This window comes from Tsukamurella sp. 1534, assembly GCF_000312385.1.
Taxonomy (GTDB): Bacteria; Actinomycetota; Actinomycetes; order Mycobacteriales; family Mycobacteriaceae; genus Tsukamurella.
Genome location: NZ_HE997626.1, coordinates 687,917 through 740,731, shown reverse-complemented (window position 1 = coordinate 740,731; position 52,815 = coordinate 687,917). Strand labels below are relative to the sequence as shown.

The 52,815-nt window shown below is 71.4% G+C and carries 66 protein-coding genes and 1 pseudogene (2 of these 67 only partly in view); 35 read left to right on the top strand and 32 right to left on the bottom strand.

Annotated elements, in window-relative coordinates; genetic code table 11:
- Positions 1-51, bottom strand: a pseudogene (locus BN39_RS03810) (phosphotransferase enzyme family protein) (its annotated part extends 723 nt beyond the left edge of the window); the annotation flags it as partial.
- A 242-nt stretch (positions 52-293) separates the two neighbouring features.
- On the opposite strand from BN39_RS03810, the gene BN39_RS03805 reads away from it, so the two are divergent.
- Both BN39_RS03805 and BN39_RS03800 read left to right on the top strand, forming a co-directional pair.
- Complete coding sequence (locus tag BN39_RS03805) at positions 294-1,211, top strand: DMT family transporter (RefSeq protein ID WP_148281405.1); 918 nt, start codon at positions 294-296, stop codon at positions 1,209-1,211.
- 26 nt (positions 1,212-1,237) lie between these two features.
- The gene (locus BN39_RS03800) at positions 1,238-1,792 is read left to right on the top strand and encodes a hypothetical protein (protein ID WP_040765823.1); all 555 of its coding nucleotides are present in this window, start codon (positions 1,238-1,240) and stop codon (positions 1,790-1,792) included.
- Between the two features lie 10 nt (positions 1,793-1,802).
- Here BN39_RS03800 and BN39_RS03795 read toward each other — a convergent pair whose 3' ends face one another.
- Complete coding sequence (locus BN39_RS03795) at positions 1,803-2,135, bottom strand: antibiotic biosynthesis monooxygenase (RefSeq protein WP_040765821.1); 333 nt, start codon at positions 2,133-2,135, stop codon at positions 1,803-1,805.
- Between the two features lie 31 nt (positions 2,136-2,166).
- Between BN39_RS03795 and BN39_RS03790 the strand changes: the two genes are divergently transcribed.
- Together BN39_RS03790 and BN39_RS03785 are read left to right on the top strand one after the other, a co-directional pair.
- Positions 2,167-2,952, top strand: a complete 786-nt coding sequence (locus BN39_RS03790) for an alpha/beta fold hydrolase (RefSeq protein WP_040765818.1) — start codon at positions 2,167-2,169, stop codon at positions 2,950-2,952.
- 8 nt (positions 2,953-2,960) lie between these two features.
- A complete protein-coding gene (locus tag BN39_RS03785) occupies positions 2,961-3,746 on the top strand; it encodes an Fpg/Nei family DNA glycosylase (RefSeq protein WP_019201026.1) in 786 nt (261 codons plus the stop codon).
- A gap of 10 nt (positions 3,747-3,756) precedes the next feature.
- Here BN39_RS03785 and BN39_RS03780 read toward each other — a convergent pair whose 3' ends face one another.
- The 4 genes from BN39_RS03780 to BN39_RS03765 are packed head-to-tail and all read right to left on the bottom strand — an operon-like array spanning position 3,757 to position 7,269.
- Positions 3,757-4,470 (bottom strand): DsbA family oxidoreductase, encoded by a 714-nt coding sequence (locus BN39_RS03780; protein WP_019201025.1) that lies wholly within the window; start codon positions 4,468-4,470, stop codon positions 3,757-3,759.
- Positions 4,471-4,518: 48 nt separating this feature from the next.
- Entirely contained in the window at positions 4,519-5,358 is an 840-nt protein-coding gene (locus BN39_RS03775; protein ID WP_019201024.1) for an SDR family NAD(P)-dependent oxidoreductase, read from the bottom strand.
- Positions 5,359-5,368: 10 nt separating this feature from the next.
- On the bottom strand, positions 5,369-6,301 hold the full coding sequence (locus tag BN39_RS03770; protein WP_019201023.1) for an oxygenase MpaB family protein: 933 nt from the start codon (positions 6,299-6,301) through the stop codon (positions 5,369-5,371).
- A gap of 47 nt (positions 6,302-6,348) precedes the next feature.
- Positions 6,349-7,269: an A/G-specific adenine glycosylase gene (locus BN39_RS03765; protein WP_051158816.1), complete on the bottom strand. Its 921-nt coding sequence runs from the start codon at positions 7,267-7,269 to the stop codon at positions 6,349-6,351.
- A 9-nt stretch (positions 7,270-7,278) separates the two neighbouring features.
- Here BN39_RS03765 and BN39_RS03760 point away from each other — a divergent pair, with 9 nt between their 5' ends.
- Positions 7,279-7,932: a carbonic anhydrase gene (locus BN39_RS03760; protein ID WP_040765816.1), complete on the top strand. Its 654-nt coding sequence runs from the start codon at positions 7,279-7,281 to the stop codon at positions 7,930-7,932.
- A 60-nt stretch (positions 7,933-7,992) separates the two neighbouring features.
- A complete protein-coding gene (locus tag BN39_RS03755; protein WP_019201020.1) occupies positions 7,993-8,787 on the top strand; it encodes a BsuPI-related putative proteinase inhibitor in 795 nt (264 codons plus the stop codon).
- Here the strand turns inward: BN39_RS03755 and BN39_RS03750 are convergent, their stop codons facing one another.
- The 5 genes from BN39_RS03750 to BN39_RS03730 all read right to left on the bottom strand — a co-directional run bounded on the left by BN39_RS03750 (position 8,788) and on the right by BN39_RS03730 (position 13,441).
- Complete coding sequence (locus tag BN39_RS03750; protein ID WP_019201019.1) at positions 8,788-9,291, bottom strand: DapH/DapD/GlmU-related protein; 504 nt, start codon at positions 9,289-9,291, stop codon at positions 8,788-8,790. It lies immediately after the preceding gene.
- Between the two features lie 112 nt (positions 9,292-9,403).
- A complete protein-coding gene (locus BN39_RS03745; RefSeq protein ID WP_019201018.1) occupies positions 9,404-9,868 on the bottom strand; it encodes a hypothetical protein in 465 nt (154 codons plus the stop codon).
- Positions 9,869-10,366: 498 nt separating this feature from the next.
- On the bottom strand, positions 10,367-11,443 hold the full coding sequence (disA, locus tag BN39_RS03740; RefSeq protein WP_019201017.1) for a DNA integrity scanning diadenylate cyclase DisA: 1,077 nt from the start codon (positions 11,441-11,443) through the stop codon (positions 10,367-10,369).
- 10 nt (positions 11,444-11,453) lie between these two features.
- The gene (gene radA / locus BN39_RS03735; RefSeq protein WP_040765814.1) at positions 11,454-12,836 is read right to left on the bottom strand and encodes a DNA repair protein RadA; all 1,383 of its coding nucleotides are present in this window, start codon (positions 12,834-12,836) and stop codon (positions 11,454-11,456) included.
- A gap of 17 nt (positions 12,837-12,853) precedes the next feature.
- Positions 12,854-13,441 (bottom strand): hypothetical protein, encoded by a 588-nt coding sequence (locus BN39_RS03730; protein ID WP_019201015.1) that lies wholly within the window; start codon positions 13,439-13,441, stop codon positions 12,854-12,856.
- Between the two features lie 269 nt (positions 13,442-13,710).
- Here BN39_RS03730 and BN39_RS03725 point away from each other — a divergent pair, with 269 nt between their 5' ends.
- Genes BN39_RS03725 through ispF form a run of 3 tightly spaced genes read left to right on the top strand, consistent with a single transcriptional unit; the run spans position 13,711 to position 15,331 of the window.
- On the top strand, positions 13,711-14,199 hold the full coding sequence (locus BN39_RS03725; RefSeq protein WP_013125281.1) for a CarD family transcriptional regulator: 489 nt from the start codon (positions 13,711-13,713) through the stop codon (positions 14,197-14,199).
- Positions 14,196-14,858 (top strand): 2-C-methyl-D-erythritol 4-phosphate cytidylyltransferase, encoded by a 663-nt coding sequence (gene ispD, locus BN39_RS03720; RefSeq protein ID WP_081585912.1) that lies wholly within the window; start codon positions 14,196-14,198, stop codon positions 14,856-14,858. The genes BN39_RS03725 and ispD overlap by 4 nt, the downstream gene beginning before the upstream one ends.
- Positions 14,855-15,331, top strand: a complete 477-nt coding sequence (gene ispF, locus BN39_RS03715; RefSeq protein WP_019201013.1) for a 2-C-methyl-D-erythritol 2,4-cyclodiphosphate synthase — start codon at positions 14,855-14,857, stop codon at positions 15,329-15,331. Before ispD ends, ispF begins: the two co-directional genes overlap by 4 nt.
- Here ispF and BN39_RS23800 read toward each other — a convergent pair.
- Together BN39_RS23800 and rarD are read right to left on the bottom strand one after the other, a co-directional pair.
- On the bottom strand, positions 15,313-15,468 hold the full coding sequence (locus tag BN39_RS23800; protein WP_237741619.1) for a hypothetical protein: 156 nt from the start codon (positions 15,466-15,468) through the stop codon (positions 15,313-15,315). The genes ispF and BN39_RS23800 overlap by 19 nt on opposite strands.
- A gap of 20 nt (positions 15,469-15,488) precedes the next feature.
- The gene (rarD, locus tag BN39_RS03710; RefSeq protein ID WP_237741618.1) at positions 15,489-16,268 is read right to left on the bottom strand and encodes an EamA family transporter RarD; all 780 of its coding nucleotides are present in this window, start codon (positions 16,266-16,268) and stop codon (positions 15,489-15,491) included.
- An 81-nt stretch (positions 16,269-16,349) separates the two neighbouring features.
- Between rarD and cysS the strand changes: the two genes are divergently transcribed.
- Genes cysS through BN39_RS03695 form a run of 3 tightly spaced genes read left to right on the top strand, consistent with a single transcriptional unit; the run spans position 16,350 to position 19,323 of the window.
- Positions 16,350-17,756: a cysteine--tRNA ligase gene (cysS, locus tag BN39_RS03705; RefSeq protein ID WP_019201012.1), complete on the top strand. Its 1,407-nt coding sequence runs from the start codon at positions 16,350-16,352 to the stop codon at positions 17,754-17,756.
- Positions 17,756-18,730 carry a 23S rRNA (guanosine(2251)-2'-O)-methyltransferase RlmB gene (gene rlmB, locus BN39_RS03700; RefSeq protein ID WP_019201011.1) on the top strand — a complete coding sequence of 325 codons (975 nt, stop codon included), beginning with the start codon at positions 17,756-17,758 and terminating at the stop codon, positions 18,728-18,730. The genes cysS and rlmB overlap by 1 nt, the downstream gene beginning before the upstream one ends.
- Positions 18,730-19,323 carry a TetR/AcrR family transcriptional regulator gene (locus BN39_RS03695; RefSeq protein WP_019201010.1) on the top strand — a complete coding sequence of 198 codons (594 nt, stop codon included), beginning with the start codon at positions 18,730-18,732 and terminating at the stop codon, positions 19,321-19,323. Before rlmB ends, BN39_RS03695 begins: the two co-directional genes overlap by 1 nt.
- A gap of 17 nt (positions 19,324-19,340) precedes the next feature.
- On the opposite strand, the gene BN39_RS03690 is transcribed toward BN39_RS03695, so the two are convergent.
- The 5 genes from BN39_RS03690 to BN39_RS03670 are packed head-to-tail and all read right to left on the bottom strand — an operon-like array spanning position 19,341 to position 23,060.
- Entirely contained in the window at positions 19,341-20,231 is an 891-nt protein-coding gene (locus tag BN39_RS03690; protein ID WP_019201009.1) for a metal ABC transporter permease, read from the bottom strand.
- The gene (locus tag BN39_RS03685) at positions 20,232-20,975 is read right to left on the bottom strand and encodes a metal ABC transporter ATP-binding protein (RefSeq protein WP_019201008.1); all 744 of its coding nucleotides are present in this window, start codon (positions 20,973-20,975) and stop codon (positions 20,232-20,234) included.
- Complete coding sequence (locus BN39_RS03680) at positions 20,972-21,898, bottom strand: metal ABC transporter solute-binding protein, Zn/Mn family (protein WP_019201007.1); 927 nt, start codon at positions 21,896-21,898, stop codon at positions 20,972-20,974. Before BN39_RS03680 ends, BN39_RS03685 begins: the two co-directional genes overlap by 4 nt.
- Positions 21,899-21,939: 41 nt before the next feature.
- A complete protein-coding gene (locus BN39_RS03675) occupies positions 21,940-22,647 on the bottom strand; it encodes an SGNH/GDSL hydrolase family protein (protein WP_019201006.1) in 708 nt (235 codons plus the stop codon).
- Positions 22,648-22,649: 2 nt separating this feature from the next.
- Positions 22,650-23,060 (bottom strand): nuclear transport factor 2 family protein, encoded by a 411-nt coding sequence (locus BN39_RS03670; protein ID WP_019201005.1) that lies wholly within the window; start codon positions 23,058-23,060, stop codon positions 22,650-22,652.
- 107 nt (positions 23,061-23,167) lie between these two features.
- Here BN39_RS03670 and BN39_RS03665 point away from each other — a divergent pair, with 107 nt between their 5' ends.
- Positions 23,168-23,728, top strand: a complete 561-nt coding sequence (locus BN39_RS03665) for a PadR family transcriptional regulator (RefSeq protein WP_019201004.1) — start codon at positions 23,168-23,170, stop codon at positions 23,726-23,728.
- On the opposite strand, the gene BN39_RS03660 is transcribed toward BN39_RS03665, so the two are convergent.
- A complete protein-coding gene (locus tag BN39_RS03660; RefSeq protein ID WP_019201003.1) occupies positions 23,725-24,138 on the bottom strand; it encodes a nuclear transport factor 2 family protein in 414 nt (137 codons plus the stop codon). The two genes, BN39_RS03665 and BN39_RS03660, sit on opposite strands and share 4 nt — an antisense overlap.
- A 189-nt stretch (positions 24,139-24,327) precedes the next feature.
- Positions 24,328-25,308, bottom strand: a complete 981-nt coding sequence (locus BN39_RS03655; RefSeq protein ID WP_019201001.1) for a pirin family protein — start codon at positions 25,306-25,308, stop codon at positions 24,328-24,330.
- A gap of 160 nt (positions 25,309-25,468) precedes the next feature.
- Here BN39_RS03655 and BN39_RS03650 point away from each other — a divergent pair, with 160 nt between their 5' ends.
- From BN39_RS03650 to BN39_RS03640, 3 genes are read left to right on the top strand one after another with little or no spacing between them, the layout of a single operon-like run.
- Positions 25,469-26,320, top strand: a complete 852-nt coding sequence (locus BN39_RS03650) for an alpha/beta fold hydrolase (RefSeq protein ID WP_040765810.1) — start codon at positions 25,469-25,471, stop codon at positions 26,318-26,320.
- A gap of 36 nt (positions 26,321-26,356) precedes the next feature.
- Positions 26,357-27,661: a D-inositol-3-phosphate glycosyltransferase gene (gene mshA, locus BN39_RS03645; RefSeq protein ID WP_019200999.1), complete on the top strand. Its 1,305-nt coding sequence runs from the start codon at positions 26,357-26,359 to the stop codon at positions 27,659-27,661.
- The gene (locus BN39_RS03640; RefSeq protein ID WP_040765808.1) at positions 27,658-28,173 is read left to right on the top strand and encodes a YbjN domain-containing protein; all 516 of its coding nucleotides are present in this window, start codon (positions 27,658-27,660) and stop codon (positions 28,171-28,173) included. Before mshA ends, BN39_RS03640 begins: the two co-directional genes overlap by 4 nt.
- Here the strand turns inward: BN39_RS03640 and BN39_RS03635 are convergent.
- On the bottom strand, positions 28,121-29,605 hold the full coding sequence (locus BN39_RS03635) for an MFS transporter (RefSeq protein WP_019200997.1): 1,485 nt from the start codon (positions 29,603-29,605) through the stop codon (positions 28,121-28,123). The two genes, BN39_RS03640 and BN39_RS03635, sit on opposite strands and share 53 nt — an antisense overlap.
- Before the next feature lie 247 nt (positions 29,606-29,852).
- Between BN39_RS03635 and BN39_RS03630 the strand changes: the two genes are divergently transcribed.
- Both BN39_RS03630 and nagB read left to right on the top strand, forming a co-directional pair.
- Positions 29,853-30,329 (top strand): hypothetical protein, encoded by a 477-nt coding sequence (locus BN39_RS03630; protein WP_019200996.1) that lies wholly within the window; start codon positions 29,853-29,855, stop codon positions 30,327-30,329.
- 67 nt (positions 30,330-30,396) lie between these two features.
- Positions 30,397-31,176, top strand: coding sequence for a glucosamine-6-phosphate deaminase (gene nagB / locus BN39_RS03625; RefSeq protein WP_019200995.1), 780 nt, complete (start codon positions 30,397-30,399; stop codon positions 31,174-31,176).
- On the opposite strand, the gene BN39_RS03620 is transcribed toward nagB, so the two are convergent.
- The gene (locus BN39_RS03620) at positions 31,173-31,838 is read right to left on the bottom strand and encodes a TetR/AcrR family transcriptional regulator (RefSeq protein WP_019200994.1); all 666 of its coding nucleotides are present in this window, start codon (positions 31,836-31,838) and stop codon (positions 31,173-31,175) included. The two genes, nagB and BN39_RS03620, sit on opposite strands and share 4 nt — an antisense overlap.
- Before the next feature lie 87 nt (positions 31,839-31,925).
- Here BN39_RS03620 and BN39_RS03615 point away from each other — a divergent pair, with 87 nt between their 5' ends.
- Both BN39_RS03615 and BN39_RS03610 read left to right on the top strand, forming a co-directional pair.
- Positions 31,926-33,281, top strand: a complete 1,356-nt coding sequence (locus BN39_RS03615; RefSeq protein ID WP_019200993.1) for an MFS transporter — start codon at positions 31,926-31,928, stop codon at positions 33,279-33,281.
- Positions 33,282-33,290: 9 nt separating this feature from the next.
- Entirely contained in the window at positions 33,291-34,409 is a 1,119-nt protein-coding gene (locus BN39_RS03610; RefSeq protein WP_019200992.1) for a YbfB/YjiJ family MFS transporter, read from the top strand.
- A 3-nt stretch (positions 34,410-34,412) separates the two neighbouring features.
- On the opposite strand, the gene BN39_RS03605 is transcribed toward BN39_RS03610, so the two are convergent.
- The gene (locus BN39_RS03605) at positions 34,413-34,937 is read right to left on the bottom strand and encodes a hypothetical protein (RefSeq protein ID WP_148281404.1); all 525 of its coding nucleotides are present in this window, start codon (positions 34,935-34,937) and stop codon (positions 34,413-34,415) included.
- Positions 34,937-35,398, bottom strand: coding sequence for a DUF3995 domain-containing protein (locus BN39_RS03600; protein WP_019200990.1), 462 nt, complete (start codon positions 35,396-35,398; stop codon positions 34,937-34,939). The genes BN39_RS03605 and BN39_RS03600 overlap by 1 nt, the downstream gene beginning before the upstream one ends.
- Positions 35,399-35,481: 83 nt before the next feature.
- Between BN39_RS03600 and BN39_RS03595 the strand changes: the two genes are divergently transcribed.
- The 4 genes from BN39_RS03595 (at position 35,482) to BN39_RS03580 (ending at position 37,375) form a co-directional block, all read left to right on the top strand.
- Entirely contained in the window at positions 35,482-35,943 is a 462-nt protein-coding gene (locus tag BN39_RS03595) for a VOC family protein (RefSeq protein WP_040765804.1), read from the top strand.
- Complete coding sequence (locus tag BN39_RS03590) at positions 35,940-36,275, top strand: helix-turn-helix transcriptional regulator (RefSeq protein ID WP_019200988.1); 336 nt, start codon at positions 35,940-35,942, stop codon at positions 36,273-36,275. Before BN39_RS03595 ends, BN39_RS03590 begins: the two co-directional genes overlap by 4 nt.
- The gene (locus BN39_RS03585) at positions 36,272-36,760 is read left to right on the top strand and encodes an SRPBCC domain-containing protein (protein WP_019200987.1); all 489 of its coding nucleotides are present in this window, start codon (positions 36,272-36,274) and stop codon (positions 36,758-36,760) included. Before BN39_RS03590 ends, BN39_RS03585 begins: the two co-directional genes overlap by 4 nt.
- 330 nt (positions 36,761-37,090) lie before the next feature.
- Complete coding sequence (locus BN39_RS03580; RefSeq protein ID WP_019200986.1) at positions 37,091-37,375, top strand: hypothetical protein; 285 nt, start codon at positions 37,091-37,093, stop codon at positions 37,373-37,375.
- Between the two features lie 316 nt (positions 37,376-37,691).
- On the opposite strand, the gene BN39_RS03575 is transcribed toward BN39_RS03580, so the two are convergent.
- The 4 genes from BN39_RS03575 to BN39_RS03560 all read right to left on the bottom strand — a co-directional run bounded on the left by BN39_RS03575 (position 37,692) and on the right by BN39_RS03560 (position 40,341).
- Positions 37,692-38,675: an aldo/keto reductase gene (locus BN39_RS03575; protein WP_019200985.1), complete on the bottom strand. Its 984-nt coding sequence runs from the start codon at positions 38,673-38,675 to the stop codon at positions 37,692-37,694.
- A 1-nt stretch (position 38,676) separates the two neighbouring features.
- Positions 38,677-39,159, bottom strand: a complete 483-nt coding sequence (locus tag BN39_RS03570; RefSeq protein WP_019200984.1) for a MerR family transcriptional regulator — start codon at positions 39,157-39,159, stop codon at positions 38,677-38,679.
- Positions 39,160-39,237: 78 nt separating this feature from the next.
- Positions 39,238-39,666, bottom strand: coding sequence for a hypothetical protein (locus tag BN39_RS03565; protein ID WP_019200983.1), 429 nt, complete (start codon positions 39,664-39,666; stop codon positions 39,238-39,240).
- An 87-nt stretch (positions 39,667-39,753) separates the two neighbouring features.
- Complete coding sequence (locus tag BN39_RS03560; RefSeq protein ID WP_019200982.1) at positions 39,754-40,341, bottom strand: DinB family protein; 588 nt, start codon at positions 40,339-40,341, stop codon at positions 39,754-39,756.
- A 173-nt stretch (positions 40,342-40,514) separates the two neighbouring features.
- Between BN39_RS03560 and BN39_RS03555 the strand changes: the two genes are divergently transcribed.
- Positions 40,515-41,747: an HNH endonuclease signature motif containing protein gene (locus tag BN39_RS03555; RefSeq protein WP_081585908.1), complete on the top strand. Its 1,233-nt coding sequence runs from the start codon at positions 40,515-40,517 to the stop codon at positions 41,745-41,747.
- A 7-nt stretch (positions 41,748-41,754) separates the two neighbouring features.
- Here BN39_RS03555 and BN39_RS03550 read toward each other — a convergent pair whose 3' ends face one another.
- A complete protein-coding gene (locus BN39_RS03550; RefSeq protein ID WP_019200980.1) occupies positions 41,755-42,552 on the bottom strand; it encodes an ABC transporter ATP-binding protein in 798 nt (265 codons plus the stop codon).
- 36 nt (positions 42,553-42,588) lie between these two features.
- Between BN39_RS03550 and BN39_RS03545 the strand changes: the two genes are divergently transcribed.
- Positions 42,589-43,347 (top strand): methyltransferase domain-containing protein, encoded by a 759-nt coding sequence (locus tag BN39_RS03545; RefSeq protein WP_019200979.1) that lies wholly within the window; start codon positions 42,589-42,591, stop codon positions 43,345-43,347.
- Between the two features lie 3 nt (positions 43,348-43,350).
- Here the strand turns inward: BN39_RS03545 and BN39_RS03540 are convergent, their stop codons facing one another.
- Positions 43,351-44,271, bottom strand: a complete 921-nt coding sequence (locus BN39_RS03540; RefSeq protein ID WP_019200978.1) for a LysR family transcriptional regulator — start codon at positions 44,269-44,271, stop codon at positions 43,351-43,353.
- A gap of 42 nt (positions 44,272-44,313) precedes the next feature.
- Between BN39_RS03540 and BN39_RS03535 the strand changes: the two genes are divergently transcribed.
- Complete coding sequence (locus BN39_RS03535; RefSeq protein ID WP_051158814.1) at positions 44,314-45,585, top strand: MFS transporter; 1,272 nt, start codon at positions 44,314-44,316, stop codon at positions 45,583-45,585.
- Positions 45,586-45,595: 10 nt separating this feature from the next.
- Positions 45,596-46,372 (top strand): LLM class F420-dependent oxidoreductase, encoded by a 777-nt coding sequence (locus BN39_RS03530; protein WP_019200976.1) that lies wholly within the window; start codon positions 45,596-45,598, stop codon positions 46,370-46,372.
- Here the strand turns inward: BN39_RS03530 and BN39_RS03525 are convergent.
- The gene (locus BN39_RS03525) at positions 46,335-47,219 is read right to left on the bottom strand and encodes an SAM-dependent methyltransferase (RefSeq protein ID WP_019200975.1); all 885 of its coding nucleotides are present in this window, start codon (positions 47,217-47,219) and stop codon (positions 46,335-46,337) included. The genes BN39_RS03530 and BN39_RS03525 overlap by 38 nt on opposite strands.
- A gap of 37 nt (positions 47,220-47,256) precedes the next feature.
- Between BN39_RS03525 and BN39_RS03520 the strand changes: the two genes are divergently transcribed.
- From BN39_RS03520 to BN39_RS03490, 7 genes are all read left to right on the top strand, one after another.
- Positions 47,257-47,889 carry a TetR/AcrR family transcriptional regulator gene (locus tag BN39_RS03520; protein ID WP_192814833.1) on the top strand — a complete coding sequence of 211 codons (633 nt, stop codon included), beginning with the start codon at positions 47,257-47,259 and terminating at the stop codon, positions 47,887-47,889.
- Positions 47,886-48,632 carry a phosphoglyceromutase gene (locus BN39_RS03515; RefSeq protein ID WP_019200973.1) on the top strand — a complete coding sequence of 249 codons (747 nt, stop codon included), beginning with the start codon at positions 47,886-47,888 and terminating at the stop codon, positions 48,630-48,632. The genes BN39_RS03520 and BN39_RS03515 overlap by 4 nt, the downstream gene beginning before the upstream one ends.
- A 95-nt stretch (positions 48,633-48,727) precedes the next feature.
- A complete protein-coding gene (locus tag BN39_RS03510) occupies positions 48,728-49,024 on the top strand; it encodes a GNAT family N-acetyltransferase (RefSeq protein ID WP_040765803.1) in 297 nt (98 codons plus the stop codon).
- Positions 49,025-49,086: 62 nt separating this feature from the next.
- Positions 49,087-50,277 carry a cell wall metabolism sensor histidine kinase WalK gene (locus BN39_RS03505; protein WP_040765802.1) on the top strand — a complete coding sequence of 397 codons (1,191 nt, stop codon included), beginning with the start codon at positions 49,087-49,089 and terminating at the stop codon, positions 50,275-50,277.
- On the top strand, positions 50,274-50,963 hold the full coding sequence (locus BN39_RS03500) for a response regulator transcription factor (protein ID WP_019200970.1): 690 nt from the start codon (positions 50,274-50,276) through the stop codon (positions 50,961-50,963). Before BN39_RS03505 ends, BN39_RS03500 begins: the two co-directional genes overlap by 4 nt.
- Positions 50,964-51,140: 177 nt before the next feature.
- Positions 51,141-51,866, top strand: a complete 726-nt coding sequence (locus BN39_RS03495; RefSeq protein ID WP_019200969.1) for a FadR/GntR family transcriptional regulator — start codon at positions 51,141-51,143, stop codon at positions 51,864-51,866.
- Entirely contained in the window at positions 51,863-52,561 is a 699-nt protein-coding gene (locus tag BN39_RS03490; protein WP_019200968.1) for a sterol desaturase family protein, read from the top strand. The genes BN39_RS03495 and BN39_RS03490 overlap by 4 nt, the downstream gene beginning before the upstream one ends.
- On the opposite strand, the gene BN39_RS03485 is transcribed toward BN39_RS03490, so the two are convergent.
- Positions 52,558-52,815, bottom strand: partial view of a hypothetical protein gene (locus tag BN39_RS03485; protein ID WP_040766496.1) — the end only. 570 nt of this gene lie beyond the right edge of the window; 258 of the gene's 828 nt are visible here — the last part of the coding sequence; the start codon falls outside the window, past its right edge — the gene reads right to left on this strand; its stop codon occupies positions 52,558-52,560. The genes BN39_RS03490 and BN39_RS03485 overlap by 4 nt on opposite strands.

Genomic DNA, 52,815 nt, shown 5'->3' with positions numbered 1-52,815 from the left:
CGTCGCGCCGACCCGCACCACCGTCTCGCCGCAGCGATACACGATCGACTCCTGTCCACCGGCGAGGGCGGGTCGCGGGCCGCGTGAGGGGGAAGCCCCACGCGGCTCGCACGGCGTCCGCGACCGGGGCGGGCAGGTCGTCGCTCATCGGTGCCAGTCCATCAGACGCGTGCGGCCGCCTGGGGGAGGTGTGAATCACGACACAACACTGTTTCGCCTAAGTAACGATAGTGTTGACGGTGCCGCCGGCGATCGGTCCGGCGGAGTCGCCGTGCAGGGAGGTGTCGTTCGTCATGCGCATGCGCGCCCAACTGGAAACCTCGTCCACCATGCTCGTCAGCGCCGTGAGCACGCAGACGTCTTCCGCGTTGTCGCTGCAGGCCTTCACCCGCGCCGGCCCGGTCTCCGTCTCCGGGCTCCGGATGGCCGGCGCCGCGGCCATGATGTGCGCGCTGACCCGGCCGGACTTGCGTCGCGTGACCAGGAGGGAGTGGTCGGCCATCGTCGCCTTCGGCGTGGTGATGGCCGCGATGAACGTGTGCCTCTACCAGGCCATCGACAGGCTGCCGCTCGGCGTCGCGGTGACCCTCGACTTCCTCGGCCCGTGCGGCCTGGCCTTCGTCATGGCCAAGCGGTGGCGGGAGCGGTGCTGCGCGCCGGTGGCGCTGCTCGGGGTGGCACTCATCGCTGGTCAGGGGAGCGGAATCAGCTTGGTGGGCATCGCCTTCGGGCTCGGTGCGGGTCTCTGCTTCGCCGGCTACGCCCTCCTCGCCGAGCGGGTGGGCAGGCAGAGCCGGCCGATGTCCAAGCTGGCCCTCGCGGTCGTCATCGCCGCGGCGGCGACGGCACCGTGGTCGCTCCGGGCGATCGGGAGCCTCACGCCGCGGACCGTCGGGATCCTGCTGGCTGCGGCGTTCTTCGGGGTCGTCATCTCGTACTCGTGCGACGCTCTCGCGGCGGGGCGGGCGTCGGCGGCGATGATCGCGCTGCTGTTCGGCCTCGACCCCGCGATCGGCGTCGTCGTGGGTGCGGCGTTCCTGCATCAGAGCGTCACCGTGGCATCGGTCGTGGGGATCGTCCTCGTCGTGGGCGCGGGCATGGCGGTGAACTGGATGATCGCGCGCCGGGTGGCGTCGGAGCCCGCCGCGGAGTCCGACGAGGTGCAGGCCGGGCCGCTTCTTCGCGATCGCACCAGCCGGAAGTGCGAATAGTTTTCCACTATGCAACTATCATTGCCATGAACGCACTCATGACCCGCGCGGTCTCCGCCGCCGTCGCCACCACCGCGGTCGCGGCCGCCGTCTTCGCCGGCCCGGTCGCGGCCGACCCGGGCCGCATCGCCGTCGGCCCCATCTCGGTTCCCCGCGCCGCGCTCGCGGGCTGGGAGGTCCGGGGGCCGGGCCCGGATCAGATCGTCTCCGCCGTTGCACAGCTCCAGGACAGGAACTGGGCCTCCCTGATCGAGTTCGGCACCACCGAGGCCGACGGCCGCGCCTCGCGCGACGTGGCGCGGGCGATCGTGCTCAACGCGCCGTCGAACAAGGCCTACAAGTCGTCCAAGGCGCGCATCGAGGGCCTGGCCATCACGCCCACCACCGTCTCGGGTATCCCGGCCTCGCGCGCCACCGCCGAAGTCCGGATCGACGGCGGGCCGGTGCGGGCCGACCGGTTCCGGGTGACCGTCATCGACACGAAGCCGCAGACGTACTTCCTGTCGCTGGTGCCCGACGAGGCGCCCGACCGCCGGCGCCAGGCCGACGCGGCCGAGGCGGGCGCCGTCGCCACCCGGTGATCGGCCTTCGCTAGGACGACTTCCCGGCGACGTCGAGGACGACCTCGAACTCCAGCAGGTCCGCGCCCGTGGCGACGGGCTTGCGGCCCTCGCCGCCGTTCGGGTCGCGCTGGCCCGCGTGCGCCTCTCGCGCCGGGCCGTCGCGCCACGCGGCGAACGCCTCCTCGGACTCCCACTGCGTGACCACGAAGTAGCGGTCGTCGCCCTTGACCGGGCGCAGCAGCTGGAACCCCAGGAAACCGGGGGAGTTCTCCACGGCGTGCGCGCGGTTCGCGAACCGCTTCTCGAGCTCGGGGCCCGCGGCCTCGGGGACATGAATCGCGTTGATCTTCACTACCGACATGCCTCCAACATAGCCCGGTAAGTTGGTTCCCGTGGATGAGTGTGTGGGCCTGCGGGATTGGGGCGGCCGTGCGGACGGCGCCCCGATCCTGCTGCTGCACGGGCTCATGGGACGCGGCCGCACCTGGCGACGCCAGATCCCCTGGTTGCGCAGGTACGGGCGGGTGTTCACCTTCGACGCCGAATTCCACCGCGGCACGGGTTTCGCGGTCCCCGTCCCCCGGGAGGAGATCACCACCGAGCGGTTCGTGGGCGACGTCGCGGAGATCCTCACCCTCCTCGACCGGGGGCCGGCCGTGCTCGTCGGGCACTCGATGGGCGGGCTGCACGCGTGGTGCACCGCCGCCGAGTACCCCGAACTCGTGAAGGCCCTCGTGGTCGAGGACATGTCGCCCGAGTTCACGGGCCAGTCCACTGACGCCTGGGCGCCCTGGTTCGAGAGCTGGCCGGACCGCTTCGGATCGCAGGCCGCCTGCGAGGAGCTGTTCGGCCCCGTCGCCGGACGCTATTTCTACGAGGCCTTCGACGACGGTGCGTTGCACGGCGACCTCGACACCTTCCGCGCCATCGCGGACCACTGGGGGCCGCGGGATCACTGGGCGCAGTGGCGCGCGATCCGGGCGCCGGCCCTGCTCATCGAGGCCGAGTTCTCCGTCGTCCCGCCCGGCGTGGGGGAGCGGATGGTCCGGGAGTACGCGGGTCCCGACCTGCGGTACATCAGGTTCGACGGTGCCGGCCACCTCGCGCACGACGATGCCCCCGAGCAGTACCGCGGCGCCGTCGAGGCGTTCCTCTCCGGCCTGGACCCGGCGGAGTAGGCGACGGCGTGCCCGAGGGAGACACGGTCCACAACCTCGCCGACCGCCTCGGCGCGGCGCTCACCGGCCGCCGCCTGACGGGGTGCGACATCCGGGTGCCGCGGTACGCCACCGTCGACCTCAGCGGGCGCACCGTCGACGCCGTGACCGCGCGCGGTAAGCACCTCCTGATCCGCGCCGGCGACGCGGTGCTGCACAGCCACCTGAAAATGGAGGGGGAGTGGCACCTCTACCGCCCCGGCGCGCGGTGGCGCCGCCCCGCGCACACCGCGCGCGTGGTCCTGGCGACGGAAGACGCTCAGGCCGTGGGCTTCTCGCTCGGCACCGTTGACGTTCTCACGGAACGGGAGGCCGACGGCGCCCTCGCCCACCTCGGGCCCGACCCGTTGGGGCCCGACTGGGACGCCGGCCGCGCCGCCGCGAACCTGGGCGGCGATCCGGAGCGCGCCGTCGGGCACGCGCTACTGGACCAACGGAATCTGGCCGGGGTGGGCAACGTCTACCGCAACGAGCTGTGCTTCCTGCGCGGCGCGCACCCGTCGGCACCGGTGCGGGACTGCGGCGACCTGCTGGCCTGGGCCGAGGACGCCGCGCGCCTGCTGCGCGCCAACCGGGGGCGGACGATCCGCGTCACGACGGGGGTCGACCGCAACGGCCTGCGCGCCTTCGTCTACGACCGTGCGAAACGTCCGTGCCTGCGGTGCGGCACCACGATCCGTGCGGGCCTGCTGGGTGCAGGGGACGAGCCCGAGCGGTCCATCTTCTGGTGCCCGTCCTGCCAGCCCGGGCCGTGATCGGGGGCGGTCAGTCGCGGGGCGGCAGCTCGCACCCGTCGGGGCCGCAGGCGTCGGCGTCGTCCCCGCCCACGACGGTGAGCGTCCCGCCGGCGTCCGCCCACGCCTTCTCCATCGCCTCGGTGAACACCTCGGCCGGCTGCGCGCCGGAGACGGCGTACGTGGAATCGAACACGAAGAAGGGCACGCCGCTGATGCCGATGCGCTGGGCGATCTGCTCGTCGGCGCGGACGTTCTCGGCGTAGGCCTGCTCGTCCTCGAGGACCCTGCGGGCCGCGGCACCGTCGAATCCGGCGGATTCGGCGACCGCCACCAGGCGGTCCCGGTCGCCGAAAGCCGGTTCGGGAGAGGCGAAGTTGGCGGCGTAGAGCGCGTCGAGGAGCTGTTCCTGCCGTCCCTGTTCCAGCGCCCAGTGCAGCAGGCGGTGCATGTCGAAGCTGTTGCCGCTGTCGCGTCCCTCGGTCTGGTACGGCAGCCCCAGTTCCTGCGCCTGCGCGCCCAGGCCGCGCTCGTTCGCGGCGGCCTGCGCCTCGCTGATGCCGTACTTCGCGGCGATCCGCGGGACCACGGGCTCCGAACCGCCGGCGGACGGGTCCAGCTCGAAGGAGCGGTGGATCACCTGGACGCCCGCCCTGCCCGGGAAGGCCGCGAGCGCCTCCTCGAAGCGGGCCTTCCCGATGTAGCAGAAGGGGCAGTTGATATCGGTCCAGACGTCCACGCGCATGTGGTGTTCAACGCGCGTGGGCGCCCGCCGATTCCCGGGTGGGGGCGGTCAGAGCGGGTACGAGACCCCGGTGAGCCTCTCCGAGACGTCCCACAGCTCGGCCCACTTCGCCTCGTCCTTGGACGTCGAGGTGGTGGGGCACTTGCCGACGGGCCCGCGGGACTGCATCAGCTGGGTGGGGCCCCACCACGGGTGCGGGTCGAGATCGGGGTCCGTGGCGGCGAGGACCAACGCCTCCGCGGCCTTCTCCGGCGGGTTGTTGAGGAGCGAGACCGCGGGCTTGAGGACGGCGTCGAGCGGGGTGTCGGTCCGCGCGAACAGGCCCGTCGCGGAGACGCCGGGGTGCACGTAGTAGGCCTTCTTCGCCGATCCGGCGGTCTCGAAGCGGCGCTGCAGCTCGCGGGCGAACATCATGTTCGCGAGCTTGCTCTGCCCGTACGCCTCGGTGCGCAGGTACCGGCGGTGTTCGTAGTTCGGATCGTCCATCCGCCACCGGAAGTTCTGCCGGTGCGCCACCGAGGAGACGGCCACCACCCGGTCCGTGAGCCGGTCCAGCAGCAGCCCCGTGAGCGCGAAGTGCCCCAGGTGGTTCACGCCGAACTGCATCTCGAAGCCCTGCTTCGTACGGGTGAGCGGCACGTACATCAGCCCCGCGTTGTTCACCAGCACGTCCACCTCGTCGACGGTGTCGGCGAAGGCCCGCACCGAATCGAGGTCGGCCAGGTCCAGCTTTCCGACGGTGACGTCGCCGTCGATGCCGTCCGCGATGCGCCGCGCCCCGTCGACGTCGCGGCACGCCATGACGACGCGGCCGCCCGTCGCCGCGAGCCGGCGGGTCACGACCTCGCCGAGGCCGCCGTTGGCGCCGGTCACGATGTAGGTAGTCATGGGTGCCACCTTAGGAGGCCGGGGCGGTGCGCGCCGCGCGGCCGTACTGCTCGCGCGCCTGTGCGGGCGTGACGGTGCCGGAGGCGGGCTCGGCGGACTGCGCGAAGTGACGCCGCAGGATGTCGCCCGTCATCGGAGCGATCAGGCCGCTGAGCCGCACGGTGCCCGCGGAGTGCTGCGCGGACGCGGCGCGCACCGCGAGCCGGACCGCCCGCGGATACAGCGAATCCACGATGCCCGGCTGATCGAAGCCGCCCATGGTGCGCATCCACCGGGGCAGCGTCGCGATGGTGGCCGGTGCGATGAGCGAGCTGCCGGTGCGCAGACGCACGCCCCGGTCGCGGGTGCGCAGCAGGTAGTGCATGCCCGTGCGGGCGCGTTCGGTGAGGGCGAGCCGAGGCCGCACCCGGGCGAAGTACGCGCGCACCTCGTCGCGCGATGCGGGGACGTCGGCGGGGTCGCAGGTCTGCAGCTCCGCGGCCGTGACGCAGTCCCGCCAGTACCGCGCCTCCTGGTCGGGGGCGAGCGGGCCCGGCCCGTACATCTCGTAGCACTTGAGCACCGAATGCCAGCCGGTCACGTGGATCCACAGCTGGGACGTGGGATTGTTGGCGCTGTACCGCTTCCCGGTCACCGGCTCGATGCCGGTGGCCTTGCGGTGCACGTCCATGAGGTGTTCCGACGCGGCGATCGCGGTGCGGCCGTCGGCGGTGGCGACGAGCAGGAAGTAGGCGAGCGTCCGGTCGAGCCGGCCGAACGGATCGGTGTAGATCCCGGCGGAGTCCGCGACCGCGGCGGTCAGGTCGGGGTCGAAATGCTCCAGCACCACGGAGCGCTGGAACCCGATGAGGGCGGTGGGCGCCGCCCACACCTTCCAGGTGGGGGAGTCGGGGCCGAAGAATCCCTGGTCGGTGACGCGTAGGGGGCCGTCTGAGAGCTTCATGTCCCGAATCTATCACCAATTCCTACAGTCGTGAATAAAAAGTTGTCTCAGGCCTCCCCGGCGAGCGCGAACAACCCGTCCTCGGTCTGCTCGATCAGCCCGTCCACCAGCAGGGAGTCCAGCGCCCGGTCCCGCTGCGCCGGATCGCGCTCCCACGCCACGTCGAGCCGGGCGCGGGGCACCGCACCGTCGGACGCGCGCAGCACGTCGAGCAGGCGCCCGCGCGCCTGCCGGTCCGTGCCCTCGTACTTCTGCACCTTGCGCGGGGCCACCGTGCCCGACGGTGCGCCCGCCGCCAGCCAGGCGCAATCGCCGGAGACGGGGCACTCGCCGCAGCGCGGCGATCGGGCCGTGCACACCAGCGCCCCGAGCTCCATGAGTGCCGCGGAGAGCCTGGGGCGCTTGGCTTCCGGCACCGTCGCGAGGGCGTCGACGGCCGCCGCCAGATCGCGCTTCGCCGACGGGGCCGCGGCGTCGGACTCCCCGGCGACGGCGCGGGCCAGCACCCGCCGGACGTTGATGTCGACCACCGGGACGTCCTGCCCGAACGCGAAACAGGCGACTGCGCGGGCGGTGTAGTCGCCCACCCCGGGCAGCGCCAGCAGCTCGTCGACGGACGACGGGACGGTGCCGCCGTGCCGCTCGACGATCGCCTGCGCGCAGGCGTGCAAGCGCATCGCGCGACGGGGATAGCCGAGCTTCCCCCACGCCCGCACGGCGTCGGCGCCGGTCGCCCGCGCCAGGTCGGCGGGGGCCGGCCAGCGCCGCACCCACTCGTGCCAGACCGGCTCGACCCGGACGACGGGGGTCTGTTGCAGCATCACCTCACTGACCAGGATCTGCCACGGCGTCACGCCGTCGCGGCGCCACGGCAGGTCGCGTTCGGCACGGTCGAACCAGGCGAGAACGGTGCCGAGATCCGGGACGGGATCGCGGCCGGTGTTTCTGGGGGAACCCACAACGGGCATTATTGACCCATGCCTACATCGACTCCCCCCGGCGCCTGGCGCGCGCTCCGTGACGGCAACCGTCGATTCGTCGAAGGCACGCCGCTGCATCCGAACCAGGGCAACTCCCGCGTGGCGGAACTCGCGGCGGGACAGGCGCCGACCGCCGTGCTGTTCGGCTGCGGCGACTCCCGCGTGGCCGCCGAAGTGATCTTCGACCAGGGCCTCGGCGACATGTTCGTGGTGCGCACCGCCGGCCACATCATCGACGCGGCCGTCCTCGGCTCCATCGAGTACGCGATCGAGGTGCTCAAGGTGCCGCTCATCGCGATCCTCGGCCACGACAGCTGCGGCGCCGTGGCCGCGACGGTGAACTCGATCGACACCGGGACCATGCCGCCCGGATACATCCGGGACATCGTGGAGCGGCTGACCCCGTCGATCCTGGCGGGTCGGCGCGAGGGGCTGTCCGACGTCAACGACTTCACGGCGCAGCACGTGCAGGAGACCGCGCAGCTGCTCCGCGAGCGTTCCCGGATCATCGCGGACAAGATCGCGGACGGCAGCGTGGCGATCGTCGGCCTGACCTACGAACTCGCGGAGGGCAAGGTGCACCTGCGGAGCGCGGTGGGCGACATCGGCGAGGCGCCGACCACGCCGTTCCGCGCCGTCTCCGGCGACTGACTCCTCGACACGCCGCTGCAGGTCAGCGGCATGAGGCCGCGGAAACGCTACCGTTGAATCGTGCTTGAACCCAACGGACCCCTGCCGCCCGAGATCTACTGGCGCCGCCGCGTGCTGGCAGCGGTCCTGGCGCTGCTCGCGGTCCTGGTGGTGGTGCTGCTGATCATCTTCGTCGGTGGTGGGAAGGACTCTTCCGAGAACACCGCCGCCGCATCGTCGTCGCCCAGCACGACGGGCCTGCCCGCGTCCCAGGCGCCCAGCGGGGCTCCGTCCGGCGCCCCGGGCCAGGGGGGCGCCGGGGGTATGCAGGGGTCCTCGCAGTCCGGTGCGCCGCAGTCGGGCTCCTCGCAGTCCGGCGCCGCATCGTCCTCGGGATCCTCCGGTGCGGGCGTCCCCACCCCGGGTGCCGTCGTCGCGGGCGGTCCGTGCCCGGACGACAACATCTCCGTCGTCGTCGCGGCCGACAAGCCGACCTACGCCGTCGGCGAGCAGCCGACGTTCGAGGCCACCGTCACCAACGCGGGCAGCTCGCCCTGCGCCCGGGACATCGGCACCGGCCAGCAGCAGCTGATCGTGCTCACCCTGGACGGCAGCAAGCAGCTGTGGTCCAACTTCGACTGCACCTTCCAGCCCGGCATCAAGAACGAGGTCCTGCAGCCGGGCCAGCAGCTGCGGTACAAGCTGCAGTGGGCCGGCACCACCTCGGCGCCCGGATGCCAGGCGCAGCGGGTGCCCGTCGCCGCCGGCGCCTACCAGGTGGTCGCCCAGTTCGGCTCGAAGCGCAGCGCACCCGTCACGTTCAACGTGACCAGGCCCGCGCCCGCCGCCGACCCCGAATCCGGCGCGGGGAACTGATCACTCGATCGTCTTCACCACCGCGGCGGGGACGCCGGCCACGAGCGTGCGCGGCGGAACGTCGCGGGTGACCACGGCCCCGGCCGCGACCACGGCGTCGTCGCCCACCGTGACGCCCTGCATCACCATCGCCGAGGCGCCGATCCACACGTTGCGGCCCAGGACGATGGGCGCCGACGTGATCCCGTGCCGCCGCGTCGCCGGATCGAGCGGGTGGCCCGAGCTGATCAGGCTCACGTCCGGTCCGAGCATCACCTGGTCGCCGATCGTGATGCCGCCGATGTCGTTGAACCGGCAGCCCTGATTGACGAACACGTCCTTGCCCGTCGTGATGTTGATCCCGTGGTCGGAGTAGACGGGCGGGATGAGCCGGAACGTCTCGTCGACCTCCCGTCCCGTGAGCTCGCTCCACGCCTCCCGGATCCGCTCCTGCTCGTCGTAGGGGATCGTGTTGAGCCGCTCGGTCAGCCGGATCGCCCGCTGCACCCGCTCCGCGAAAGTCATGTCTCTCCTCGTGTCGTGGTGCGGTGATCCAACCACCACCCGCTGACATCATCCTTCCAAGCGTTCTGCGAGGATCTCGGCCTCGGAAGTCGCAGAACGCCTCGAAAGATGTTCAGGCGGACGGGCTCCAGCCCCTCTCGTGCAGCGCGGACCGCACGTGCCGCAGGAGGTCGTAGCGCCCGTCCGCGAGGATCTTCTTGGTCACCACGATCACCTCCCAGCCGTAGTCGTGCCGAAGAGTGTTGCGGCGCGCGACGTCGAGGGTCTGCTGGCCGGGGTCCGCGTGGTCGCGCCCGTCGTACTCCACTGCCACGCGGAACTCGCGGGTGCCCAGGTCCAACCGGAAGCGGCCCTCGTCGATCACGACCTGCGGGGTGAAGAGCGTCAGCCCGTCGCGGTGCAGGAGGAGGCGGGTGTGCGTCTCCGGGGGTGACTCGGCACGCCCGTCGGCCTCAGCCAGGGCCGCCCGCACCCGTCGGGACCTGTGCATGCGGGGATGCGCGTCGATGTACCGCAGAACTTCGTCGCGGCCGGTGAGGGTGCGCCCCTCGGAGTCGGCGCGCAGGCACTGGTCCATGCCGGCGATCGCGTCGTCGCCCGCGGTGAACCGTCCGATGTCGATGAGGGCCCTGACCGCCGTGGTGCAGCGGATGCCATCGCGCTCGAGGACGTCCTCCTCGGGTAGCGCACCACTGCGGATGACGCCCCCTGCCGTCTCCGCGGTAGTGGATGCCAGAACTCGATCGGGCGGTCGGCGCAGTAGGCGACGGAGTGCAGCGCCGCGGCGGTCCAGCCGCAGAACACCGCGTCCGGGTACAGCAGCAGGACCGCGTCGAGCCGGTCGCGGAAGGTCACCGCGCGCCCGCTCGGCAGGCGCACACCGCGTAGGACCTGCTGGTAATCGGTGCGGATCTGGTACGGCGTGGCCACGGGTACGAGGTTTCGCGTGCGGATGCTCATACTCGTTGGACGCACCAGCCCCGGCGCGGGATCCCGGCACGCGAACTTTCCAAGCGTTCTGCGATGAGTCGGCGCCTGTGGTTCGCAGAACGCCTCGAAAGATGGTCGGCCGCGGTTAGAAGCGTTCGACGGAGAGTTCGGCGATGCGGGAGAGGCCCTCGCGGACGTGCCGCGCACCGTCGGTCCCGAGTCCCGGGACCGACTGGAGATCCGCGGCGGAGGCGGCGAGCAGTGTCTGCAGCGTGCCGAACGCCCCGACGACGGCGTCGACGTGCCGCGCGGGGAGCCGCGGCACGGACCCGAGCAGCCGGTAGCCGCGGGGCGAGACGGGTTCGTCCTGGGCCTCGACGGTGCCCGAGAACCCCATCGCCTCGGCGATCCTCGGCGCGGCGAGCAGATCGGCGTCCGTGAGGGCGTCGATGCGGGGGATCGCCGCGGGCACCGCCGCGTCGCCGCCGGGGAGGTAGTCGCGGAGAACGGGCTCCCGCAGCGACGTGACGTCGCCGAGCAGGTCCTCGAGCTGCAGCGCGATCTGCCGGCCCGAGGTGCCCAGCTCCAGCACGTGCTGCTCGATCTCCACGGCCAGCCGGCGCACCAGCTCCAGCCGCTGCATCACGAGCGACACCTCGTGCAGCGTGACGACGTCCTCGATCTCGGCGCGGGAGAGCTGCGCCAGCACCTCGTCCAGCCGGTGCCGGTAGCGCTCCAGCGTGGCGATCGCGAGGTTGGCGCGGGAGAGGATCGGCGCCGCGTCGTCCACGAGGTGCCGGATCCCGTCGACGTACGCGTGCACGATCGACATCGACGCGCTGACCGAGATCACCGGGTAGCCGGTCTGGATCGCGGTGCGCTCGGCCGACCGGTGTCGCGTGCCGGACTCCTGTGTCGGGGTCGCGGGATCGGGCATGAGCTGCACGTTCGCCCGGACGATCCGGGTGCCGTCGGTGGACAGCACCACGGCCCCGTCCATCTTGGACAGCTCGCGCAGCCGGGTGGGGGCGAACTCCACGTCCAGGTGGAAACCGCCGTCGCACAGATTCTCGACGGCCTCGTCGTAACCCAGCACGATGAGCGCGCCGGTGCGGCCGCGCAGGATCCGTTCGATTCCGTCCCGCAGGACGGTGCCCGGGGCGACACGGATCACGGTGTCGCGGAGCGCGGCGCTCCCGGCGAAGGCGGTGTCCCGGTTCATGCCGGTCAGGTTATCCGGTGCCGAGCTTCGCGAGGTGCAGTGCGTCACGGACGGTGCCGGCCTCGGCGATCCTCATCGTCCCCACGCTCGGCTTCTCCACCGAAGGGGGCACGATCGCGTGGGTGAAGCCCAGGCGGTGCGCCTCGGCCAGCCGCCGCTCGAGCCCGGTCACCCGGCGCACCTCGCCGGCGAGGCCCACCTCGCCCAGCACGACGGTGTTGGGGCGCAGTGGGCGGTCCCGAGCGGCGGACGCGATCGCCAGTGCCAGAGCGAGATCCGCGGCGGGCTCGGTGATCTTCATGCCGCCGACGGTGGCCGTGTACACGTCCTTCTGCGCCAGGTTCTCGACGCCGCCGCGGCTGGCCAGCACCGCGAGGATCATCGCCGCGCGCGCAGAGTCCAGGCCGGAGACGGCGCGGCGCGGCGCGGGCAGCGGCGACGGGGTCACCAGCGCCTGGAGCTCGCCCAGCAGGGGCCGCTTACCGTCGAGGCCGACGGTGATCGCGGTGCCCGGCGCCGTCTGGTCGCGATGGTGCAGGAACAGGCCCGACGGGTCGGTGACCTCGGCGATCCCGGACTCGCGCTGCTCGAAGCAGCCCACCTCGTCGGAGGCGCCGAACCGGTTCTTGATGCCGCGCACCATGCGCAGCGTGGAGTGCTTGTCGCCCTCGAAACTGAGCACGACGTCCACCAGGTGCTCCAGCGATCGGGGCCCGGCCACCGCGCCGTCCTTGGTGACGTGGCCGACGAGCACCACGGCGATGCCCGAGGCCTTCGCGAGCGACGTGAGGGTCGCGGTGATCGCGCGCACCTGGGTGACGCCGCCGTGCACCCCGTCGACGCCCGAGGCGGACAGCGTCTGCACCGAGTCCACGACCATGAGTGTCGGGGAGATCTGCTCGACGTGGCCGAGCACGGTGCCGAGGTCGGATTCCGCTGCGAGATAGAGGTTGTCGGAGAGGGCGCCGGTGCGTTCGGCGCGCAGCCGGACCTGCCCCGCCGATTCCTCGCCGGTCACGTAGAGGGACTTGCCGCGGCCCGTCGTGGCCCAGCGGTGCACCACCTCGAGCAGCAGCGTGGACTTACCGACGCCGGGCTCGCCGGCGAGCAGGATCACGGAACCGGGAACGATGCCGCCGCCCAGCACGCGGTCCAGTTCGCCGATGCCGACGGGAAGCGCGCGGGTGGATTTCGGGTCGATCCGGGTGATCGGGACCGCGGGGGTCGAGGGGAGCGTCAGGCCGACGTTCGCGGCCGGTCCGGAGGCGCCGACGCGGGCGGGTACACCCTCCTCCATGGTCGACCAGGCGCCGCACGACGGGCAGCGGCCGACCCATTTGGCCACGGTGTGACCGCATTCGGTGCAGGTGTACTGCACCTTGGCCTTAGCCATACAGGGAGGCGCGGGGCCTAGTGGCCGCCGCCGCTGCCGTGCTCGCCGCCCTCACCGGCGGTGGGCGTGATGCCCACGGCCGAGGCGGCGCCGGCGCCCGCGTCCAGCGGCACGTCGACGGGGAGCGAGCCGGCCTTCTCCAGGTGGAACCAGACCTTGTTGGTCAGGCCCGGGCGCCAGTCGGCGTTCACGGGGAGGGTGACCTTGAGGCGCGTCACGCCGGCGTCCTCGTTGGCGCCCTGCGGGGCCGAGCCGTACAGCGAGCCGCCGGCCGGGAGCACCTGGTCGCCGCTGATCGACGCGGTGCGGCCGTTCTGGTCCGTGATCGCCTTGAGCCGGTCGGGGTTCTTGCTGTCGAGGTTGGTGAGCACGAACGCGAGCTTCCCCTGGCCGCCCGCGGTCGGGTACAGCACGTGGGCGTCGCTGATCGTGATCTTCTTGTCCACGAAGGTCTGGTTGGCGCCGTTGATCGCCGCGACCTGGTTGGCGGTCTGCGAGATCTGGCCCGCGCCGCAGGCGGACACCGAGAACAGGGCGCCGGCGGCGAGCAGGGCACCGGCGGTTGCGGTGACGGTGCGGCGGGTCGAGACGGTGCGTGCGGACACGGTTCCTCCAGTTTCCTCCCGTGCGCGGCGACACCCGCGTGCGGACGAGCTGAGTATGTCACCACGCAGCGTAGTAGAAGGCGGGTTGCGCCGCGCCGTCGGGCGCCCGCTACCGGTGAACGGACCGTTGCGATCCGGTTGCCGAATGCACCCGAGAACATCCGGCGCTGCTTTTGTCAAGCCCTGGACGAGTCCTGACCTGCGACGTTGCCGAGCAGCCCCGAAAGCCCCCGTGTTATCCTGGTCATATCGAAAGGGGCAAGGATCAGATGATTTTCAAGGTCGGAGACACCGTTGTGTACCCCCACCACGGTGCCGCACTGATCGAAGCAATCGAGATCAAGACCATCGGCGGTCGTGAGCGCGAGTACTTGGTGCTCAAGGTCGCACAGGGTGATCTGACGGTCAAGGTTCCCGCTGAGAACGCCGAAGTCGTCGGCGTTCGTGACGTGGTCGGCCAGGAGGGTCTGGACAAGGTGTTCCAGGTTCTGCGCGCGCCGCACACGGAGGAGCCGACGAACTGGTCGCGCCGGTACAAGGCCAATCTCGAGAAGCTCGCTTCGGGCGATGTGAACAAGGTCGCCGAGGTCGTGCGTGACCTGTGGCGCCGCGAACAGGATCGCGGCCTGTCCGCGGGCGAGAAGCGGATGCTCACCAAGGCCCGCCAGATCCTCGTCGGTGAGCTCGCGCTCGCCGAGGCGACGGACGACGGGAAGGCCGAGTCGCTGCTCGACGAGGCCCTGGCGGCGGCCTCCTGACGGTCGTCGCGCTCGTCCCCGCCGCGGGACGGGGTACTCGACTGGGGCTCGACGTCCCCAAGGCGTTCGTGGCTCTGCACGGCCGCTCGCTGCTCGAATGGGCGGTGGGCGGCCTCTTCGCGTCCGGGGCGGTCGACGACGTCGTCGTCATGGTCCCGGACGAACTCGTCGACGGTGCGCGGTCGCTCGTCCCGCGGGCGCGGGTGGTGCCGGGCGGCGCGGAGCGCACCGACTCCGTGCGCGCCGGGCTGGCCGCCGCGGGCCGTGCGGAGCTGGTACTCGTGCACGACGCCGCCCGCCCGCTGACGCCGCCGGCCATGATCGCCCGCGTCGTGGCGTCCCTGCGCGGCGGCGCCACCGCCGTCATCCCCGCGCTTCCGGTCGCGGACACGGTCAAGCGAGTCACGCCCGACGGTGCCGTGGTCGCCACCGTCGACCGGGCGGACCTGCGCGCCGTGCAGACGCCGCAGGGGTTCGCCGCGGACGCCCTGCGCGCCGCCTACGACGCGGCCCCGGGGGAGCTGGCCACCGACGACGCGGGGCTGGTGGAACGGGCCGGCGGCACCGTGGTCACCGTTCCCGGGGATCCACTCGCGATGAAGATCACCACCGCCTTCGACCTGCGGGTCGCTCAGGCCCTGGCAGAGGAGCAGAGATGATCGTCCCCCGCGTCGGGATCGGCACCGACGTCCACCCGGTGGAGCCGGGCCGGGAGTGCTGGATGCTCGGTCTCAGGTTCGACGGTGACGGCTGTTCCGGCCACTCCGACGGCGACGTCGCGGTGCACGCGCTGTGCGATGCACTGCTCTCCGCCGCCGGCCTGGGCGATCTGGGCACCGTCTTCGGCACCGGGCGCCCCGAATGGGACGGCGTGACGGGCGCGCGCATGCTCACCCACGTCCGCGGTCTGCTGGCGGAGGCGGGTTTCGCGGTCGGCAACGCCGCGGTGCAGATGATCGGCAACCGGCCCAAGGTGGGCCCGCGGCGCACGGAGGCGGAGCAACTGCTGACGGACCTGCTCGGCGCCCCGGTGTCGGTGTCCGCCACCACGACCGACGGTCTGGGGCTCACCGGGCGCGGCGAGGGCGTCGCCTCCGTGGCGACCGCGCTGGTCTACCGCCCCGCGAGCTGACCGCGGCGCAGCCTGCGCAGCGCGATCAGGCTGTCCGCGCTGAGCAGGATCAGCGCCACCCACACGATCCCGAACCCGATCCACCGTTCGGCGGGCAGCTCCTCGTCGAGGAGGAGCACCGCGCACAGGAGCTGCATGATCGGCGTGACGAACTGGATCAGGCCGATGGTGACCGCGGGATCCGCTGCGCCGCCACGGCGAACAGCAGCAGCGGCACCGCGGTGGCGACCCCCGCGAACACCAGGAGCGCCGCGTGCCCCGCGCCGTGCCGCCCGAAGTCGAGCCCGCCGCCCCACACCGCGACGATCACCAGCACCAGGCCGGCGATCGGGGACAGCACGGCGGTCTCCAGCGTGAGGCCGTGCAGGGCGTCGAGGTGATCGCCCACCTTCTTCTTCACCAGCCCGTAGAGCGCGAACGAGCAGGCCAGCACCAGTGCGGTGAGAGGGAAGCGGCCGCCGGCCAGGGTGAGGTACCCGGCGGCGAGCACGCCCACGCCCACGGCGGCCCACTGCAGCGGTCGCAGCCGCTCACCGAGCACCAGCACGCCCAGGCCCACCGTGACGAGCGGGTTGAGGAAGTAGCCGAGCGCCGCATCGGAGGTGTGGCCGCTGGTCACGGCGAGCACGTAGACGATCCAGTTCGTCGCGATGAGGAGCGCGGCCACGGTGACGCCTGCGACCAGTTTGGGCTGGTGTCGTAGCGGCACGATCCAGGCGAAATCCTTGCGCACGAGCAGGATCGCCCCGCAGAGCACCAGGGTCCAGAGGATCCGGTTCGCCAGGATCTCCCAGGCGCCGGTCGGCGTGAGCGCGTCGAAGTAGAGCGGGAACAGGCCCCACAACCCGTACGCGCCGAACCCGGCGATCAGTCCGGTCGTCGCGCCGGTCATCGGCGTGCGGCCGCGATCACCCTGAGCCCCCGGTTCGATCGTCACGGGGGTGAACTGTACGGGCGCCGGGCCCGCGCCGGGCGGGAGCGGGTTCGCGGCGGACCCGGCCAAGTAGGATGAACCACCGTGACGCTGCGCTTATACGACTCCCTGACCCGCGAAGTCCGTGACTTCGTGCCCCTCGTCGAGGGCAAGGCCGGGATCTACCTGTGTGGCGCGACGGTGCAGGGCGTCCCCCACATCGGACACATCCGCAGCGGCGTCGCGTTCGACGTGCTGCGGCGCTGGCTGATCGCCAAGGGATTCGACGTGGCCTTCGTGCGGAACGTCACCGACATCGACGACAAGATCCTCCGCAAGTCCGCCGAGGCGGGCCGCCCGTGGTGGGAGTGGGCCGCCACGCACGAGCGCGAGTTCACCCGCGCCTACGACGCGTTGGGCGTGCTGCCGCCGTCGGTGGAGCCGCGCGCAACCGGCTTCATCACGCAGATGGTCGAGTACATGCAGCGGCTGATCGACGCGGGCCACGCCTACGCGGCCGAGGGTGACGTGTACTTCAGCGTGCGCTCGCAGCCCGATTACGGCGTGCTGAGCCACCAGAAGGTGGACGACATGCAGCAGGGCGAGTCCGCCGCCACCGGCAAGCGCGACGCCGCCGACTTCACCCTGTGGAAGGGCGCGAAGCCGGGCGAGCCGTCGTGGCCCTCGCCGTGGGGGCCGGGCCGGCCGGGGTGGCACCTGGAGTGCTCCGCGATGGCCACCAGCTACCTGGGCGCCGAGTTCGACATCCATTGCGGCGGCATGGACCTGGTGTTCCCGCACCACGAGAACGAGATCGCCCAGGCGCACGGCGCGGGCGATCCGTTCGCCCGGTACTGGTTGCACAACGGCTGGGTCACCATGTCCGGCGAGAAGATGAGCAAGTCGCTGGGCAATGTGGTCTCGATTCCTGTTCTGCTGCAACAGGTCCGCGCGGTGGAGCTGCGGTACTACCTGGGCTCCGCGCACTACCGGTCGATGCAGGAGTTCTCGGCGGGCGCGCTGTCCGAGGCGGCCACCGCGTACGGACGGATCGAGTCGTTCGTGCAGCGGACCGTCGAGCGTGCGGGCGACGTCCCGGTGGGGGAGTGGACGCCCGGCTTCGCCGCGGCCCTCGACGACGATCTGGGCGTGCCGGCCGCGATGGCGGAGGTGCACGCCGCGGTGCGGGCGGGAAACGCGGCCCTGGAGTCCGGGGACCTCGACGGTGCGCGTACCCGCGCGGCGTCGGTCCGGGCCATGACGTCGATCCTCGGCGTGGATCCGCTGGACCCGCACTGGATCACGGAGAACGACGGTGACGGGGCGGCGATGGCAGCGCTCGGTGTGCTCGTCGAGGCGGAGCTGGAGCGCCGCGCGGCGGCCCGGGCCGAGAAGAACTGGGCGGAGGCGGATGCGGCGCGGGATCGGCTGCACGCCGCGGGTATCGAGGTGACCGACGGTGCCGACGGGTCCAGCTGGACCGTCGGCCGCAAGAGCGCAGGAGACCACTGATGGCAGGCAATTCGCAGCGCCGCGGCGCGGTCCGCAAGGCGGGCACCAAGAAGGGACAGGTCCAGGGGTCCGGTGGCGTGCGCCGCCGGGGCCTGGAGGGGCGCGGTGCGACCCCCGCCGCGAAGGACCGCCCGTACCACCCCGCGCACAAGAAGGCCCGGGCCGCGGCGAAGACCGCGTCGAACCAGCCGCGCCGCCCGCAGAAGGTGGCCGGCCGCGCCGCCGAGGACGGGCCCGAGTACGTGCTCGGCCGCAACCCGGTGGTCGAATGCCTCCGGGCCGGCGTCCCCGCCACGGCCCTGTACGTGGCGCTCGGCTCCCAGAACGACGAGCGGCTCACCGAATCCGTGAAGATCGCCGCCGACAAGGGCATCGCGATCCTCGAGGTGCAGCGCGCCGAGCTGGACCGGATGAGCGACAACGGATTGCACCAGGGCGTCGCCCTGCAGGTGCCCCCGTACACCTACGCGCATCCGGACGAGCTGCCGGCCCGCGCCAAGGACCGCGGCGAGGCGCCGCTCATCGTGGCGCTGGACAACATCACCGATCCCCGCAACCTGGGTGCGGTCATCCGTTCCACGGCCGCGTTCGGCGGGCACGGCGTGGTCATCCCGTCCCGACGGTCCGCGGCCATCACCGCGGTCGCCTGGCGCACCTCCGCGGGCGCGGCCGCGCGGCTGCCCGTCGCGCAGGCGCCGAACCTCAACCGCGCCCTCGCCGATTACGCGGCGGCCGGACTGCAGATCGTGGGGCTCGACGCCGGTGGCGATGTGACGCTGGACGACTACCGCGCCGACACCGGCGTGGTCGTCGTGGTCGGCTCCGAGGGCAAGGGCCTCTCGCGGCTCGTCCGGGAGAACTGCGATTCGATCCTCTCCATCCCCATCGCGTCCGCCGTGGAGTCGCTCAACGCTTCGGTCGCGGCCGGCGTGGTGCTCGCGGAGTTCGCGCGGCAGCGGCGCGCCGGGGCGTAGTGCCACAGGAGCAGGCGGAACCGCTCGAGCGCCGGCAGCAGCAGCGCCGGCGCGCGATGCTCGACGTGGGCGTCGGCCTGCTGGGCGCCTCCGAGCCGGCGGCCGTCAGCGTGCGCGCCGTGTGCCGTTCGACGGGCATCACCGAGCGGTACTTCTACGAGGCCTTCGGCAGTCGTGACGAATTCGTGCGCGCCGTGTACGACGACGTGAGCGTCCGGGCGCGGGACGCGCTGATCGAGGCGGTGCGGGGCACCACCGATCCGGCGGAGCTGCCGCGGGCCGCGGTCGCGCGATTCGTCGAACTGGTCGTGGACCGGCCCGACGTGGGCCGGGTGCTGCTGATCGCGCCGCTGCGCGAGACCGCCCTGGCGGAGCGGGGATTGGGGCGGATGCCCGAGTTCTTCTCCGTGGTCGCGGGCACGCTGCCGCCGGGGGTGGGCGACGAGACCCGGCAGATGGTCGCGGTGAGCGTCGTGGGCTCCCTGACGGCGCTGTTCACCGAGTTCCTCTCGGACCGGTTGGAGGTCACGCGCGCGCAGCTAGTCGGATTCTGCGTGGACGTGGTGACCACCACGGCCCGTCGCTTCGAGTAGCCCGGGCCCGCCCGCCGTCAGTGCGCGTGGCGGTGGTCGTGCGCCTCGTCCGACGGTGCCGGGGCGCTGCCCCGGCGGCCGCGCTGGCCGAGCAGGCGGCACACCGCGTAGATCACGAACGAGATGCTCGTGACGAACACCGAGACCGGGAGCGCGGGTGCGAGCGAGAGCACGATCCCGCCCACGGCGGCCACGAGCGCGAACACGAGTGACAGGGCCGTGGTCTTACCGGGCGAGCTGGTCACCCGGGCGGCGGCCGCCGCCGGCGTGATGAGCAGGCTCATCACGAGCAGCGCGCCCACGATCTGCACGCCCTGCGCGGCCGCCGCGCCCACGAGCATCGCGAACACCACGGACAACGCCTTGACGGGAACGCCGTGTGCCGCCGCCACATCCGGGTCGGTGGAGAGGAACAGCAGCGGCCGGTAGATGAACGCCAGGATCGCCAGCACCACCACGGTGGTGATCGCCATCAGCGTGACGCCGTCCAGCCCCACGGCCACCACCTGGCCGGTGAGCAGAGCGAACGCGGTGCCCTGCCGCCCGGGGTAGAGCGCGAGGAACAGCACCGACAGGCCGAGCCCGAAAGCCATGATCACGCCGATCACGGAGTCCCGTTCGCGGGCGTACACGCCCAGCAGTCCGAACAGCAGGCCCGCGACGAGGGAACCGAACAGAGCGCCCGCACCCACGTTGTAGCCCAGCAGCAGGGCAAGGGCGGCGCCGGTCAGCGAGAGCTCGGACGTGCCGTGCACGCTGAACGCCATCTGCCGGGACACGATGAGCGGCCCCATGACCCCGGCGAGGACGGCCAGCAGGGCCGCGGCGAGCAGCGCCTGCTGGACGAAGGGCTGCTGCAACAGGTCCCAGGTGAGCCGGAAGTCGAAGAGGTGGTCGAGGTGGTCCATCTACTCGTCGCCTCCCACCACGACCAGGCGGTCGCGCACGTGCAGCACGTCGACGGGGGCGCGGTAGAGGCGGCTGAGCCGCTCGGAGGTCATCACCTCGGCCGTGGGGCCCACCTCGAAGCGCCCGTCCACCAGGTACAGCACCCGGTCACAGTACGGCAGAACGGGATTGATCTCGTGGGTCACGAAGAGCACGGCGGTGTCGAACTCGCGGCGCCGGCGCTCGATGAGCGAGACGGCGAGCTGCTGGTGCCCCGGGTCGAGGGAGAGCAGGGGCTCGTCGCAGAGCAGGATCGACGGATCCGAGGCGAGCGCTTGCGCCACGCGCAGCCGCTGCTGCTCGCCGCCGGAAAGGGAGCCGATCGGGGCCTCGGCGAACGGCGCCGCGTCCACCTGCGCGAGGGCGGTGTCGACGGCGGACCGTCGGGCCTTGCGGTTCCGCAGGCCGATGCCCCAGGCCGCCCCGTCGTATCCGAGGCCCACAAGGTCTCGGCCGCGCAGCGGGACGGCCGCGTCGAGCGACCGCTGCTGCGGGATGTAGCCGATCCGGCCGGTGACGTCGACGGTGCCGTCGGACAGGTCCGTCTGGCCCAGGAGGACGCGCAGGAGGGAGGTCTTGCCCGCCCCGTTGGGACCGAGCACGGCGATGAACTCGCCGGGCTCGATATCGAGATCGAGCCCGTCCCAGAGGGTTCGGTCCTGGAAGCGGAGTGCGGCGCCGCGCAGGCTGATGACCGGCGTCACGGGCGCGGCTTGAGCGCCTCGGAGAGGCGTTGGACGTTGTCGGCCTGCCAGGCGACGTAGTCGGTGGTGCCCTCGGGCAGCGATTCGGTGACCCTGACCACGGGCACGCCGGCGCCCTCGGCGGTCTTCGCGAGCGCGGTCGTGACCGGGTTCTCGGTCTGCGAGTTGAGCACCACGGCGCGCACCTGCTTGCCGGTCACCAGGGAGGTGGCGGCGGCGATGTCGGCGGGAGCGGGGTCGGTGCCGGATTCGATCGCGGCGGTGTACCGGGGCGGGGCCGCGTCGATGAGGCCGGACAGGGAGAGCAGGTACCCGGCCACCGGCTCGGTCGCGGCGACGCGTGCGCCCGGGTTGGTGTGGCCGATGGCGCGGGCCCGGCCGATCACCTCGTCGAGCTTCGAGGAGAAGTCCGCGGCGCGCTTCTCGTACGCCTCGCGCTTGCCGGAGTCCTTCTCGGACAGCGTCTTCGCGACAGCGCCGGCCACCTTCTGCATGGTGGGGAGGTCGTAGAAGGCGTGCTCGTTGGCGTGCTCGTGCTCGTGGTCGTGCCCCGCGGCGGCGCCCTCCTCCTGCAGGGAGACGGCGTCCACCTTGGCGGCGGAGGTGCCCTCGGCGGCCTTCTCCATGTAGGCGTCGTAGTGGCCGCCGTTGAACACGAGGATGGAGGCGCGCTTGACCTTGAGCGTGTCCTGCGCGGAGGGCTCGAACTCGTGCGGATCGCCCGTGGGGTTGGCGAACAGCTCGGTGACCTCGGCGTCGCCGCCGGCGACCGCCCGCGCCACGGCGCCGTACACGTCGGTCGACGCGACGATGGACGGCTTACCGTCGGACGTGTCCGACGAGCCGGACCCGCACGCGGTGAGTGCAAGGGTCGCGACGACGGCGGCGCCGACGGTCTGCGCGAGACGGTTGCGGATGCGCACGGGAGCTCCTCAAGACAACAATGGAAATCGTTGTCATTAGATTAGCTTCGGTGCCCCCGGCGTGTCGAATCGGCCCCGTCCTGCACGGCGGCCGCGCACAGGTCGGCGAACGCGGCGTGTGCCGCCGCGGACGGGTGGAAGCCGTCGGCCGCGAACATCCCCGCCTCATCGGGAAAGGCGCACGGCACGTGGGTCACGCGGGGCCGGTCGCCCGCGAGCTGTCGTGCGGCGTCGTCGAATCCGCGGGCGCGGGCGTCCAGGGCCGCGCCCAGCTCTGGCGGCAGCGCGGGGAACGTCGTGAGTGGAGGCAGTCCCAATAGCAGCACCCGGGCGCGGGGTGCAGCGGCGAGCACCCCGTCGAGCGCCGCCGCCAGCTCGCGCTCCCAGCGGGCCGCACGGTGCAGGTTCTTCACGTCGTTGACGCCGAGCGAGATGAGCACCACGTCCGGGTCACCGAGCCCGGCGGCCTGGGCCGGGACGTGGCCGGCCGTGGCGCCCGATCGCGCGCGGACCTCCCACGTCGCCGCCCCGTCACCGGCGAGCGCCGCGGCCAGGCGTCCGGTGATCGTGTCCCGGTGGTGCTCCACGCCGACCCCGGCCGCCACGCTGTCGCCGAGCGCGACGATCCGGGTGGTGGGCGCACCGTCGCCGGCGGTTCCCGAGCAGCCGCCGGCCTCCGGGAGGCGCGGGGTGTGCCGGGCGACGTGCGCGGCCTGCGCGAGCAGCCGGGGGAGGCGGGCGGCGCGCACCGTCAGGCCCCGGACTCGGCCTGCGCGGCCGCGGCGGCCTCCTCGCCGATCCGGCCGAACTCGGCTCCCATCGCGGCGGAGAGGGCCTGCGCGGCCGAGAGCGGGCGCACCATCACCATGAAGTCGTCGATCTTCCCCTCGGCGTCGACGTGGATGAAGTCGCAGCCGGTGAGCTTCTTGCCGTCGACAGTGCTCTCGAAGACCAGGGCGTGATCGTCGCCGTCGTTGATCTCCCGGATGTAGCGGAAGTCGTCACCCATCACGCGGATCACGCCGCGCAGGATCGCGGCGGTGATGTGCCGTCCCTCGTACGGCTTGAAGGCGACGGGGCTGGTGAACGTCACGTCGTCGGCCAGCAGGCGGTCGAAGGCCGCCTCGTCTCGGGTCTCCACGGCCTCGCGGAACGCGCGCATCGGGGCTCCTTAATCAATTTGTTGAATAGGTGTGCGTTCAGTATGGGCGGCGGCGCGGGCGTTTGTCCAGGGTCTGAATAGGCAACTTTTTGAATATGATGGGAGGTATGGCACTGCGGCACGCGATCCTCGCGACCCTCCTCGTGGTGGAGGAGGCGTCGGGGTACGACCTGGCCAAGCAATTCGACGGTGCGCGGGCCAACTTCTGGGTTGCCACGCCGCAGCAGCTGTACCGGGAGCTGGACCGGCTGGAGGCCGACGGGGCGATCGCCGCGCGGACCGTCGAACAGGAGAAGCGCCCGAACAAGCGGGTGTTCCGGATGACCGAGGGGGGCCGGGCCGAGCTGGCGGAATTCTCCCGGGAGGCGCCGCGGCCCACCGCGATCCGCGACGACATGATGGTCGTAGTCCAGTCCTCCGCGGTGGGCGACGCCGCAGCCGTGGTCGCGGCGGTGCGCGCCCGCCGCGCCGCCGCCGTCGCGAAGCTGGCCCACTACGAGCGGATCGAGGCGGCCTGGCTCGAGGGGCGCACCCGGGAGGGCTTGCTCGCCGATCCGCACCTGGGCGGGCCCTATCTCACGCTGCTGCGCGGGCTGGGCTTCGAGCGGGAGAACATCGCGTGGGCCGACCTCGCGCTCCCCGTGCTGGAGGCGCGGCTGGGCGGCTAGGCGTCGCCGGGCGGGTTCGCGGCGTTCGCCTCCCCGACGATGCGCCCGAACTGGGAGCCCATGGCCTCGTTGAGCGCCTGCACCCCGGAGAGCGGGCGCACCATCACGGTGAACTCGTCGATCTTGCCTGCCTCGTCGAGGTGCAGAAGGTCGCAGCCGTTGATCCGTTTGCCGGCGAGGGTGGCGGTGAAGATCAGCGCGTGATCGCGCCCGCCGGGGTCCGTGATCTCGCGGACGTAGCGGAACTCGGGGCCCATCACGCGCCGCGCGGCCCGCAGGATCGCTGCCACCGTCGCCCTGCCCTCGTACGGGGTGATCGCCACCGGTCCGTGGAGCACCACGTCGTCGGCCAGGGCGCGCTCCATTGCCTCGTGGTCCCCGGCCTCCACTGCCGCGCGGAACTCCTGCATGATGTGCTCCTCACTCCGGCGGTCCCGTGGTTCTCAGAGCAGTATGGGGTGGTGGCCGTCCTCCCCGCCGTCGGTTTCGGACTCGCGGTCCTGCCGGCGGCCGTGGAGCGATAGCCGAAACCGGCGGTTTCCCGAGGCGTGACGCGGTATTCGCATCCTGTCTCCGGAAACCGCCGGTTTCAGACGGGGTCAGCGCCGGTTCTGCGGCACGTGGGGCATCAGGGCGTCGGGCGGGATGACGCCGAACTTGCCGGCGTTGTAGTCCTCCAGCGCCTGCACCAGCTCGGCCTTGGTGTTCATGACGAACGGGCCGTACTGCACGACGGGCTCGCGGATGGGCCGGCCGCCGAGGATCAGCACCTCCATGGCCGGGCGGTTCGAGTCCTGGGACTCGTCCGCACGCACCGTGATCCGGTCGCCGGGGCCGAGCTGCGCCAGCTGGCCCTGGTGGATCGGATGGCCGACGGGGCCCACCGATCCGCGGCCGCTGAGCACGTAGACGAGCGCGTTGAAGTCGCGGTTCCAGGGCAGCGACACCTCGGCGCCCGGGGCGATCGTGGTGTGCACGAAGTTGATCGGCGTGCGGGTGGAACCGGGCCCCTGGTGACCGTCCACGTCGCCCGCGACGATGCGCACCAGCGCGCCGCCGTCGGCGGAGGACACGAGCGCGGTCTGGCCGCCCTCGAGGTTCTGGTACGCCGGGGTACTGAACTTCTCGTCGGCGGGCAGGTTCACCCACAGCTGGATGCCGTGGAAGGTGCCGCCGGACTCGACGAGCTCCGCGGGCGGGGTCTCGATGTGCAGGATGCCGGAACCGGCGGTCATCCACTGGGTGGCGCCGTCCTGGATCAGGCCGCCGCCGCCGTGGCTGTCCTGGTGCTGGAACAGGCCGTCGATCATGTAGGTCACGGTCTCGAAGCCGCGGTGCGGGTGCCAGTTGGTGCCCTTGGGCTCGCCGGGCTCGTACTCGACCTCGCCCATCTGGTCCATGTGGACGAACGGGTCGAGATCGCGCGGGTGGACGCCGGCGAAGGCCCGCACCACGGGGAAGCCCTCGCCCTCGTGACCGCGGGGGCCGGTGGTGATCTTGCGGACGGGCCGGTCGGTCTCGCCCGGCCCGGCCTCGGTGATGCGGGGCAGGGTCAAGGTGTCTGCGGTGACGGCGGGCATGTCGTCCTCCTCGGGTGGCTGGTGAAGCTGACACTACCATCAACCGGACCTCGGTCCGATTAATTCCTTGGGGTTCGTGGTGGGCGCGTCCGGCCGGGTGTGGATTGAACGCGTGCCCTCGTCCGCATCGCGCGCGGCGCCGGACGCTACTGTCGGATCCGTGACTCGTTCTGTGGGATTGGCCGTCTCGAGCGACGGCACGGAGATCTTCTACGCCGATTACGCGGAGGGCACCGACGCGGCGAAGCCCGCGTACCTGCTCATCCACGGCTGGTCCGCCAGCTCGGACTCCTGGGGCGCACCGTTGATCGACGCGCTGACGTCGGCGGGCCACCGCGTGGTGGCGGTGGACAACCGCGGCCACGGCCGCAGTTCGGTGCCCGCCTCGGACGACCCCTTCGGCACGCCCCGCTTCGCCGACGACGTGAAGGCGGTCCGCGACCTCCTCGGCCTCGACGAGGTCGTCCTCGTCGGCTGGTCCTACGGCGGCCTGATCATCGCCGATCACCTCGCGACCCACGGCACGGGCGGGGTCAAGGCCGTGGGCCTGATCGGCGCCATCACCTCGATCGGCGGAACGAAGGAGGGGCAGTTCCCCGGCGGCGTCACCGGCTCGTCGATGAACGCGGCGCTGCCCGCCGCGCTGTCGGCGCACCCCGGCAAGGCCATCACGGCGCTGGCCAAGCTGCGGATGCTGCCCCACGGATTCGACCAGGACGCGCTCGGCCCCGTCGCCCAGCAGCAGTTCGGCATCGCGCTGTCCACACCTCCGGCTGTGCGCGGCGGGCTGTTCCGGCGCACCGTCGACCACGATGCGGACCTGGCGGCCTGGACGTTCCCCGTCCTGGTCCAGCACGGGAGGGACGACGAGGTGGTGGCACCGTCGACCGCGGAGCACCACGCCCGGATCCTCTCCGACGCGAAGCTGTCCTGGTGGGACGAGGGCGGGCACGCGCCGTTCGTCGTGGACCCCGCCCGCAGCGCCGGTGAACTGCTCGAACTGGCGCGTTGACGTACCGGGGTTAAGCTGGACGGCGTGCCTACTGGAATGCCCGGGGTGAGCCTCACTCCGCGTCGGGTCGCGGTGCTGTCGGTGCACACCTCGCCGCTCGCGCAGCCGGGGACCGGCGACGCCGGCGGGATGAACGTCTACATCTGGCAGACGTCGCTCGAGCTGGCGGCGCGCGGCATCGAGGTGGAGATCTTCACCCGCGCCACCAGCTCCGCCGACGCGCCCGTGGTGGAGGCGGCGCCCGGCATCCGGGTGCGCAACGTGGTCGCCGGGCCGTTCGAAGGCCTGGACAAGACTGATCTTCCGGCGCAGCTCTGCGCGTTCGCGGCGGGTGTGCAGCGCGCCGAGGCCCGCGAGGAGCCCGGCTACTTCGATCTCATCCACTCGCACTACTGGTTGTCCGGCCAGGTGGGCTGGCTGGCGCGCGAACGGTGGGGAGTCCCGCTGGTGCACACCGCGCACACGCTGGCCGCCGTGAAGAACGATGCGCTCGCGCTGGGTGACACGGCCGAGCCGCAGGCCCGGATCATCGGCGAACAGCAGGTCTCCGACGAGGCGGACCGGCTCATCGTCAACACCGAGGTCGAGGCGAGCCAACTGTCCGCGCTGCACGGTGTCCCGGAGAGCCGGATCGACGTGGTCTACCCGGGCGCGGACCTCGCGACGTACTTGCCGGGCGACGGTGCTCGCGCGCGCGCCGAGCTGGGTATCGCCCCCGACGAGCAGGTCCTCACCTTCGTGGGCCGGATCCAGCCGCACAAGGCGCCCGATCTCCTGCTCCGCGCGGCCGCCCCGCTGATTCGCGATCATCCCGAGCGCCGGATCCGGCTCCTCGTGATCGGCGGACCGTCGGGCACCGGTCTCGAGCGCCCCGACGCCCTCATCGCCCTCGCCCGCGATCTGGGCATCGAGCACGCGGTCACGTTCGGGCCGCCGCGCCCGCCGGCCGGTCTCGCGGAGGTGTACCGCGCCTCCGATCTCGTTGTGGTGCCGAGCTATTCCGAATCGTTCGGCCTCGTCGCCGTGGAGGCGCAGGCGTGTGGCACGCCCGTGGTGGCCGCCAAGGTGGGCGGGCTGCCGGTGGCCGTGTCCGACGGTGCCTCCGGCCGCCTCGTGGCGGGCCACGATCCGCAGGACTGGACTGCGGTCCTCGACGGGCTCACCGCCGATTCCGCGCTGCGGCAGCGGCTCTCCGACGGGGCCGCCGCCCACGCGGCGCGGTTCTCGTGGGCCCGCACGGCCGACGGTCTGCTGGAGAGCTACGCGAAGGCGATCGAGGCGCGGGAGACCGCCGGTCGCACGGTGCGCCGTCGCCGGCGGCGTGCGGGAGTACGGGTATGAGCGATATGACCCCGGAGCAGGTGGAGGCTGCGCTCACGGAGCGCGAACTGGACTTCACTCGCAAGGAGGAGACCGGGAAGGATCTCGCGCACTTCATCATCGAGCTCCCGGGCGAGAAGAAGCTCAAGACCACCACGATGCTCACGCTGGGCGCGCACGGCGCGCGGGTGGAGGCCTTCGTGTGCCGCCACCCCGACGAGAACTTCGAGGGTGTCTATCGATACCTGTTGCGGCGCAACCGTCGTCTGTACGGCGTGGCGTACACGATCGATCGCACGGGGGACATCTACCTCACGGGCAGGTTCAGCGAGTTCACCGAGGACGAGCTGGACCGCGTGCTGGGGCAGGTCCTCGAGGCCGCGGACGGCGACTTCAACACCCTGCTCGAACTGGGGTTCTCCACAGCGATCCGTCGCGAGTACGACTGGCGCCTCTCCCGCGGCGAACCGCTGTGGAACCTCAAGCCGTTCGAGCACCTGCTTCCCGATTTTCCCGATCTGCCGGAGAAGTAGGCTCCTGCTCCCGCTCGGGCACCGCTCGGGTGCGCGGGATCATCAGCGCCACAACGGCGGCGACGGCGGCGACCACGCCTGCGATGACGAATCCGGTGGTGAACGCGTCCTCCGACGGCAGCACCGTCTCGTGCGGGGTGCCCGCCAGCAGGGTGAGCGTGTAGCGGGTGAGGATCGTGGCCATCACGGCCGAGGCGATCGCCGTGCCCACGGACCGCATGAGTGAGTTCAGGCCGTTGGCCGCGGCGGACTCGGTATCCGGGACGTTCGCCATGATGAGCGCGGGCATCGCCGAATAGGCCACGCCCACACCGCCGAACACGATAATCGAGCCGATCGACATCTTCCACGTGGCATCGGTGAGGCCGAGCAGCGCGAAGTAGCCGGCCGCCGACATCGCGGCGCCGATCGCCAGGGTCAGGCGCGCCCCGATCCGCTTGGTCAGTAGCGCCGAGATGGGGGAGAGCGCCATCATCACCAGGCCGCCGGGCACCATCCACAGGCCGGCGTCGAGCATCGTCCGGCCCAGCCCGAACCCGGTGACCTCGGGGATCTGCAGCATCTGCGGCATGGTCAGCATGAGCGAGAACATGGCGAAGCCCACCATGATCGACGCGATGTTGGTCAGCAGGATCGGCCGGCGCGACGAGATGCGCAGGTCCACCAGCGGTTCCCGGGTGCGGATCTCCCAGAATCCCCAGGCGATGAGGACGAGGACGCCGCCGGCGGCACAGCCGATGGTGGCTGCGGAGCCCCAACCCCACGACTGCCCCTTGGTGATCGAGAGCAGGACGCTGACCAGGCCCACCGAGAGGCCGAGCGTGCCGACCACGTCGAACTCGCCGGGGTGCAGGTTGGGGGATTCGGGGACCACGACGTACACGAGGCCGAGGGTGACGACGCCGAGGGCGAGCGAGAACCAGAACAGCGTGTGGTAGTCGAAGTGCTCGGAGATGTAGGCGCCGAACGGGATTCCGATCGCGCCGCCCACGCCGAGCATGGCGGACATGAGCGCGACGGCGCCGGGGATCTTGCGTGCGTGCAGTTCGTCGCGCATGAGCGAGATACCCACGGGGACGAGGCCCATCGCGAAGCCCTGGAACGAGCGGCCCACCACGGTGAGCAGCAGCGTGTGCGAGAGCGCGCAGATCAGTGAGCCGCCGATGAGGCTGAGCAGGCTGGTGAGCAGCACGAGGCGCTTGCCGTACATGTCGCCGAGCCGGCCGGCGATGGGCATCGCGACCGAGGAGGCGAGCAGGGTGGAGGTGACCACCCAGGAGGCGTTGTCGGTGCTGGTGTTCAGGAGGTCGGGGAGCTGCCCGACGATCGGCACCACCAGCGATTGCATGAGTGCGGCGAGGAGGCCGCCGAGACACAGGACGGCGATGAGGAGGCCGTCCGCGGGGCGGTTCCTGCGGAGGTTGTCTGTCATGGGTCCAAACCGTAGTTGTAGAATACAACCTCAGCAACCGATTGCGTCGAGCGTCACGTCGGTGGAAATGCATTATCGTGCAGATATGGGACATTCGATGCAAGGGATGCCACCGCAGGAGCCCGGAGGCGGCCCCGGCGCGCACGGCACGACCCAGCCTGGAGGTCCCGTATTCCTCGGGGCGCAAGGGGTTCCCGTACCGCCGCCAGGGTATCTCGCTCCGAAACCGCGCCCGGGGTTGAGAGGGGTGTGGTTCGGTGTCGCAGCGGTGGTCGTCGCCATCGTGGTGCCGATCGTGGTTCTGCTCACCATCGTGGTCCCCCAATTCGGTGCGGAGGCCCAGTACGTGCCTGCGGACCGGGCCCCGCATGAACTCACGGTCCCGTCGAACTCGCGCATCGGCCTCTTCACCGTGGATCGGACGGGGCCGATCCCGTGTTCAGTGACCGATTCGAGCGGAGCGCAGGTGCCGGTCGAATGGATGGAGAACAGCAGCGTCACGGTGAACGAATGGACGGCGACCCGGACGTTCGACTCCGGTGACGGCCGCATCGTGGTGACCTGTGCGGACGCGGTCTCCGCCGAGGATCGGGTCCGCGTCGCCGAGATGCCCGACGCGGGGCTGCTGGTGGGCGGCATCCTGGGGTCGATCGCGTTCGGCCTGGTCTTCCTCGCCGTCGGGATCGTGCTGATCATCGTCACCCTGGTGCGCCGCGCGCGCTGAGAATCTGGTTATGACCAGTTATCGCGAACTGCGGGTATAGCGGCCCGAGGGGCTCTACGATGGGCCCATGGAAATCGTGATCCGCCCTACGCCCGCCGACGTCGCCTCCACCGCCGCCGACATCGTGGCCGACCACGTGCGCCGTGGCCCGGCCGTGCTGGGCCTGGCCACGGGGTCCACGCCCCTGGCCACCTATCAGGAGCTGATCCGCCGCCACACCGAGGAGGGGCTCAGCTTCGCCGACTGCGTCTCGTTCAACCTCGACGAGTACGTCGGGCTGCCCACGGGGCACCCCGAGAGCTACCGCGAGGTGATCCGCAAGGAGTTCACCTCGCACATCGACATCCCCGACGCCAAGGTCGAGGGGCCCGACGGCACGGCGGCCGACATCGCGGCCGAGGCGAGGCGCTACGAGGACGCGATCAAGGCCGCCGGCGGCGTGGACGTGCAGCTCCTGGGCATCGGCACCGACGGGCACATCGGCTTCAACGAGCCCGTCTCCTCGCTCGCGTCGCGCACCCGGATCAAGACGCTCACCACGCAGACCCGCGAGGACAACGCGCGCTTCTTCTCCTCGATCGACGAGGTGCCGATCCACGTGCTCACGCAGGGGCTCGGCACCATCTCGGAGGCGGAGCACCTGCTTCTCCTCGCGACGGGCGAGGGCAAGGCCGAGGCGATCGCCGCCACCGTCGAGGGGCCCGTGGCCGCGGTGAACCCGGCATCCGTTCTGCAGTTCCACCCGCACGTGACCGTCGTGATCGACGAAGCCGCCGCGTCCAAGCTGCGCCTGCGCGACTACTACGTGCACGTGCTCGCCAACAAGCCTGAGAACCAGGCCTTCTAGCGGTCACCCGCCTCGGGCGCGAACAGGCCCCTCATCAGCGCCGCGAGGCTCACGGCGAAGTCGTCCACCGTCGCCGGCCGCGCGTCGAGGTCCGCGCTCGCGCGCAGGTTCGGGACCGCTTCCCCGGGCATCGTTCCGACCAATTCGTCCATCCGCTCGTGCGTGAGCGGAGTGCCCTCCGCGCGCTGCCGTAGGTGGGACAGGACGCTGCCGAGCGTGAGGCTCCACAGTGCGCGGTAGGCCGCGAGCGCGGCCGCACGGTCGCCGGTCAGCTCGTGCGCCGCGCCCATCACGGCGTCGGTGAGCAGGAGTGCGCCGCGGCCGATCCGCTGCGGCCGGATGAGTGCCTCCGGCACCCACGGGTGCGCTGTGAGCGTCTCGTAGAGCATGGTCATCGCCACCCGGATGCACGCGTACGGGTCGTCGGGGAAGACGACCGCCGCGAAGGGCTCCGCGATCGCGTCGAGCGCCAGTGCGAGCAGGTTCTCCTTGTCGTCCACGTGCCGGTACAGGGCCATCGTGGTCACGCCCACGTCGCCGGCGAGATCCTTCATGGTGAGCCCGTCGACGCCGACCTCGTCGAGCCGGACCAGAGCCCGCTCGACGATCCGTTCCCGCGTGATGCTGGGCGGGCGGCCGCGGCGCGGCGTGATCTGACGCATCCCCCCATTCTGTCGGAGGGATCTTGTGGTCGCTCGCAACTAAGGCTACCCTTCGAAATTATGTTACTCGATACACAAAAAGTTGCCGTGCGCTCCGCACTCCTCCTCGCCGGTCTGTCCCAGTTCCTCGTCGCCTTCGACGCCTCCGTCACCAACGTCGCGCTGCGGGCGATCCGCGACGACGTCCACTTCACTCCGCAGGGCCTGTCCTGGGTCGTCAACGCCTACGCGATCGTCTTCGGCGGGCTGCTCCTCTTAGCGGGCCGGCTCTCCGATCGGTACGGCCCGCGCGCGCTGCTCCGCTTCGGTTTCGCCCTGTTCACCGTCGCGTCCCTGGGGGCGTACCTGTGTCAGGAGCCCTGGCAGGTCATCGTGGTGCGTGTCCTGCAGGGAATCGGCGCCGCGGCGATCGCTCCCGCCGCGATCACGTCGGTGGCCCTCACCTTCCGCGATCCCGCGCACCGCGCGAAGGGGTTCGCCGCCATCGCGATCGGAGCCTCCGTGGGCGGTGCCGTGGGTGTGGTGCTCTCGGGCGTCCTCACGGACGCCTTCGGCTGGCGCACCGTCATCGCCTGCGGCGCGGTGGTCTCCGCGCTCGGCCTGGCACTCACCTGCGCTGCTCCCGGCCCCGTACTGGGAGCGGACCGCCGCACCGACTGGGCGGGCGGGGTGCTCGCCACCGCGGGGCTGACGGTGCTCGCGTACGGCATCGTCGCAGCGACCGACAACGGCTGGGGCAGTGCCCGCACGATCGGGTGGTTCGTCGTGGCCGCGGTGCTGCTGGCGGCCTTCGTGGCGGTCGAACGGCGAACGACGGTGCCGCTGGTCGACTTCGGTGTGCTGCGCCGGCGCGAAGTGCTGGTGCCGTGCCTCGTGTTCGCGTTCGTGGTCGCCGGCCAGTTCGGTGCCTTCTACTTCGTCTCGCTGTATCTGCAGATGGGGTTGGGATATTCGGCCACCAAGACCGGGCTGATGTTCCTGCCCTTCTCCTTCGGCATCGTGGTGGCAGTGCAGGTCGCGACGCGCCTCGTGCCGAAGGTCGGCGCCCGCAGGGTGGTGGCGATCGGCGCGGCGGTCGCCACCGTCGGATTCCTGCTGTTCGCCCCGCTCCCGGCCGATGGCGACTTCTTCACCGCGGTGCTGATCCCGTCATTGGTGACCTCGGTGGGCATCGGCATGGTCTTCCTGCCACTTCCGAACGTCGCGACCGCCGCCGTGGCGCCCTCGGAAACGGGCATGGTCTCGGGCGTGCTCAACACGTTCCGCCAGGTGGGCGGCGCTCTGGGGCTCGCTATCCTGGTCACCGTCTCCGCCGCGCTGAACGACGGTGCCGCCGTCCTCCCCGGCTACCGAGGCGCGCTCCTGGCGAGCGCCGGGCTCGTGGCCGCCGCTTTCGCGACAGCACTGCTCCTGCCCGCGAGGCAGGGATCGACCGCTCGTTAGAATGGCGTAGTGAATGCGCGGCGGATCGGTTTCGGTGCTCTCGCAGGACTCGCGGCGGCGATGGGTCTCGGACGTTTCGTCTACACGCCGATCCTGCCCCTCATGGAGGCGCAGACCGGCGCCTCGCCGCAGTCCACGGCCGTCGTCGCCACCTTCAACTACCTCGGCTACTTCCTGGGCGCGGTCGCGCTCGCGATCTGGCCCCGGTTCGCGCGCAGCCCGCTGATGCTGCGGGCCTCGCTCGTCGCCCTGGTGGCGAGCGAGGTGGCCATGGTGCTGGCGGTGAACGTCCCGTGGTGGTCGGCGGTGCGGCTGATCGCGGGCGTCGCGAGCGCCGTCGTGTTCGTCTACTGCGCCGGCGCGGTGGCCGGGACCGCCTCGGCGGGAATCGCTTTCGCGGGCGTCGGGGTGGGGATCGCCGTTTCGGGCGTCCTCGTCGTGGGCCTGGGGGAGGTCGTCGACTGGCGCTCGCTCTGGTGGCTCTCGGCGCTGCTCACCGCGGCGTTCGGCTGGTTCGCGTGGGGTGTCCCGCCGGGCGCCTCGCGTGCGCCCGCCACGTCCGACGGTGCGCCCCGCGCGGGGGTCGCGGGGTGGTCGCTCGGGCTGAGCTACTTCCTCGAGGGACTCGGGTACATCGTGCTCGGGACCTTCCTCGTCGCGGCCGTCGCCACCGGCGGGCGGTCCTGGGAGGGCCCCGCGGCGTGGGTGATCGTCGGCCTGGCCGCCGCCGCATCGCCGATGATCTGGGCCCGATTGCGTCGCTACCGGTCCGCGGAGGCGCTGCTGGTGATCGCCCTCCTGCTGCAGGTGGTCTCCGCAGTGCTGCCGGCCCTGGTGCACGGTGCGGCCGCGGCGGCGGTGTCTGCGGTGCTGTTCGGCGGGACGTTCATCGGCGCGGTCATGCTGTCCATGGAGGCGGGCGCCGACATCGGGATCCCGCGCTCCGCCGCCGTGCTCACGGCCGCGTACGGCATCGGTCAGATCCTGGGTCCGCTGGTGGTGGCCCCGATGCTCGGCGACGGCTACGACGCGGCCTTCCTCACCGCCGGCGGCGTGTTGGTGGTCTCCGCGGTCCTCGCCGCGGTCGCCGGCCGGGCGAGGCCGGCACCGGTGACCGGCCCGGTCTGAGCGTCATCGCCGGGGAGTCGGGAGGATCCAGCGGAGGAGGAGCATCGCGACGCCGATCTGCAGCGCGAGGTCCAGGTAGTGGCAGTACAGGGCCCCGAGGTACCCGGGGCCGCCCCACGCGTTCACCGTCCACCGCGGGTCCAGTGCGCCGGTGATCTGTGCTCCACCGCGCCAGACGCTGTAGAGGAGAACGAATCCGAGGAGGGCTGCGGCGATGCCGCGCAGGAACGTGCTCGGCGTGAGCGGCGCGAGCGCGGACCACTGCGCTGCGAACCGCCGACCGACGGGATTCGGTGGGACCAGCCACGGCATGGTTCCGGTCCGCTTCGCCCGCGCACCCAGGGCGACCCACGCGGCTGCGGCCGCCGTGAGCACGACGTGCACTCCCCAGGCGTCGGTGCCGGGGACGTGGGCCTTGATCGGTGTGCCGGGTGCGACGGTGAGGAACTCCCACAGGCCCCATCCGACGCCCGCGACGAACGCGACCGCGGTGACCGTGCAGAGGACGGGCGACAGCGTGCGGCGCATCACGGCGACTCCCGGTGCCGAGACGCCCACAGCCCGGTGGCGAGCGCGAGTCCCCACGCCAGGAACAGCGGATCCCACAGCAGTGCGTGGCCGAGAGTCGCCGTGCGGTCATAGGATTCGGGCCGGGGGAGCACGCCTGCGGCGAGAAGCGCGGAGGTGACGGTGTTCGCCGCACCCCAGAACGTGAGCACGGCCGCGCCGGCCCACATCGCGCCGCGCAATGCACGGCCGGCGTCCCCGCGCAGGAACAGTGCGAGCGGCGCGATAGCGGCCACCGCCTTGCCGCCGCCGATCACGGCGAGCATCCAGCGGCGGCCCTCGAACTGATCGGCCGTCGCCCCCACGGTGTCGAGTAGCGCGTCACCGCCGAGCCCCCAGTAGATGCTGGACGCCGCGTGGAGCCCGCCGAACACCGCGGCGGCGACGAAACACGTCCTCGCGCGCATCGTTCCCTCCGGCATAGTCCTTTCCTTCGCTACCGACCGTACCGCCCGCGGTGCTGACCTCTTGACATGATTTCCGATTAAGGAAACAATTGCGAAGTATGGATAGCAATACATTGACGGCAGCGATCATCTACCGCGACGCCAAGGCCGCGCTGGCGTGGCTGGAGAAGGCCTTCGGGTTCGAGACCACCATGGCGATCGATCCGCCGCCGGATCAGCCGACCATGGGGCACTACGAGATGGACTGCGGCGGAGGTCGTGTCATGATCGGCTCCGAATGGACGGAGCTGGCGCGCAGCCCCGCCAACACCGGCGGCGTGAACACGCAGTTCCTGCACATCCAGCTGGCAGACGGGCTGGACGAGCATTGCGAGCGCGCCCGCGCCGCCGGTGCCGAGATCGTCCAGGAGCCGCAGGACGAGTTCTACGGTGACCGCACCTACCGGGCCGCCGACCTCGACGGGCACATGTGGACCTTCGCCCAGCACGTCCGCGATGTGAGCAAGGCCGAGGCCGAGGCCGCGATCGGCGTGCCCATCCAGGCGAAGAACTGGCCGTGACGCAACCCGCGCAGCAGATCGACGCCACGCTCGCGGCGCTGTCCGATCCGGTCCGCCGCCGCGTCGTCGAGCTGCTCTCCGACCGGCCCCGCAGGCCCGGCGAACTCGCGGAGGAGACGGGCACCAGCGCTCCCACGCTGAGCAAGCACTTGAGGGTGCTGCGGACCTCGGGGCTGGTCACAGAGGAACACCCCGAGCACGATGCCCGGGTGCGGATCTACACCCTGCGCTCGGCCCCCATGAAGGAACTGCGCGCGTGGCTCGACGCCGCGGAACAGGGCTGGGCGCAACAGCTCTCCGCCTTCGCGCGCTTCATCGAGGAGGACCAATGACCGCACCCGATGCGTCCCGGGTCATGGTGGCGACCCGTGTCGCCGCCACACCCGAGCGGGCGTTCGCCGCCTTCACCGAGCAGATCGGGCGGTGGTGGGTGCGCGACGGGCTGTTCCGGTTCACCCGCGCGCGGACCGGGACGATGGTGTTCGAGACCGGCCCCAGCGGGCGGCTCGTGGAAAGGTACGAGGACGGCGCCGAGTTCGTGGTCGGACACGTGCGCCGCTGGGACCCGCCCCACGGATTCGTGATCGGCTGGCGGCAAGAGGGTTTCACCGAGGGGCAGGACACCGAGCTGCACGTCTCGTTCGCCGAGACGCGCACCGACCCGGCCCAGACCCGGGTGACCGTCGAGCACTACGGCTGGGACCGGATTCCGCCGGAGAACCAAGTGCGGCACGGATTCCCGCTGCAGGTGTTCTCCCTGCGATTCGCCGAGTGGTGGCAGGCGCAGCTCGCCGCCCTCGACGGTGCGCTGCGCTGACGGCTGCGTGGTGCGTCAGGCGGGCGCGAAACCGAGGGCCGCGGGCCGGTGCCGGGAACGGGGTGCGCAGTAGTAGACGGCCACCGTGTGTCCGGGGAGGAGATCCGGAATGGACGTCCGTCAATTACGCCGTCCGGGGAATCGCCCGGCGCCACCCGATGCTCCCGACGTAGGGACTGAACACGATCACCGTGAAGGCCGGCGATCACGTGCTGAACGTCTGGTGCGATACCGAGGCCCACATGGCGACCGTAGAACCTGAACTATTCAGGAGGCAAGAAGGTCGCACCACGAACTGCGCGTGGAGGTATACGGGGATACCGTGCAGTTATGGAATGGATCTTCGCCGCTCTGCTGCCGCTGCTCGTCACCGTCGGTAAACGCTCGGAGAGCGGCCGGCAGAACCTGGCCTCGGTTTTCGGAGGCAGCGAGTCGGAGGCGCTGCGTGAGGCGACCGCATGGGCGCATGGATTCGTTGAGGATCGTGGTCTGGACGTGACTGACAAGCCCATCCTGGTGATGCGTGAGCTACGTCGCGAACGGCGCGCACTCTCACTGGTCGGGGCGAAGACCATCGTGGACAACATGACTGCGGCGGGCCGGTCGGTTGAGTAGGAAGCGTCCGGGGCGTCTGCGTCGCGCGCGCAAGAAGGTCGCGGAGTGGGTGGTGGAGTTCGTCGGTGGGATGTTCTCCTAGGCTGCGTTGTTCCGTGTATGCAGTAGCGCATGGGAGCGGACAGGTCATTGGCGACACCGCTCGGCGGACCGCGCGTATGGCAGTTTGCGGTCGGGCGCGATCACCTCGGCCCGGACTACCGTCCGTCTGTTTCAAAGGCAGGACGGTCGGCGGTGCTGCAATAGCCCTTGTGGGTAGTGCTGAAGCTCACCGCACTGCACGGTGCCCTGCGCTGACGGCGGCCGGATCGATCGGTCACCGTTGCTTGAGTGTGCGCTCGGGCAGCCTGCTGCCGACGGCCGAGAGTGCGGTGAGTTCCGCGAGCTGTGCCTCGCTGAGCGCGACATCCGCGGCGCCGAGATTGTCTCCGAGGTGCTTGCGACGGGTGGTGCCGGGGATGGGCACCACGTCGTCGCCCTGCGCCAGTACCCAGGCGAGCGCGACCTGGGCGGCGGTCACCGTCGAACCGCCGGACGAGAGTTCGGCGGCGATGGCGTCGATCCGATCCACCAGGCGCAGGTTCGCGTCCAGGTTCTCGCCCTGCCACCGGGGGATCGAATTCCGGAAGTCGTCGTCCTTGAGCGCCGCGACGGTGGCGGCCCGGTCTCCCGTGAGCAGGCCGCGGCCGAGCGGGCTGAACGGCACGAGCGAGGCGCCCACCTCGCGGGCCGCCTGCAGCGGACCCTCCTCCACGTCGCGGGTGAAGATCGAGTACTCCGACTGCAGCGCCGCGATCGGATGCACCGCGGCCGCCGCCCGGATGTCCTCCGCCGACGCCTCGGACAGGCCGAGCGCCCGGACCTTCCCGGCGCGCACCTGCTCCGCCATCGCCCCGACGGACTCCGCCACCGGCACCTGCGGGTCCACGCGGTGCAGGTAGTAGAGGTCGATCACGTCCACGCCGAGCCGACGCAGCGAGGCGTCCACGCACTCCGCGACCCGTTCGGGACGCCCGTCGATACCGACGGGACGCGCGTTCTCGTCGTTGACGAAGCCGAACTTGGTGGCCAGCACCACGTCTGCGCGCCGTTCGGCGAGGAACGGCGCGAGGAACTCCTCGTTGGCGCCGTTGCCGTACATGTCGGCGGTGTCGAAGAGGGTGACGCCGGCGTCGGCCGCCGCGTGCAGGGTGGCGAGGGATTCTTCGGGATCGGCGGCGCCGTAGGCGTGGCTCATGCCCATGCAGCCGAGGCCGAGGGCGGAGACGCGGAGGTCGCCGAGGGAGCGGGAGGGGAGCATGTCAGTCCTTCGTCGAGTCGGATGTCGGTGTGCAGTCGCCGAGTTCGCCGCCGTACGTGGCGATCTTGTAGTCGATCACCGCGAGCGAGTACTTGAGCTCCTCGATGTGCGCCGCGGTGCGCGCACGGTGCGCCGTGAGCAGCGCGAGCCGCGCGGGCACCGTCGCCTCCCCGCCGTCGATCAGCGAGACGTACTCGGTGATGTCCGCGATCGGCATCCCGGACAGGCGCAGCCGGGTCAGGAAGATGACCCGGGCGATCGCCCGCGGCCCGTACCTCCGGTGCCCGGCACCGTCGCGGTCGACGGTGACCAGGCCGATCCGCTCGTAGTAACGGAGGGTGTGCCCGCTGACGCCGACGAGTTCGGACAGCTCGGCGACGGTGAGCGGCCCCTCCTTCGCCGGGCCGGACAGCAGTTCGTCGATGTCCGGCAAGGGCCCGCGGGAGCCGATCAGGGCGGTGATTTCCTCGGTGCGTTCGACCACGTGCGCAACGCTATGCCTTCGAGCGCACTCGAAGTCAACACCGCGTCCGCCGGAGAGGTTCCCCGTCCCCGCCGAGCGTCAGGCGGTGTAGCCGCCCGAGGACATGCCCACGACGCCGAAGCCGCCGGTCACCCGGATGTTCACCGTGCCCTTGCCGGGGTTCGCGCGGGCGCGGCCCAGCTCGAACGACGCCGTGCCCCTGGCTCCGGTGGTGACGTTGTGCCACCGCATCGTGGTGGCGGGGCCGCCGGCGTTCGGCTGGCACGGCATCGACGGAATGAGCGCGTTCTTCACGCAGTCCGCCTCCACGGTGAGATCGCCCGCGGCGCCGACGAATCCCTTGTAGGTGGCGGACGGATTGGGGAAGGGGTCGGCGAGCCCGAACTTCGTCACCCACCCGTTGAGCTGGACGGGCCCGGCGGCGGTGGCAGTGCCGGGTACCGCTGTGAGGGCCAGGCCCGCCACCGCGGCGGCGGTCACGGCGACTCGGCGGAAGCGCTGGTGCATGCGATCACGGTCCTCTCGGAGTGCGATGGATGTTCCACCAGGTCCTTCGGGCACCCTTTGCGATCCGTTACCCCGCCGCGGTGGCGGCTACTGCTCCGGAGGCGTCCACGGCTGCACGAATCCCAGGTCACCCGTGTTCTCGGCGGCGGCGATGAGCTCGTACATCGTGGCCCCGTCCACCTGCTCACGGATGATGTCGGCGTGGCCGGCGTGCCGGGCCACCTCCTCGATCACGTGCAGCAGGATCCATCGCACGGACCAGCCGTCGAGGTCCTTGGGGAACCACGGCGCGTTCGGCACGGGCGCCACGGCCTCCAGGTCCTTCGTCTCGGCGACCGCGAGGATCCGCGCCGACGCCTCGTCGAACTCGGTCAGCAGGGACGCGAGCGATTCGTCGTCGGTCACGATGAAGTCCATGCACTCCACGGCCCCGTCGACCTCCGGGTCGAAATCCGGGACCTCGGGCGCCGCCTCGGCCCGCGACGCCCAGCCGTTGACGGTGAGCGTCACGTGCTTGAGCAGGCCGCCCACGCTGAGCGCGCTGCGCGCGGGGGAGAGGCGGATCTGCTCCTCCGTGAGTCCGAACGACGTGTGGCGCACGCCGTCGAGCTGCTGGACGAGGAAGCCGCGCAGGCCGGCGCGTTCGTTGTCGGCGGCGGGGGCCATGAAGGGCATGAGGGGTCTCCTGACTCATCGGGCTGGGCTGGTGCCGACAAGTCAACACCGACCTACCGACAAGTTCAGGCCGTCTCCCGAGTGCGGGCGGAGCGGAGGCGCGGGATCGCCCGAATGTTCTAGTGAGATCGCATTCTCGAAAATGTGTCGGTGGGTGATCGTAGACTCGGGACATGACAGAGGTCCTTGAAGCAGAAGAGGAATCGAACGTCGTCGGCGATGCGCACTGCGACGTGATCGATCGCCTCCGTTCGATGGAAGTGGAGCGCTGCCGGATCGCGTTCGAGCAGTACCGCCTGGCGGTGGAGTTGCTGCGCCGACGCGTGATGGAGCGGGTGGCGGCGGGGCAGCCGCAGGCGCGGTGGCAGCTGGGCGTCGCCGCCGAGATCGGCCTCGCGCTCCGGATGTCGCCGAACAGAGCGGCGGCGCTGCTGTCGCGAGCACGGGAGCTGGAGCAGAACATGCCGTGTGCGCTGGAGCGGTTGCGATCCGGGGAGTTGAGCCCCGAGGCGGTGCCGCTGATCGTCTGCGGGCTCTCGCACCTCGAACCCGCGCTCCGGACGGCCGCGGATGAGAAGTTGTGCGCCGATGCGGCCACACTCGCGGGGTTCGGGCCGCAGAAGATCAAGGACGCCGTGCAGAAGGTCGCCTACGCGCTGGACAAACAGGCGACCGTCGACCGGATCGCGAACGCGGAGAAGGATCGCACCGTCACGATCCGCCCGTTGCCGGACGCGATGGCCAGGGTGTCCCTGCTCCTGCCGGTCGCTCAGGCTGTCGGCGTGTTCGCGACCTTGAAGAAGCAGGCGGACGCGGTGGTGGGAGTCGGTGCCGAACTGCGCAATCGTGGCCAGATCATGGCCGACTCCGCCTTCGCCCTGCTCACCGGTCGCGAGGCCGCGGCCGGGCAGCCGGTCGCGGTGAACCTGACGATGCCGGCGGCCGTCCTCCTCGGGGGAGAGCCCGGCGTCGCCCACCTGCGGGGCGGCGGCGCGATACCCGCGGAGATCGCGCGGAAGCTCGTCGGTAAGGCCACGGCCGCCGGAACGGCGTGGGTGAAACGGCTCTTCGTGGTTCAGGAATCGGGTGCGGTGGTCGCCATGGACTCGCGGGCCCGATTCTTCCCCGACGCGCTGGCCGAGGTGATCGCCGCGCGGGACCAGTACTGTCGCACCCCGTACTGCGACGCACCGATCGCCCACATCGACCACGTTCTCCCGCATGCCGCGGGCGGCGCCACCGGCCTGGGCAACGGGCAGGGGCTGTGCGCCGCATGCAATTACGCCAAGGAGGCGCACGGGTGGCGCAGCGCCGTGGTCGACGACCCGACGGGGCGGCACACCGTGGAGACCCGGACGCCGAGCGGGCACCGGTACCGCTCCACCGCACCGGATCAGGCGGCGTAGAAGGATGTCACGAGGACTGCGCGGTCCACCGCCCGTTGCCCCGCGTGATGGTGATGGGGTGATCGAACGCGGCGCTGATCCGCTCCGTGGTCAGTACCTCCTGCACCGGACCCGCGGCGGTGAGCCGCCCGTCGCGGATGAGCACCGCGTGGGTGGTGGAGGTGGGGATCTCCTCGAGGTGGTGGGTCACCAGGATCGACGACAACTCGGGGTGGGCGAGACGCGCCCCGTCGACCGCGGAGAGCAGGATCTCGCGGGCCGCGAGGTCGAGACCCGTCGCCGGCTCGTCGAGCAACAGGAGCGACGGTTCGCCCATGAGGGCGCGCGCGATCAGCGCGCGTCCGCGCTCGCCCTGGGACAGGGTGGGCCACACCGAGTCCGCGTGCCGCGTCATGCCGAGCGCGGCCACCAGTTCGTCGGCGCGCTCGCGCTGCTGCTCGGTGGGCGCCCAGCGGGGCGGGAACTCCGGCGTGTTGGTCAGGCCCGTGAGCACCACGTCGCGCACCGTCAGCGGAACGTCCAGGCGGTGGCGGGGATTGACGTGCCCGATGTGGGTGCGCAGCTCCCGCATGTCCACCCGGCCCAGGCGCTTGCCGAGCACCTCGACGGTGCCGCGGGTGGGGTGGGTGAGCGCGCCGCACAGCCCGAGGAGCGTCGACTTGCCGGCGCCGTTCGCGCCCAGCAGCACCCAGTGCTCGCCGCGGCGCACCGTGAGCGAGACGTCGTCGAGGAGGGCGCGACCGTTGCGCACCAGGTCGACGTGGTCGATGCTCAGGACATGCGGGGTGTCGGTCGTGCTGTTCACCCTCGCAGGGTACAACGAAATTGATTGGATGATTCTATGACCTCGCATCGCTGGGATCCGGCGCAGTACCTCCGCTTCGGCGACGAGCGGACCAGGCCACTCGTGGACCTGCTCGCCCGGATCCCCGTCGATGCGCGCACCGTCGTCGACCTGGGCTGCGGCGCCGGCAACGACGTCCCGCCCCTCCGCGCGCGCTGGCCCGGGGCCGCGATCCACGGCGTGGACTCGAGCGAGGAGATGATCGAGCGTGCGCAGCACGAGGCCGCCGACGCCCGCACCACCTTCGAGGTCGGCGACGCCGCGTCCTGGCGGGCGACCGGCGACGTCCCCGACGTGATCCTCTCCAACGCGATGTACCAGTGGATCGACGGCCACATCGACCTGCTGCCCGGCGTCGCCGACCAGGCCGGTGCCGCGTTCGCGTTCCAGGTGCCGGGCAACCAGGACGCCCCGTCGCACGCCCTGCTGCGGCGGACCGCCGCCGAGTGCGGCGTCACCGGTTACCGCTCGATCGACGTGCGCGACCCCGCCGAGTACCTCGAACGCCTCACCCGCCCGGGGTGGACCGTGGACGTCTGGGAGACCACGTACCTGCACGTGCTCCAGGGGCCCGACGCCGTCTTCGAGTGGATCTCCGGCACCGGTGCGCGGCCGGTGCTCGCCAGGCTCGACGGTGCGCCGCGCGAGCGGTTCGTCGAGCGGTACAAGGCGGCGCTCGACGAGGCGTACCCGCCGCGGGAGTTCGGCACGGTACTGCCGTTCCGACGGATCTTCGCGGTGGCCTCGCGCGCCTGAGCGTTACGGTGAGAGCGGCGGATCGGCCTGCGCCAGGGCGTAATCGCGAAACGAGCGGACAGCCCGTGAGGGCGCCACATCCGGCCTCCACAGCAATCCGACCTCCCGCGTGGGCGCAGGTCCCGACATCGGCACGAGTACCAGTCCCGGTGGCCACAGCGGATTCCGGTCCACGGGAAGCAGGGCCACGCCGAGCCCCGCCGCCACCAGCCCCGCGACGGTGAACGATTCGGAGGATTCGAACGTGATGCGCGGCCGGAAACCCGCCGCGGCGCAGCGCTCCTCGAGGATCCGGCGCATGCCGAACTCCGGGTGCATGGTGATGAAATCAGCGTCCGAAGCCTCGGACAGGTGCACCGAACCACGTTCCGCGAGGGGATGATCCGTGGGAACGGCGAGCGCCAGGCGCTGTACCGCGAGCAGCCCGAAGGCGACCGCACCCGTCGTGGGCCGCGGTGAGACGATCGCCAGATCGGCCTCGTCGGCCAGTACCCGCTCGGTGACCGTGCCCGCCGCGAACTGCGACAGCTCGAAGGTCACCCGCGGCTCCCGCTCGCGGAACCCGGAGACCAGCCGCGGCACCAGCTCCACACCGAACGAGTGCAGGAACGACAGCCGGATCGTGCCCTGGGAGGGGTTCCGCAGGTCGGCGATCTGGGTCCGCGCCGCCTCCAGCTCGGCCAGCGCGCGCCGCGCGTGGTCGAGGTAGATCTCGCCGCTCGCGTTGAGCACCAACCGTCCGTGCCGCCGGTCGAACAACGGGGCGCCGAGACCCGACTCCAGGCGGGCGAGGGTGCGTGACAGCGTCGGCTGCGTGATCCGCAACGCCGCCGCCGCGTCGGTCATGTGCGCCGTCTCGGCCAGCGTGATGAAGCGCACGAGATCGTCGTGCGTGCTCGATCCGCCCCGACCATCTGCGATCATGCGTTATTTCTATCAAGAATCCGAGAACCATGCATTTCACACATGGTTCGCGGAGGGGCATCGTGTCGTGATGTGACCGCCACCGTCGACACCGCCGAGATCGCACCGCTGCGCGCCGGGACCCCGGCGTACCGTCGGACCACCCTCGCGCTGTTCATCGCCGGGCTCACCACCTTCGGGTCGATGTACTCGACCCAGGCCGTGCTCCCCGAGCTGACCCGGGTGTTCGGGTCGGCCCCCGCGACCTCGGCGCTCGCGGTGTCCGTGACCACCGGCCTACTGGCGCTCGCCATCATCCCGGTCAGCGCGCTGTCCGAGCGGTTCGGCCGCACCCGGGTGATGACCGCGTCCGCGATCGCCGCCGTCGCCCTGGGGCTGGTGATCCCACTCGCGCCGTCGCTGGGCGTGCTGCTCGCGCTCCGCGCGCTCCAGGGCATCGCGCTCGCCGGCGTGCCGGCGGTCGCGATGGCGTACCTCGCGGAGGAGGTCGACGGGCGGGACCTGGGCGGCGCGATGGGCCGCTACGTCGCGGGCACGACGATCGGCGGGCTGCTCGGCCGCGTGGTGACCGCCGCCGGGCTCGACCTGCTGCCGTGGCGCGCGGCGATGGAGGTGTTCGCCCTCGCCGCCGCCGCGCTCACGGTGGTCATGATCCGCACCCTGCCCCGGTCGCGCTTCCACACGCCGGCCCGGGTCTCGGTCTCGACGACGGTGCGCGGCATGGCCGGCCACGTCCGCCGGCCCGCCCTCGCGGTGCTGTTCGTGCTCGCCTTCCTCCTCATGGGCGGCTTCGTCAGCGCCTACAACTACCTCGGATTCCGGCTGCTGGAACGGCCTTTCGGCTACTCCTCGGGCGTGGTGGGGCTGGTGTTCCTCATCTACCTCGCCGGTACCTGGTCCTCCGGTGCGGCGGGCCGGCTCGCGGACCGGCTCGGACGCCGACGGGTGCTTCTCGTCTCCATCGCCGCGATGGCCGCCGGCCTCGCGATCACGCTGCCGGACCGGACGGCGGCCGTGCTGCTGGGGATGATCGTGTTCACCGCGGGATTCTTCGGCGCGCACAGCGTGGCCAGCGGGTGGGTCGGAGCGCTCGCCACCGAGCACCGGGCGGAGGCCTCCTCGGGCTACCTGTTCTGCTACTACGCCGGCTCGTCGGTCGTGGGCGCCGCGGCGGGGATCGCCTACTCGTCGCTCGGGTGGGGCGGCATCGTCGCGGCCGTCGGCGTCGCGATCGCCGCGGCGTTCCTGCTCGCCGCGGCGGTGCTCCCGCGGTCCTTCGGCGATCGGACGGCGGGGACGGGCGGGACGAAGTAGCGTCGGTGCCATGCGCATCGGAGTTCAGCTACAGCCCCAGCATTTCGTCGACTACGGGTCGCTGCGGTACGCCGTGGCCAAGCTCGAGGACCTCGGCGTGGACGTGGTCTACAACTGGGACCACTTCTTCCCGCTCAGCGGCGACCCCGACGGCACCCACTTCGAATGCTGGACGATGCTCGCCGCGTGGGCCGAGCAGACGTCCCGGGTGGAGATCGGCGCCCTCGTCACCTGTAACAGCTACCGCAACCCCGACCTGCTCGCCGATATGGCGCGCACCGTGGACCACATCTCCAACGGGCGCCTGATCCTGGGCATCGGCTCAGGCTGGTTCCAGCGCGACTACGACGAGTACGGCTACGAATTCGGCACCGCCGGTTCGCGACTCGACGATCTGGCCGCCGCCCTGCCGCGGATCACCGAGCGGTGGGCGAAGCTCAACCCGAAGCCCACTCGCGACATCCCGATCCTCATCGGCGGTGGCGGCGAGAAGAAGACGCTGCCGCTGGTCGCGCAGTACGCGTCGGTGTGGCACTACTTCGTGGATCTCGAGACCTACCGGCACAAGTCGCAGGTGCTCGCGCAGGCGTGCGAGCACATCGGCCGCGACCCGAACGCCATCGCGCACAACGTCGCCATCCCGCGCGGCCTCGACGCCGACGGCGCCTTGAAGTTCGCCGACACGATGGTGAACGAGGGGGTCACCGAGTTCACCGCCGAGCTCGCCGCCCCGTCGTTCGACTACCGCGTCATCGAGGCGCTGCTGCGCTGGAAGGCGTCGCACTAGCGCCCGCGGGCCGGGGCGCGTAGGTCACCACCGCCGACCACGGCACGTCGCCGGGGGCGCGGGGATCGGGCTGCGGCCCCGCGGCCAGACGGTGCGCCTCCGGGGTGTCGAGCCGGCCGAGACGCACCGCGGCGGGGAACACGGGATCGATCCGCGTCGCGGCCCAGCCGCGGTCCTCGAAGTGCGCGGCACCGTCGGCGGGGAGGAAGCGCCACGGCGCACGCCGGAGGACGCCCCGATTCCGTTCCGCCACCAGCGCTCCCACGCCCGCGGCGCTGAGATCGAGCGCCCAGCGGTCGACGCCCGCCTCGCGCAGGACGGCGGCGAGCGCGTCGGCCTCCGCGGGGGAGAGGTACATGATCAGCCCCTCACTGAGGACGAGGGTACGGCCGGAGTGCTCCGCCAGAAGCGCGGCGAGTGCGCCGGAATCGGTGAGGTCCAGGGGGATTCGACGGATCCGGCACCGCGGCGTCTCGCCGGCGAGGAGTGCCTCCTTCTCGGCGACGATGCCGGGCAGGTCCACCTCCACCCAGTCGAGGCCGACCGGAAGATCCATCCGGTACGGCCGGGTGTCCAGTCCCGCACCGAGATTCACGACCCGGGTGCATCCCTCCGCTACCGCGCGCCGCACGGCGTCGTCGAGCAGCACGGTCCGGGTGACGAGGTACCAGGCGTCGCCACCGGCGGACGCGGGCTCGGCGCACTCGGCGATCGCGCGCCCCGTCGCCCCGGCGAGGCGCGCCGCGAGCGGGTCGCGGAACAGGGCGTCGGGCCGGGCCGACTCCACCGCGCGATGATGCGCGACCCAGCGTGCGGTGTCGTCGACGGTGCGGACGGGTTCGGTCATGATGTCCTCCAGATCCTCTATGAAAGTAGAGTGCTCTATGATTGTAGAGGAACTGCCGGGTTTCCCGGTTCCGCGTGAAACCGAGGAGGTGACCGGCGTGCAGGAGCGCAGGGTCGCGATCTGTGAGGCCGTGCTGGATCTCGCGGCCGCCGGCGGCAACCGGGCGGTGACGCACGGCGCCGTCGACCGCGCGCTGGGACTCCCCAAGGGCTCGGCCTCGTACTACTTCCGTACCCGTTCCGGCCTGCTCAGGGCCGCTATCGAGCATCTCGCCGGCCGCTCCCGCGCCGCGCTCGAGGAGGCGTCCCCGGACGCTCCCGCCGATCCGGACGCCGCGGCCGACGTCATCGCGGAACAACTCCACCTGCTGCTCACGGACCGGCGCCGGGACGCCCTCGCCCGGTACGCGCTCGTGACCGATGCCGCCGGCGCCGGACTCGCCGACTCCCTCGCGACGTGCCTCTTCTCACGCCCCCTGGCGACCGACCTGTTCGCGGCCCTCGGCACCGTCGAACCCGGCCCGGCGGCGGCCGACCTGGTCAGCCTCCTCGAGGGGCTCCTGTTCGACCGGCTGTACGGCGCGCGCTCCCTGGGCCCTCCGCCGACGCGCGAGGAGAGCGTCGCGGACCTCGTCGGGCCCGTCCGGCGCGCGATAAGCTTCCGGGCATGACCTACGGCACCCTGATCCTGCTTCGTCACGGCGAGAGTGAGTGGAACGCGTCCAACCAGTTCACCGGCTGGGTCGACGTCGCGCTCACGGAGAAGGGGAGGGGCGAGGCCGAACGCGGCGGCGAGCTGCTCAAGGAGAAGGGCCTGCTGCCCGACGTCGTCTACACCTCGCTCCTGCGCCGCGCGATCACGACCGCCAACATCGCCCTCGACGCCGCGGACCGGCACTGGATCCCCGTGGTGCGGGACTGGCGCCTCAACGAGCGCCACTACGGCAGGCTCCAGGGCCTGAACAAGGCGCAGACCAAGGAGCAGTTCGGCGACGAGCAGTTCATGCTGTGGCGCCGCAGCTACGACACCCCGCCGCCCGCCATCGATGCCGACAACGAGTACAGCCAGACCGGCGACCCGCGGTACGCGAACCTTCCCGCCGTTCCGCTCACCGAGTGCCTGCTCGACGTGGTCAAGCGCTTCATCCCCTACTACCAGGCCGTGATCGAGCCGCAGGTGGCCGAGGGGCGGACGGTGCTCGTGGCCGCGCACGGCAACTCGCTGCGCGCGCTGGTCAAACACCTCGACGCCATCTCCGACGCCGATATCGCCGGCCTCAACATCCCCACCGGCATCCCGCTGACGTACTCGTTCAACGAGGACGGCACCGTCGCCAACCCGGGCGGCACCTACCTGGACCCCGAGGCCGCGGCCGCGGGCGCCGCCGCCGTCGCCAACCAGGGCGGCAAGTAGCGGCGGACGCGCCTTCGCGGGGCGGTGCCGAGATCGATACCGCCCCTTAAGGTTTTACTCAGCAACCAGGGCTGTGTACGCGCTAGCGTTAGTCCATGGCTGACGTGACTGTGACCCACTCCCCGCAGGAGGAGCGCTACGTGCTCACCGTCGACGGAGTGCAGGCGGGCTACCTCGACTACCTGGACGAGGTGGACGTCCGCCTGCTCACCCACACCGTGGTCGACGCCGAATACGGCGGCAACGGCTACGCGGCGGTGCTCACCAAGGCGGCGCTCGACGACATCCGGGACTCCGGGAAGAGCGCCCGCGCGGTGTGCTCCTACGTCGCGGACTACGTGACCAAGCACCCCGAGTACGGCGCCGTTGTCGAGGTCGCCGCCGACCGGTAACCCGCAGTTCACCGGTAGTTCGCACGGATCGCGAAGGCAGCGAACCCGGGTACACTGACCGCGTGACTTTGGCCCTCTGCGCGGTATCCGCACTAGTAGGCGCCCTCCTCGGGTGGCTCGTGCACCGCGTGCGGGACCGCCGCGCCGCCGAGCCCGTCGTGACGGACCCCACGCGACTGACCGTCGCCGGACTGCAGAACGCGGTGTTCCGCGAATCGCCCACCGGGCTCGTCGTCGTCGACCGCTTCCGCGACGTCATCCTGCACAACCAGCGTGCCGAGGAGTTCTCCCTCGTGCGCGAGCAGCTGCTCGACGACCGCGTGTGGTCCACCGCCGAGCGCGTCCTGGCCACCGGACTGACCGGCACCGTCGACCTCACCGTCACGCGGCGCACCGACCGCGCGACCGTGGCCGTCCGGTGCCGCGTGGACCGCATCGACGGACTCGAGGACGACGAGCGGTACGCCGTGGTCTACGCCGACGACGACACCGAGAACAAGCGCATGGAGGCCACCCGGCGCGATTTCGTGGCCAACGTCTCGCACGAGCTCAAGACCCCCGTCGGCGCGATCGGCTTGCTCTCCGAGGCGCTACTCGAATCCGTCGACGACCCGGAGGCCGTGGCCCACTTCGGCTCCCGGGTGCTCGCCGAGTCCAATCGCATGGGCAACATGGTCAACGAACTGATCGCGCTCTCGCGCCTGCAGGGCGCCGAGAAGCTGCCCGACCTCGGGCGGGTCGAGGTCGACGACGTGGTCGGCGAGGCCGTGGCCCGCGCGCAGATCGCGGCCGAGGCCAACAACATCTCCCTCATCGTCGACGAGCCCTCCGGCATGGAGATCCGCGGCGACGACACCCTGCTGCTCACCGCGCTCTCCAACCTCATCTCCAACGCGATCGCCTACTCGCCGCAGAACACCCAGGTGTCCATCAGCCGGCGGGCCAGGATCGTCGACGGCGCACCGTCGGTGGAGATCGCGGTGACCGACCTCGGTATCGGCATCGCCCCCGAGGACCAGGAGCGCGTGTTCGAGCGCTTCTTCCGCGTCGACAAGGCGCGGTCACGGATGACCGGTGGCACGGGCCTCGGCCTGGCCATCGTCAAGCACGTCGCTGCGAACCACGGCGGCGCCATTAAGCTCTGGAGCAAACCGGGCATGGGATCGACGTTCACGCTGGTACTCCCGGCGCTGTCGCACCCCGGCCCGGCGGAGCCGGAGCTGGAAGACCACAGCGAGGAAGTACTGCGGTGACACACGTACTGATTGTCGAGGACGAGGAGTCGCTGGCCGACCCCTTGGCGTTCCTGCTCCGCAAGGAGGGGTTCGAGACCACTGTCGTGACGGACGGTGCCGAGGCGCTCCGGCACTTCGACTCGGCCGGCGCCGACATCGTCCTGCTCGACCTCATGCTCCCCGGCATGAGCGGCACCGACGTCTGCAAGCAACTGCGGGCCCGTTCCTCCGTGCCGGTCATCATGGTGACCGCGCGTGACAGCGAGATCGACAAGGTCGTCGGCCTGGAGCTCGGCGCGGACGACTACGTCACCAAGCCCTACTCAGCACGCGAGCTGATCGCCCGCATCCGCGCCGTGCTCCGCCGCGGCGCCGACACCGCCGCCGCGGACGGCCTCGACGACGGCGTCCTCGAGGGCGGCCCCGTGCGGATGGACGTCGAGCGGCACGTCGTGACCGTCGAGGGCGAGTCGGTGACCCTGCCGCTCAAGGAGTTCGACCTGCTCGAGTACCTGCTGCGCAACAGCGGCCGCGTGCTCACCCGCGGGCAGCTCATCGACCGGGTGTGGGGCGCCGACTACGTGGGCGACACCAAGACCCTGGACGTGCACGTCAAGCGCCTGCGCAGCAAGATCGAGTCCGATCCCGCGAACCCGAAGCACCTCGTCACCGTCCGCGGCCTCGGCTACAAGCTCGAGCCGTAGCGTTCACGCCGCTGTCGGCGAAGCCGAGCCACCGAACAGTAGGTAGCACTCGACGCAGACGAAATGCCAGGTCGGCGTATGGGCTAACACTGTTAAGTCGGGAGCCGGCCGGCGCGGCGTGCTCCCGTGATTGGTAAGGCCACTTGTCCTCTGGCCAATTCGGCGTAGGGTGGGCGCATGGAACTCAGTGCGATCGCCCGACGGTCCGCCGCGGACGAGGTGCACGATCAGCTGCTCGGGCAGCTCGTGTCGGGCGCGGCGCCGGCCGGGTCCAAGCTGCCCAGCGAGCGCAGGCTCGCCGAGGTGCTCGGGGTGTCGCGGCCCGTCGTGCGGGAGGCCGTCGCGCGGCTCGCCGCCTCGGGCCACGTCGACGTGCGCCAGGGCGACGGGATCACCGTCAACGACGTCACGCGCACCGGCGGCCTGGACCTGTTGCCGCACCTGCTGATCGACGCGCCCGACGGTGCCGTGGTCAACCCGCCCGTCGTACGCAGCGTGCTCGAGGTGCGCGCCCACCTCGGTCCCTGGATCGCCGAGAAGGCCGCCGCCCGCTCCGCGGGCGCGCTCGCCGAACCGCTCACCGCCGCGCTCGCCGAGATCGAGGCGGCCGACAGCGGTCACGCCCAGCAATCCGCCGCGCTGGGCTACTGGGAGCACCTCGTGCGTGGGTCGGACTCGATCGCGATGACGTTGATCTTCAACGGGATGCGGCGTGTGTACGAGCCGATGCTCGGCGTGGTCGCCGATGCGGTGGCCGCCGCCGAACCCGCCGAGCGCTACCGGGCGCTCACCGCGGCGGTGCTCGACGGGGACGCGGACGCGGCGCACGACGCGGCCGCACTCGTGCTCGGCGGTGCCACCGAGGTCCTCGCCGGATTCCTCGACCGGATGGAGCAGCCGTGACCACCACGACCCGTCGAACCTCCGGCCGCGGAGTCACTCTGGGCGCCGCGGCCCGCGAATTCCTGCGGCACCCCTCGCCATGGATGATCCTCGCCTACCTCGCCGGCGCGCTCGTCGCGCGCGTCGCCGTCGGCGGGGGAGGGCCGGTCGACCTGTGGGCGCCGCTGGTGTTCGTCGCGCTGTTCCCGTTCCTGGAGTGGGTGATCCACGTGTTCGTGCTGCACTGGCGGCCGCGCACCGTCGGGCCCGTCACCCTGGACACCCTGCTCGCCCGCGACCACCGCCGGCACCACGCTGCACCCCGCGACGTGGACCTGGTGTTCATCCCCACCCGAGCGCTGCCGTGGGTGATCGCCGGGCTGGGCGTGGCCGCGCCGCTCGGCGTGGGCGCACTGGTGGGCGCGCCGCTGCCCGCCGTCCTCACGTTCATGCTGGTCGAAGCGGCGGCGCTGCTCGGCTACGAGTGGACGCACTACCTCGTGCACACCGACTACAAGCCGCGCACCCGCGCCTACAGGGCGGTGTGGCGCAGCCACCGACTGCACCACTTCAAGAACGAGCACTACTGGTTCTCGGTCACCACCGCGGGGACGTCCGACCGGGTGCTGCGCACCTACCCGGATCCGGCCGCCGTCGAGACCAGCCCCACGGCGAAGGACCTGCACGGCCTGGACGGCCTCACCGAAAGCGCCTAGAGCTCCACGTACTTCATGTCGTAGGCGTGCCGCTCGCCCTGCGTCCGGGCCGCCGCGACCGTCGCGGGGTGCACCGCGACCAGGGTGTCGCGGCGCGCCTCGCACTCGCGGGCCAGGAACGCGTAGGCCTCCGCGCCGATCAGCTCCGTGAGCTCCGGCGCATAGCTCTGCCACACCTGCTGCGCACCGACGTGCGCCTCGGGAGAACCGGTGCAGTACCACTCCAGGTCCAGCCCGCCCGGGCCCCAGCCGCG

What these genes read in the sequence shown, in the direction of transcription:
- BN39_RS03805 (WP_148281405.1), top strand. Translation starts at nt 294, where the DNA reads ATGCGCATGCGCGCCCAACTGGAAACCTCGTCCACCATGCTCGTCAGC.
- BN39_RS03800 (WP_040765823.1), top strand. Translation starts at nt 1,238, where the DNA reads ATGAACGCACTCATGACCCGCGCGGTCTCCGCCGCCGTCGCCACCACC.
- BN39_RS03795 (WP_040765821.1), bottom strand. Translation starts at nt 2,135, where the DNA reads ATGTCGGTAGTGAAGATCAACGCGATTCATGTCCCCGAGGCCGCGGGC.
- BN39_RS03780 (WP_019201025.1), bottom strand. Translation starts at nt 4,470, where the DNA reads ATGCGCGTGGACGTCTGGACCGATATCAACTGCCCCTTCTGCTACATC.
- BN39_RS03775 (WP_019201024.1), bottom strand. Translation starts at nt 5,358, where the DNA reads ATGACTACCTACATCGTGACCGGCGCCAACGGCGGCCTCGGCGAGGTC.
- BN39_RS03770 (WP_019201023.1), bottom strand. Translation starts at nt 6,301, where the DNA reads ATGAAGCTCTCAGACGGCCCCCTACGCGTCACCGACCAGGGATTCTTC.
- BN39_RS03765 (WP_051158816.1), bottom strand. Translation starts at nt 7,269, where the DNA reads ATGCCCGTTGTGGGTTCCCCCAGAAACACCGGCCGCGATCCCGTCCCG.
- BN39_RS03760 (WP_040765816.1), top strand. Translation starts at nt 7,279, where the DNA reads ATGCCTACATCGACTCCCCCCGGCGCCTGGCGCGCGCTCCGTGACGGC.
- BN39_RS03750 (WP_019201019.1), bottom strand. Translation starts at nt 9,291, where the DNA reads ATGACTTTCGCGGAGCGGGTGCAGCGGGCGATCCGGCTGACCGAGCGG.
- BN39_RS03745 (WP_019201018.1), bottom strand. Translation starts at nt 9,868, where the DNA reads ATGGACCAGTGCCTGCGCGCCGACTCCGAGGGGCGCACCCTCACCGGC.
- disA (WP_019201017.1), bottom strand. Translation starts at nt 11,443, where the DNA reads ATGAACCGGGACACCGCCTTCGCCGGGAGCGCCGCGCTCCGCGACACC.
- radA (WP_040765814.1), bottom strand. Translation starts at nt 12,836, where the DNA reads ATGGCTAAGGCCAAGGTGCAGTACACCTGCACCGAATGCGGTCACACC.
- BN39_RS03725 (WP_013125281.1), top strand. Translation starts at nt 13,711, where the DNA reads ATGATTTTCAAGGTCGGAGACACCGTTGTGTACCCCCACCACGGTGCC.
- ispF (WP_019201013.1), top strand. Translation starts at nt 14,855, where the DNA reads ATGATCGTCCCCCGCGTCGGGATCGGCACCGACGTCCACCCGGTGGAG.
- BN39_RS23800 (WP_237741619.1), bottom strand. Translation starts at nt 15,468, where the DNA reads ATGCAGCTCCTGTGCGCGGTGCTCCTCCTCGACGAGGAGCTGCCCGCC.
- rlmB (WP_019201011.1), top strand. Translation starts at nt 17,756, where the DNA reads ATGGCAGGCAATTCGCAGCGCCGCGGCGCGGTCCGCAAGGCGGGCACC.
- BN39_RS03690 (WP_019201009.1), bottom strand. Translation starts at nt 20,231, where the DNA reads ATGGACCACCTCGACCACCTCTTCGACTTCCGGCTCACCTGGGACCTG.
- BN39_RS03670 (WP_019201005.1), bottom strand. Translation starts at nt 23,060, where the DNA reads ATGCGCGCGTTCCGCGAGGCCGTGGAGACCCGAGACGAGGCGGCCTTC.
- BN39_RS03665 (WP_019201004.1), top strand. Translation starts at nt 23,168, where the DNA reads ATGGCACTGCGGCACGCGATCCTCGCGACCCTCCTCGTGGTGGAGGAG.
- BN39_RS03660 (WP_019201003.1), bottom strand. Translation starts at nt 24,138, where the DNA reads ATGCAGGAGTTCCGCGCGGCAGTGGAGGCCGGGGACCACGAGGCAATG.
- BN39_RS03655 (WP_019201001.1), bottom strand. Translation starts at nt 25,308, where the DNA reads ATGCCCGCCGTCACCGCAGACACCTTGACCCTGCCCCGCATCACCGAG.
- mshA (WP_019200999.1), top strand. Translation starts at nt 26,357, where the DNA reads ATGCCCGGGGTGAGCCTCACTCCGCGTCGGGTCGCGGTGCTGTCGGTG.
- BN39_RS03640 (WP_040765808.1), top strand. Translation starts at nt 27,658, where the DNA reads ATGAGCGATATGACCCCGGAGCAGGTGGAGGCTGCGCTCACGGAGCGC.
- BN39_RS03635 (WP_019200997.1), bottom strand. Translation starts at nt 29,605, where the DNA reads ATGACAGACAACCTCCGCAGGAACCGCCCCGCGGACGGCCTCCTCATC.
- nagB (WP_019200995.1), top strand. Translation starts at nt 30,397, where the DNA reads ATGGAAATCGTGATCCGCCCTACGCCCGCCGACGTCGCCTCCACCGCC.
- BN39_RS03620 (WP_019200994.1), bottom strand. Translation starts at nt 31,838, where the DNA reads ATGCGTCAGATCACGCCGCGCCGCGGCCGCCCGCCCAGCATCACGCGG.
- BN39_RS03605 (WP_148281404.1), bottom strand. Translation starts at nt 34,937, where the DNA reads ATGCGCCGCACGCTGTCGCCCGTCCTCTGCACGGTCACCGCGGTCGCG.
- BN39_RS03600 (WP_019200990.1), bottom strand. Translation starts at nt 35,398, where the DNA reads ATGCCGGAGGGAACGATGCGCGCGAGGACGTGTTTCGTCGCCGCCGCG.
- BN39_RS03595 (WP_040765804.1), top strand. Translation starts at nt 35,482, where the DNA reads ATGGATAGCAATACATTGACGGCAGCGATCATCTACCGCGACGCCAAG.
- BN39_RS03585 (WP_019200987.1), top strand. Translation starts at nt 36,272, where the DNA reads ATGACCGCACCCGATGCGTCCCGGGTCATGGTGGCGACCCGTGTCGCC.
- BN39_RS03580 (WP_019200986.1), top strand. Translation starts at nt 37,091, where the DNA reads ATGGAATGGATCTTCGCCGCTCTGCTGCCGCTGCTCGTCACCGTCGGT.
- BN39_RS03575 (WP_019200985.1), bottom strand. Translation starts at nt 38,675, where the DNA reads ATGCTCCCCTCCCGCTCCCTCGGCGACCTCCGCGTCTCCGCCCTCGGC.
- BN39_RS03565 (WP_019200983.1), bottom strand. Translation starts at nt 39,666, where the DNA reads ATGCACCAGCGCTTCCGCCGAGTCGCCGTGACCGCCGCCGCGGTGGCG.
- BN39_RS03560 (WP_019200982.1), bottom strand. Translation starts at nt 40,341, where the DNA reads ATGCCCTTCATGGCCCCCGCCGCCGACAACGAACGCGCCGGCCTGCGC.
- BN39_RS03555 (WP_081585908.1), top strand. Translation starts at nt 40,515, where the DNA reads ATGACAGAGGTCCTTGAAGCAGAAGAGGAATCGAACGTCGTCGGCGAT.
- BN39_RS03545 (WP_019200979.1), top strand. Translation starts at nt 42,589, where the DNA reads ATGACCTCGCATCGCTGGGATCCGGCGCAGTACCTCCGCTTCGGCGAC.
- BN39_RS03540 (WP_019200978.1), bottom strand. Translation starts at nt 44,271, where the DNA reads ATGATCGCAGATGGTCGGGGCGGATCGAGCACGCACGACGATCTCGTG.
- BN39_RS03535 (WP_051158814.1), top strand. Translation starts at nt 44,314, where the DNA reads ATGGTTCGCGGAGGGGCATCGTGTCGTGATGTGACCGCCACCGTCGAC.
- BN39_RS03530 (WP_019200976.1), top strand. Translation starts at nt 45,596, where the DNA reads ATGCGCATCGGAGTTCAGCTACAGCCCCAGCATTTCGTCGACTACGGG.
- BN39_RS03525 (WP_019200975.1), bottom strand. Translation starts at nt 47,219, where the DNA reads ATGACCGAACCCGTCCGCACCGTCGACGACACCGCACGCTGGGTCGCG.
- BN39_RS03520 (WP_192814833.1), top strand. Translation starts at nt 47,257, where the DNA reads ATGATTGTAGAGGAACTGCCGGGTTTCCCGGTTCCGCGTGAAACCGAG.
- BN39_RS03515 (WP_019200973.1), top strand. Translation starts at nt 47,886, where the DNA reads ATGACCTACGGCACCCTGATCCTGCTTCGTCACGGCGAGAGTGAGTGG.
- BN39_RS03510 (WP_040765803.1), top strand. Translation starts at nt 48,728, where the DNA reads ATGGCTGACGTGACTGTGACCCACTCCCCGCAGGAGGAGCGCTACGTG.
- BN39_RS03495 (WP_019200969.1), top strand. Translation starts at nt 51,141, where the DNA reads ATGGAACTCAGTGCGATCGCCCGACGGTCCGCCGCGGACGAGGTGCAC.